This is a genomic window from Parasphingopyxis sp. CP4, from assembly GCF_013378055.1.
Classification (GTDB): domain Bacteria; phylum Pseudomonadota; class Alphaproteobacteria; order Sphingomonadales; family Sphingomonadaceae; genus Parasphingopyxis.
The window spans coordinates 678,418-736,088 of sequence record NZ_CP051130.1 but is presented as its reverse complement, the minus strand read 5'-3'; the positions used below and the strand labels follow the sequence as shown (position 1 = coordinate 736,088).

Annotated in this window: 33 protein-coding genes (2 of these 33 only partly in view); 21 read left to right on the top strand and 12 right to left on the bottom strand. The window is 57.3% G+C overall.

The genetic code is table 11. The features are described from left to right. From HFP51_RS03480 to HFP51_RS03460, 5 genes are all read right to left on the bottom strand, one after another. Positions 1-112, bottom strand: partial view of a hydantoinase B/oxoprolinase family protein gene (locus tag HFP51_RS03480; protein WP_176874387.1) — the start only. It extends 3,449 nt beyond the left edge of the window; only the first 112 of its 3,561 coding nucleotides appear in the window; its start codon is at positions 110-112; its stop codon lies beyond the left edge, outside the window. Between the two features lie 59 nt (positions 113-171). After that, entirely contained in the window at positions 172-2,316 is a 2,145-nt protein-coding gene (locus HFP51_RS03475) for a glycosyltransferase (RefSeq protein WP_176874386.1), read from the bottom strand. After that, complete coding sequence (locus HFP51_RS03470; protein ID WP_176874385.1) at positions 2,313-2,993, bottom strand: hypothetical protein; 681 nt, start codon at positions 2,991-2,993, stop codon at positions 2,313-2,315. Before HFP51_RS03470 ends, HFP51_RS03475 begins: the two co-directional genes overlap by 4 nt. Positions 2,994-3,151: 158 nt before the next feature. Next, on the bottom strand, positions 3,152-4,291 hold the full coding sequence (locus tag HFP51_RS03465) for a glycosyltransferase family 4 protein (RefSeq protein ID WP_176874384.1): 1,140 nt from the start codon (positions 4,289-4,291) through the stop codon (positions 3,152-3,154). 39 nt (positions 4,292-4,330) lie between these two features. After that, positions 4,331-5,272 carry an NAD-dependent epimerase/dehydratase family protein gene (locus HFP51_RS03460; RefSeq protein ID WP_218135324.1) on the bottom strand — a complete coding sequence of 314 codons (942 nt, stop codon included), beginning with the start codon at positions 5,270-5,272 and terminating at the stop codon, positions 4,331-4,333. Positions 5,273-5,449: 177 nt separating this feature from the next. Between HFP51_RS03460 and HFP51_RS03455 the strand changes: the two genes are divergently transcribed. The 14 genes from HFP51_RS03455 (at position 5,450) to HFP51_RS03390 (ending at position 41,392) form a co-directional block, all read left to right on the top strand. Beyond that, the gene (locus tag HFP51_RS03455; RefSeq protein WP_176874383.1) at positions 5,450-8,026 is read left to right on the top strand and encodes a glycosyltransferase family 4 protein; all 2,577 of its coding nucleotides are present in this window, start codon (positions 5,450-5,452) and stop codon (positions 8,024-8,026) included. A gap of 131 nt (positions 8,027-8,157) precedes the next feature. Next, positions 8,158-11,235 (top strand): CHAT domain-containing protein, encoded by a 3,078-nt coding sequence (locus HFP51_RS03450; RefSeq protein ID WP_255454816.1) that lies wholly within the window; start codon positions 8,158-8,160, stop codon positions 11,233-11,235. Positions 11,236-11,270: 35 nt separating this feature from the next. After that, on the top strand, positions 11,271-13,307 hold the full coding sequence (locus tag HFP51_RS03445; protein WP_176874382.1) for an adenylate/guanylate cyclase domain-containing protein: 2,037 nt from the start codon (positions 11,271-11,273) through the stop codon (positions 13,305-13,307). Beyond that, entirely contained in the window at positions 13,288-14,022 is a 735-nt protein-coding gene (locus HFP51_RS03440) for a hypothetical protein (protein ID WP_176874381.1), read from the top strand. Before HFP51_RS03445 ends, HFP51_RS03440 begins: the two co-directional genes overlap by 20 nt. Positions 14,023-14,295: 273 nt before the next feature. Next, a complete protein-coding gene (locus tag HFP51_RS03435; protein WP_255454815.1) occupies positions 14,296-15,999 on the top strand; it encodes a ShlB/FhaC/HecB family hemolysin secretion/activation protein in 1,704 nt (567 codons plus the stop codon). A gap of 273 nt (positions 16,000-16,272) precedes the next feature. After that, positions 16,273-26,694 (top strand): hypothetical protein, encoded by a 10,422-nt coding sequence (locus HFP51_RS03430; RefSeq protein ID WP_176874379.1) that lies wholly within the window; start codon positions 16,273-16,275, stop codon positions 26,692-26,694. 68 nt (positions 26,695-26,762) lie between these two features. Then, entirely contained in the window at positions 26,763-28,211 is a 1,449-nt protein-coding gene (gene cysS / locus HFP51_RS03425) for a cysteine--tRNA ligase (protein WP_176874378.1), read from the top strand. Further along, entirely contained in the window at positions 28,208-29,149 is a 942-nt protein-coding gene (locus tag HFP51_RS03420) for a D-2-hydroxyacid dehydrogenase (RefSeq protein ID WP_176874377.1), read from the top strand. Before cysS ends, HFP51_RS03420 begins: the two co-directional genes overlap by 4 nt. 78 nt (positions 29,150-29,227) lie before the next feature. Next, positions 29,228-30,877: an acetolactate synthase large subunit gene (locus HFP51_RS03415; RefSeq protein ID WP_176874376.1), complete on the top strand. Its 1,650-nt coding sequence runs from the start codon at positions 29,228-29,230 to the stop codon at positions 30,875-30,877. Positions 30,878-30,901: 24 nt separating this feature from the next. Continuing rightward, on the top strand, positions 30,902-31,633 hold the full coding sequence (locus tag HFP51_RS14800) for a DUF1428 domain-containing protein (RefSeq protein WP_176874375.1): 732 nt from the start codon (positions 30,902-30,904) through the stop codon (positions 31,631-31,633). 157 nt (positions 31,634-31,790) lie between these two features. Beyond that, positions 31,791-33,185 (top strand): multiheme c-type cytochrome, encoded by a 1,395-nt coding sequence (locus tag HFP51_RS03405; RefSeq protein WP_176874374.1) that lies wholly within the window; start codon positions 31,791-31,793, stop codon positions 33,183-33,185. Then, on the top strand, positions 33,182-35,170 hold the full coding sequence (locus HFP51_RS03400) for a heme-binding protein (protein ID WP_176874373.1): 1,989 nt from the start codon (positions 33,182-33,184) through the stop codon (positions 35,168-35,170). Before HFP51_RS03405 ends, HFP51_RS03400 begins: the two co-directional genes overlap by 4 nt. Positions 35,171-35,174: 4 nt before the next feature. Continuing rightward, entirely contained in the window at positions 35,175-37,115 is a 1,941-nt protein-coding gene (locus HFP51_RS03395; protein WP_255454814.1) for a hypothetical protein, read from the top strand. Further along, positions 37,115-41,392 (top strand): hypothetical protein, encoded by a 4,278-nt coding sequence (locus HFP51_RS03390; RefSeq protein ID WP_255454813.1) that lies wholly within the window; start codon positions 37,115-37,117, stop codon positions 41,390-41,392. Before HFP51_RS03395 ends, HFP51_RS03390 begins: the two co-directional genes overlap by 1 nt. Before the next feature lie 4 nt (positions 41,393-41,396). Here the strand turns inward: HFP51_RS03390 and HFP51_RS03385 are convergent, their stop codons facing one another. From HFP51_RS03385 to HFP51_RS03370, 4 genes are read right to left on the bottom strand one after another with little or no spacing between them, the layout of a single operon-like run. Continuing rightward, the gene (locus HFP51_RS03385; RefSeq protein ID WP_176874372.1) at positions 41,397-42,260 is read right to left on the bottom strand and encodes a phosphodiesterase; all 864 of its coding nucleotides are present in this window, start codon (positions 42,258-42,260) and stop codon (positions 41,397-41,399) included. Between the two features lie 55 nt (positions 42,261-42,315). Further along, the gene (locus HFP51_RS03380; RefSeq protein ID WP_176874371.1) at positions 42,316-44,154 is read right to left on the bottom strand and encodes a cytochrome c3 family protein; all 1,839 of its coding nucleotides are present in this window, start codon (positions 44,152-44,154) and stop codon (positions 42,316-42,318) included. Between the two features lie 7 nt (positions 44,155-44,161). Then, complete coding sequence (locus HFP51_RS03375) at positions 44,162-45,061, bottom strand: hypothetical protein (protein ID WP_176874370.1); 900 nt, start codon at positions 45,059-45,061, stop codon at positions 44,162-44,164. A 2-nt stretch (positions 45,062-45,063) separates the two neighbouring features. After that, a complete protein-coding gene (locus tag HFP51_RS03370; RefSeq protein ID WP_176874369.1) occupies positions 45,064-47,508 on the bottom strand; it encodes an NAD(P)-binding domain-containing protein in 2,445 nt (814 codons plus the stop codon). A gap of 144 nt (positions 47,509-47,652) precedes the next feature. On the opposite strand from HFP51_RS03370, the gene HFP51_RS03365 reads away from it, so the two are divergent. Beyond that, positions 47,653-48,624, top strand: a complete 972-nt coding sequence (locus HFP51_RS03365; RefSeq protein ID WP_176874368.1) for a tetratricopeptide repeat protein — start codon at positions 47,653-47,655, stop codon at positions 48,622-48,624. On the opposite strand, the gene HFP51_RS03360 is transcribed toward HFP51_RS03365, so the two are convergent. Then, complete coding sequence (locus HFP51_RS03360; protein WP_176874367.1) at positions 48,621-49,220, bottom strand: TetR/AcrR family transcriptional regulator; 600 nt, start codon at positions 49,218-49,220, stop codon at positions 48,621-48,623. The genes HFP51_RS03365 and HFP51_RS03360 overlap by 4 nt on opposite strands. Positions 49,221-49,297: 77 nt before the next feature. Here HFP51_RS03360 and HFP51_RS03355 point away from each other — a divergent pair, with 77 nt between their 5' ends. The 6 genes from HFP51_RS03355 (at position 49,298) to HFP51_RS03330 (ending at position 55,634) form a co-directional block, all read left to right on the top strand. Next, a complete protein-coding gene (locus HFP51_RS03355) occupies positions 49,298-50,734 on the top strand; it encodes a carotenoid oxygenase family protein (protein WP_176874366.1) in 1,437 nt (478 codons plus the stop codon). 39 nt (positions 50,735-50,773) lie between these two features. Next, positions 50,774-51,214: a hypothetical protein gene (locus tag HFP51_RS03350; protein WP_176874365.1), complete on the top strand. Its 441-nt coding sequence runs from the start codon at positions 50,774-50,776 to the stop codon at positions 51,212-51,214. Positions 51,215-51,306: 92 nt separating this feature from the next. Continuing rightward, complete coding sequence (locus HFP51_RS03345; RefSeq protein WP_176874364.1) at positions 51,307-52,686, top strand: class II 3-deoxy-7-phosphoheptulonate synthase; 1,380 nt, start codon at positions 51,307-51,309, stop codon at positions 52,684-52,686. 36 nt (positions 52,687-52,722) lie between these two features. Beyond that, positions 52,723-53,208: a DUF1772 domain-containing protein gene (locus HFP51_RS03340; RefSeq protein WP_176874363.1), complete on the top strand. Its 486-nt coding sequence runs from the start codon at positions 52,723-52,725 to the stop codon at positions 53,206-53,208. Positions 53,209-53,305: 97 nt separating this feature from the next. Continuing rightward, positions 53,306-54,553 (top strand): aspartate aminotransferase family protein, encoded by a 1,248-nt coding sequence (locus HFP51_RS03335; protein WP_176874362.1) that lies wholly within the window; start codon positions 53,306-53,308, stop codon positions 54,551-54,553. A 178-nt stretch (positions 54,554-54,731) separates the two neighbouring features. Next, the gene (locus tag HFP51_RS03330) at positions 54,732-55,634 is read left to right on the top strand and encodes an OmpA family protein (protein ID WP_255454812.1); all 903 of its coding nucleotides are present in this window, start codon (positions 54,732-54,734) and stop codon (positions 55,632-55,634) included. Between the two features lie 57 nt (positions 55,635-55,691). Here HFP51_RS03330 and HFP51_RS03325 read toward each other — a convergent pair whose 3' ends face one another. Together HFP51_RS03325 and HFP51_RS03320 are read right to left on the bottom strand one after the other, a co-directional pair. Then, positions 55,692-57,200 carry a M17 family metallopeptidase gene (locus HFP51_RS03325; protein ID WP_218135322.1) on the bottom strand — a complete coding sequence of 503 codons (1,509 nt, stop codon included), beginning with the start codon at positions 57,198-57,200 and terminating at the stop codon, positions 55,692-55,694. 184 nt (positions 57,201-57,384) lie between these two features. After that, on the bottom strand, positions 57,385-57,671 hold the final stretch of the coding sequence (locus HFP51_RS03320; protein ID WP_176874360.1) for an NAD(P)/FAD-dependent oxidoreductase. The gene runs 1,516 nt beyond the window's last position; 287 of the gene's 1,803 nt are visible here — the last part of the coding sequence; its start codon lies off the right edge, out of view; it ends in the stop codon at positions 57,385-57,387.

Genomic DNA, 57,671 nt, shown 5'->3' with positions numbered 1-57,671 from the left:
CGGGATTTTCAGAAAGCAGCTTTTCGACATGCAATTGACCATCGGGTGCGATCGCAACCACGTCGGTAAATGTCCCGCCGCGATCAATCGCGAAACGCCAAGCTTTTTCCATCCCGATGTTCAATCAATGTCGAGAGGGCTTGGCAAGGCTGTCACCCCTCAAAGCTGGGATCAGCTTTCAGAATATGCGCGGCTCAAACGATCATAAAACGCATCGGCCGAGAAAGATTGCACCGCATTGTTGTGCCCGGCCTCTGCCATTTTCGAAATCCGCGTCGAGTCTGACAGCAACGCGTCCGTCTCTTCGGCCAGCGCGGCAAGATTATCCGGTTCCACCAAAATGCCGGACGCACCCGGCAAGAAAGTTTCGCTCGCCCCACCAACGTCGAATGCGATCACCGGGACATGTGTGAATTGCGCTTCGATCAGCACATTTGGCAGCCCCTCGGTTTTCGACGTCAGCCAGAAAACATCCATTGCGGCAAGGTAGTCGGCCACATTCTCAACCCGGCCAGGCATGATGAGAGCGTCTGTCATTCCGGCACTATCGAACCGTCGCGCAACGTCATCTTGCAGCTGACCATCGCCAACCATGAGAAAGCACGCCTCAGGCCGTTTTCTCGCAAAGGCAATTGCCGCCTCCGCCCAAAGCAAAGGCTGTTTCACGTTAGAGAAGCGGAACACAGTTCCAATCACTGGTGCATCGGGCGCAATGCCTAATGCGATCTTTGCGGCACCCTTGTCCTGCGTCGGGGTGTCCCAATCGAAACCGTTATATGTCACGCGAAATCGTTCATCCTGATCGACACGCCACCAATTGGCATATCCCCGGGCAGCAGCCTCCGCGCAAAAGATTGTCGATATCTCAGGCCTGACGCGTAAGCGGCGATATATTTCGGGATAGGACGATATCTGCTCGGCCCGCCCAGATTGTGGAACACCTGGCGCGTGGTGAAAATGAACAATGATCTTCGGACAGCCAGCAGCCAACCCGGCAAAAGCTGCCAATAATCCGGTCAGGTCATTCCAGGCGTGGATGACGCCAGGTTTGGTCGCCACGATATGATCGCAGAGCTTTTGGGCCCGTATCTTCCAGCTGCCCGGTAGGAGCGCACAAGGCATTCGCGCGCTGCCGTCGCCACTCAGGACAAGGACATCTTCGGGAGTGACCCCGGCTTCACCGGCGTAAAAGGCCGACGCTTGTCCTTCAGCAAAGTCCAGCAAGGCCAAGTCAACATGGTCAAACTGGCCACTATCAGAAAAATGGCGATAGGATCTCGCCAAAATCCGCTCCATGCCACCGCAGCCTAATGTATTTCCTACCATTAGCAGCCGGTCTTCTGGCTCATAGCGATCGGCATTAAGGACAACCCGATCCAGCAACCAATCGAACGCAGAAATCAGAGGTTCGCCGGCACCGGTATCAAGCGGTTCGGTAAGCGCCAGCAAAGCGTCACGTGCTTCCGTTTTACTATCAAAATCGGCCGCGGTCAGGATATCGCGATCATCGAGCCAACGATCATTCACGGCCGCCAGTTTTGCCAAACGCCTGCGGATCTTGGCCCGATCTTTCGCGCGCCGAACCGTCTCTAACGCTCTGCGAAGTATCAATCTGGCCAAATACGGATAGCCGAGGCCGCGATACAAGCGTGCATCGGCAAGCTGGCGATCCGTATCCCGCAGCGGATAGGTCGCAAAAGCATGGCGTAAGCTGTCAAACTCGCTCTCGCCCGAGCCTGCACCAAGTCGTGCCATGCCAAGGATCACCCAATGCAGCGCGTCGGGTGGGGCAGCGCGATCAATCAGCGTCTTGCCATACTCACCGAGCGCCTGTGCGTCCTTCGTTGCAACATGCTCGGTCACAATCTCCTGAACCACTTTCGCGCGCGGCGCCTTGAGGCGCTCCAAAGTGCCAACGCGGCGATCGCCGGCGATAGCCTGATCTGAAAGATGTTCCGGGCACAGATGCCCGAGGATATGGTCATTCTGGAACATTCTGACTTGCTCGGACATACGAGTGGACCAGTCGCCTAAGGCCCAGTCTTTGTGCGGAACGCTATCGCTGCGGTCATGCGCGCTGAGCGCGGCCAGCAATGCTTCCTTGTCAGGGCAATGGGCGATCATGTGATCGAAAATGCCGGTATTGCCGAGATGCCATGCGGCTTCGGCTATGCAACCCGCGGCCAGTGAGTCATGCAGGCCGGTCCGGAAAATATCCCGCCACAGCCGGATTGCCTCGCTCCAGCCGCCTTCACGCGTCGCCAGAATTGCGGCAGCTAGCGCGCCATCCGGTACCAGCGAACGGACGGTGCTCATTTTCCGCCAAACATCCGAGCGAAACGCGCACGCCACCGGCCTGCCCAGCCAGCCGCGCGATGCAGACGTTCGATTTCGGCCCGAGTACGCTCTACTTGCCGAGCCAGATCTCGGTCATGGCGCGCTCGAAGCGCTGCTTCACGGCCGGCGCGAACCCGCTTCTCACTCAGCAATCGATCGACTTCCGCCGCCGATTCCGCAGCCCTTGCGCGCCACTCCGCCGCGCTACGTGCAGCACCGACGAGTTCGGCTTGTTCTGCCTGCGTCAGATAGAAGGCGCCGGAAACAAGCGGCAACGGCTCAATTGTCAATTCCCCAATAATGGCCTCGATCGCGTCAAGTACTGAAGCTGGAGAGGTTGCTGTCATTTCCGATAGTTGGCTGCGAACCTGCGATGTCCTGAGCCAGACATTCCGCGGCGCAACAGCTGCACTGCCATCGGGCATTTCCGTTCGATACCGGGACACGGCCAGCATGGTCGTTGCAACTGCCTGCGGTGTGCCCTCGACCAAATGTTCGAGGATCAACGAGACGCTCGCCGGGAAATCTTCGATGGCATGCCCGGTCACTTGGACATAACCTGCCTGTTCCTTCGCGATATGCGCACTGAAGGCAGACGCGAATGCCGTTTCCTCGCTCGAATCAAGCACTTCGATACTGTTATCGCTCTCGGCCATTGGTGCCAGAGCTGCAAAGGTTGCGGCATCGAGGCAAAATATTGTTACGGGAACGTCACAATTCCCCCAATTCGGCGGATTTACAGCGCTTTCAATTGCATCAACCGCATCTGAATCCGCTAACCAGTAGCGTCGCACATTAGATGTCTGATCGCCGGTCATTTGCCCTGCCCCAGCAAAATCGTGTGATAATGCTCGCCGTTCTCCGTCGCATCGAAATGCTCTTTCGCTTGGCCGATTGCCTCGGAGCGGACTTTTGCAAAGAGGGAGTCATCGTCATGCCAGGAGGAGATTGCGTCAACGATTGAACGGACGTCGCGATCTATCAAGGTCACGCCGTCACCCGCTCCAAAATCATGTTCAAACAGGCTTTTTGAGAGGATCGCTGGCAAACCGCAGCTCATTGCTTCCATCACAACCTGCGGAAACCCTTCTGACCGTGCGGGCAGCAGCAATGCGTCGTGATCCTGGTACAGGGTTGGGAGATCGGCATATCCATGAAATCCCAGATAGTGCCGATTTCCCTCAGTTCGCGGGTCAAAGTCACCGGCGACAGTAAACTCAATTTCAGGCCGCGTCTTGGCGAGCATGTCCGCTGCGCCTTCGATCAAATCGATCCCTTTTTCCGCACTATTTCGGCCCACAAAAAGTATCCGGTTGCAGCTTTTTGACGCGTTCGCAGCAGGTGTAAAATGTGATTGGTCGACGCCGCGGCGACAAATGTGAATCTTGCTCGGGTCAGCAACGCGACCAGCAGCGCGTTCGCGCTCAGTGCCACCCATCACGATTACCGATCTCGCGACCTCTGCAGCGTAGCGCTCTTGCGCGATCAGCGTGGCCAGATAGGCCGTACCGGTGACAGGTCGACCGGCCGCCTCGCGTACCGCGATTTGAGTGGCAATATCGTTCCCGGCAATCCGATACACAAAGTCTTTGCCAACAGCCTTGGCAGCACGGGCCAGCGCAAAATTATGCCCAATCATCCGGCCATTCAAAGTGCTGACAATGTCAGGTTCGAGGTTCGCGATTGCGGTCGCATAATCCTCAACCAGTGATTCAATATTTGCATCACCAGCATCGTCCAATGTGTCCAACGCCACAAAGCGGACATCATAGTTTGTTTCCAGCATGATACGGTGAGGATCCGTCTCAGGCGGCAGCGTAGGCATCAACAGCGTAATCTTCGCCATTGTGTGCAGATCACCCAAAAGACTCGGATATTTGTAGCTGCCCCTGATTTCCCAATCACGCGCATTATGAGCGGTGTAGGACGGTTCGAAATAGGCAATCTGGGTCACGATGGCGGGACTGTGCGAAAATCCAGCGTCAGAAACAAGCTAAAGCGAGAGCCGATCGCGATTATCAACGAACCAACGCCAACTTTCCTCAAGCCCCTCCCGCACGGTAATTCTGGGATCATAACCCAATGTTTCGCGTGCATGGCTGATGTCACACCAGGTATGCACAATTTCACCGTCACGGAACGGTTCATAGTTCACTGCTATCTCTTGGCCGCTGATTTCGCGAAGCATGTCGATAATGGCATTTAACGGTGTTCCGAGACCGGTGCCGAGCTGAATGGGCCCAGACGCATCCGACTGAATGGCAGCAACGATACCATCTGCGAGATCCTGCGCATGGACATAATCGCGGGTCTGCTCTCCATCGCCGTATACGGTCAGCGTTTCACCCCGCAGGATCTGCTTGATGAACAGTGCCACAACGCTACCCTTGTGCCAGGATCGCGGGCCATAGACATTTGAGAAACGCAGCGATGCTGCTTTTATGCCGTAACACGCCGAATAGGCAGAACAATATCCCTCAACGGCCAGCTTGGACGCGCCATAGGGTGATGCCGGAGAGGCGACCATGCCTTCATGGACCGGCGGATTTGCTTCGCCGATAATCGCGCCACCGGTCGATGCGCTGATGATCCTATTGACCCCAAGGCGCCGCATTGCCTCCAGAATGACCAGGCTACCGCCGACATTCACATCGAAATTGAACTTGGGTTCTTCAATCGAAGGAATAACGCGTGTGTCAGCAGCCAGGTGTACGACGGCATCTGCACCATCCAAAGCCTTTTCGACGGCTTCCGGATCACAAATGTCACCTTTGATGAAGGTAGTATCCAGATCGGCGATTGCCTCTCGCGACCCGAGTACTTCGCTATCAAGGACTGTTACATCAAAGCCGCCAAGGCTTTCCAAGCGCGCTATCAAATTGCTGCCGACGAAACCGGCGCCTCCGGTTACCACTACGCGTTTCTTTTCCATCATCTTGTCCCATCACCGCAATTGCACTGCCAAGAGGCGCCCGATAAGCGACCAACCCGCTAAATGCCACTCTCTTTTTCAATGCGTTCGTCGATCAGATTCAGGCGCAGGCGGGGCACGGGCAAAACTGTAACCCGAATGAAAGTGGCCAATCGCTGTTTTCCAGATTAGGCAATCCCGATGCAGCGAGATGATTTCGACGTAATTACGTTTCCCACACTAGGCGACCTGCAAAGCCAGGCGACGGGTGCATTGCGCGTCCTAATCGCTACTGAAGAGATTGTTGGCCCGGTGCGTAATGGCGGAATTGCATCAACCTATTATCATCTTGCCCGTGGCCTGGCCGCAGACGGTCACAGTGTCACGATATGCTATCTGAAAGGTCGGCAGGTAGAGAATGAATCGGTCGAGCATTGGATTGAGCATTATGCCGGATTTGGGATTGATTTTGTTCCGCTTCCCGACGTGGAAGAGCCTATCGCAGGGGCAAGTGCGCACTGGCAATCGCGTTGGCTGAGCTTTTATCGCTGGCTCAAGGCAAGTTCACCATTTGATGTGGTCCATAGCTCGGAATGGCGCGGCGGTGCATTTTACGCGCTTCAGGCCAAACGGCTTGGGCTTGCGTTTCACGAGACAGTGTTCCTGACGAAGACATCATCTCCATATATCTGGAATCGCCACTATCAGATGCAGCCCATCGACAATGTCGATTTGCTGATCGCCAGCTATGCCGAACAGAAATGCGTCGAATGGACTGACATGGTAATCGGCGGCAGTGCGCACCTGCTGAGCTTCATGGATCACATTGGGTATCGGCTACCTGAAGGTCGCACCTATGTGCAGCCAAATATCGTCGATTTTTCAGAGGTCATCGTCGAGGATGTCCGTCCGAAGCGTGACTATGGCGATATCGTCAAGACACGCGAACTCGTATTCTTTGGTCGGCTCGAACCTCGCAAAGGTCTCGATCTATTTGTGCTGGCGGTTGATATGCTGGTGGCGCAAGGCATCGCAATCGATCAGATTACATTCCTGGGCAAAGCTGGCGAACCGTTATCAAGTTTCGACGGCGCTCAACCACTCGACTTCATTCGCGACCACGCGGAACATTGGCCGTTTCCCGTAGATATCATTACAGATCGCAATCAACCTGAAGCGCTGTCACTCATGTGTTCGCGTGACATGATCGCAGCGATGCCTTCGCTTATCGAGAATTCGACAATGGCGGTCTATGAAGCGCTTGTGCACAAGATCCCGTTCGTCGCCACCGATGTGGGTGGAACGGCTGAACTGATCGACCCGTCCAATCACGACGCGACTCTCGTGCCGCCAGATATCGAAGAACTGGCGTCGCGCCTAGAAAGTGCACTGAAAGATGGCCAGCCACTGGCAAAGCCGGCCTTCGACAATGATGCCAACCTGGCGACCTGGTACGGATTTCACCGTTATCTTGCGGCACATAAAGCCCCTACTGCAACTGATACCGAGACGAGCACGGCCGACCGGATATGTTTGGTTATTCACGCCCCAACTGTTTCAGCGCTGGATCAGGCGATCGCTCAGGCTCTATCCATCGACACGCTGGACCATGTCCTTATCTACAGCGCCGTTCCTATTTCTGATGGTGCACGCCAGAAATTGGACGATCTTGCCGCAGATCATGTCGAACTGGTGGAGGCGGTCGGCCGAGCCACTGGCGCATGTTTCAATCACGCTATGGATCGCACCAATGCAGGGATAATCATGTTCCAGGCGACCGACGCAATCCGATTTGAACCGGATTTTTGCGACACGTTGCGGGTAGCAAGCATGGCGCAGCCTGATGTCTTGCTAACCAGCCTTTTCCGTTTCTCGTCGGATGCAGAAGGTGCGCCGGACACAATATTTGCGCCGCTGGGCGGAGACATGGCCAGCCAGTCCCTGACAGGCGCCGCATATGGCGTTGAGATCATCGCCGGTCGAAAGGACCTATTCGCCGAAATAGGCCAGTTCGAAGAATATCGTGTGCCAAAGGGGACTGTTCACGAATATGTCAGCCGTGCGGCGAGCCAAAATCGCGATCTGTTTGTCATTCCCGAAACGCTGTTCAGTTACGCCAAGGACTATGCAACGATCATAGAACAGACCGGCAATGCGGCCTATCTGATGCAAAAAACAATGCTGGATGCGGTATCCCTTCCGGCGAAAAAATTACTCCTCCACAAACCGACAGCAGTCCGTGCGCCAGCGAACAGCGGGCGCATCATGTTAGGCCGCGCGCATCGCGAAGATGGCCAGACAGCCTGGCTAACCAATGTTGAAAAGATGGGTAAGCTGTCCGACCCACCTCCCAATCGGCATCATGTTTTGCTCGGCTTTCAGCGGGACAGCGCGACGTTGGAATTTGCGGTGCTCCACCAGGGCGATCTGATAATTCGCGCCAATGGCAAAACAATCCGCCAACATGAAGGGTTCGGCCAGCGCAATAGCTTTACCACCGAAGAGATTGAGCTGCGGCCGCTACTCGAAGACAGCGATAGGCTGCGGCTCCGCATCGAATTCAATCGCGGTAACCAACTCCGATTTGCGTCCATTCTTGTCCAACGAATCGAAGAGGAGATATATTTCCTCAGCGCCCGCAGCCCTATTTTTTGGGATGGAGATTTTTCCAAGGCTTTGGGCTTAATCGGCGGTTCGCTTGACATTGCTCCACTACCCAAGCTCCGTCGGCTCCCAGACGCAAACCCCTCGTTGTTGCGTCGAATCCGTAATCGCTGACGCTAAATCGGTCCAAATATTGAACAAGCGCTGGATTCCGTACGTTTGAGCGGTATAGTTCCGGCTGGGGTCGCATAGTTTTGATCTGGGACGCGGAAACATTCGCGCCATCAATGTGCGAAGGGGGAAATATGCGTTTGCCAATCGCTCTTGGAAGCGTCCTTGCGATGTGCGCCGTTGCACTATCGACACCAGCGCAGGCGCAGGACCTTCGACCAAGCCTGGAAGACAGCTTCCGACTGGGATCGGGATCCGGCCTGCTGTGCCGAGTTCAAGCCCGCCTGACGGACCCGGCCCTTTCAACCATGTTCGACCGTTCCTATTCGATTGTTTGCCGAGATGCTGCAGAGCCCGTCGGCCATATCTATGCCCTGCGCAGCAGCACGGATCCCATTTCTCGCCTTGCTTCGCTCAGGGCCAATCGCGTTCAATGCTCTTCCGGCGAGATCAACACGACCCTGGAAACCATAGGATCTGCCCAGCGCCAGGATTGCTCGCTGAGTTCCGCGCCTGTCGGCTACACCGTGTACCGCCATGCGTCCGACAACACCGTATATGTAGCCGAAGGTTTGGCGGGATATGATTCTGCTTTGCAGCTTGGGCTGCGCACAATCGTCGCCGATCAAATCTTGCCGGGCGAGCTATCAATCGCGACGACTGGCATGGGGGATGCGGCAGCGTTCGCCCGCGTTCAGGCCGGAACACTCGATACCGATCAAGCACTCGCGGAAGGATATCGTCGAAACAATAGCGGCGATTATGCCGAAGCAGCAGAATTCTTCGAAACGCTGTTTCGGCGTAATTCTGCAGATGGTGGTCCAGATGCGCCAGAACGCGCCGGTGAATATCTGATCAATCAAGCATTGCAGCAATCAAATCTTGGCCAGTTTGAGGCGGCTGATGCGACCTATGCCCGGGCCCTCGCTATTCCCAGCGCCAGCGCTACTCAGCTGCGATTGCGTCGAAATTTCCAGGCTCTGCATCTGTTAAACCAGCAAAGATCCGATGAAGCCTTGGCCATTCTCGATTCCGGACTTGAAGCACTGATGACGCCCTCGGACGGGTCTGCTGGGCCTGCAATTGATGAATCGACTTCGCAACAGATCAACAGCGGCGCTGAGTTTGCCCGGCAACTGGGCGGCGAAGAGAGTGAACGGCTAACGGTTGGTGAACGCGCTATCATTCTTGATGCGCAGGCGCGACAACTGCGCGGCTCCATTCTCCGGATACGCGGTCAATATGGACCGGCAATAGACGCCTTGAATGCTTCGCTTGATGAGGTTCGATCTGTTCGTGACGGTCGTGTTCGATCGACAGCACGGCTGCGAGCTCAGGCACTTACCGAATTGGCCGGAATTGACGAAACGCGGGGCGATCTTGGATCCGCGGAATCACGGCTTCGCCTGGCAATAGAGCTTCTCGAGATCCAATATCCAAGCGCGATTGCGACTAGCGCATCAAAAGCGCGTTTGGCAGCTTTCCTTGCTCGGCACGGGCGAAACGATGCCGCGCTCGCGCTGTTTTCCCAAATTGTATCGGAAATTCGCGGTCGTGCGATTCCCCGGACCAGTCTTGAAAATCAACTGGCGCCATATTTTGAACTGCTCCTTGCAGAAATGGCCAATGATCCGACGCTGGTCAGTGATTTTTTCCTCGCCAGCGAAACAATGGTCCGGCCGGGTGTTGCAAACACCCAGGCTGTTCTTGCTCGCGAACTCAGCAATGGGAACGATGAGGCAGCACGGCTCTTCCGCCAATCTGTGACGCTGTCTCGCTCGGTCGAGAGTACGCAGATCGAATTGGGGCGTTTACGAGCGCTCGACGAGCGTGATGCTCTGGCTGAGCTGCGAATTGATGCACTGGCGGCGGAGCTTGAACAGCTGACCGCAGAACAGGCTGCCACTCAGGCCACCCTGTCCGGCTATCCTCGATACCAGGCAGTATCAACCGAAGCTCTAACGATAGCAGACCTGCAAGGTACTTTGCAGGATGGCGAAGCCTATTTGAAACTCAGCCAGGTCGCCGGGCAAGTCTATGCGGTACTCGCCACCAATCAATCGGCGCGTGCCTATCGCGCACAGATTGATGCGGCCACCCTTGACCAAAGGGTCACAGATCTGAGGAATACGATTTCTACGATCGAGAATGGTGTCCGACTGACCTATCCGTTCAACGTGCGTCTCGCACATCAGTTGTACATGGAAATAATTGGTCCGGCGGCCGATCAACTCGCAGGCATTGACCATCTGATTTTTGAGCCCGACGGAGCCATGCTCAGCTTACCGGCGAATCTTCTCGTGACGGACGAAGCCGGCGTAATCGCCTATGAGCAACGCGCGAGCACCCCAGGGAATGATCCATTTGATTTCTCAGGCATTGCATGGCTTGGCCGGGAGCGAGCCATCAGTACGGCGCTGTCAGCTCGGGGTTTCCGCGACGTCAGAAACTTGCCGCGCTCGGCCGCGTCACGCCAGTATCTCGGCTTCGGTGAAAACGCTCCGGCCACGGCGCAATATCAGCGAACAAACTATCAATCTGGCCCTACTGATCCACGATGCAGCTGGCCCGCAAATTTCTGGAGCGTGCCGATCCCAGCAGATGAGCTGTACACAGCTCGTCGCTTGATTGGGGAAGATGTTTCAGATGTAGTGACCGGGACAAGATTTACCGATAGCGCCATCATCCAACGTGGAGATTTGTCGGACTTTCGGATCCTGCATTTCGCAACCCATGGGCTGGTCACCCAGGCACGCGCAGACTGCCCGCCATTGCCTGCCCTGATGACTTCATTCGCGGCGGATGACATGTCGGACGGACTTCTAGAATTCAGCGAAATCTTCGATCTCAACCTCGATGCCGATCTCGTCATTCTTTCGGCCTGTGATACCGCCAGCGCGGCCGGCGTCGCGGCCTCGACAGCCGCCGGCGTTAGCGGCGGTGGATCCGCACTTGACGGGCTTGTCCGAGCCTTTGTCGGCGCTGGCAGTCGGACGGTAATAGCCAGCCACTGGCCTGCTCCCGAAGACTTTGGTGCAACCGAGCGGCTGATAACCGGGGTGTTCCAGTCTGGGGCGAGCAATAGTCTTGGTGCAGCAATGCGCGCGGCGCAGCGAAGCTTGATGGATGATGCGGATACTTCGCACCCATATTATTGGGCTGGATTTGCGATAATCGGCGATGGGACGCAATCGGTCGTCAGGGCGAACTGAACATTTTGAAATGATCGAATATCAAACCGCGCATTATGACTGAGGGATCGGTCCCCGAAGCCGACACGAACACTCCCAACCTTGGGAGCGTTGGCCGGTTGAGCCGACTTTGGCGTGAAGTCGGGCCTCTTCGCACGTCCGCCAGCCTTGTCCTATTGATCATTGCGATACTTTTGGCGCGCTATAGCTGGGGCCTTGGTTTCGCTGTTGATATTGAGCGTGTGCTGTTCGACGTCCGCTCAAGCTACGCGATGGAACGCGTTGAACAGGACGAACGCATAACAATCGTCACCTATGAAGAAGACACGCTGCTCAATACGGGCGTGCGCTCACCGCTTGATCGTGAAATTCTCGCCAATGCGCTGGGCTCACTTGATATGATGCGCCCGCGAGCAATTGCCATCGACATCTTGATCGACCAGCCAACCGACAATGATGAGATGCTCATTGATGCGCTGAACGCGATGCAAACGCCGACCTTCCTGGCCTTTGTCACGACCGCGAGTAATGAAAACCTCCGACTGCAACCTCGACAGGTCGACTATATCGCCGAATTCCATCGTCGCGTGACAAATGATCTGGTGCAACCGACCAGCGTCAAGCTCGGTGCAGACAATGATAATGTCCAGCGCAGTTGGCCTGATCAGCCAGACGATCTGCCGCCGCTAATGGCCAACTCCCTGGTTCCTGGCAGCGATGCCTATCGCGACCATCGGGGCAGTATCGCCTATCGACGGCCTTTCTTTGAGAACGAACCGCCTTTCATGAAGCTCGCAATCGACTTTTTCGCCAATGACGAAGAAGCGGCCTTCATGGCTGATTTCATAACGGATCGATACATTCTGATCGGGACAGATCTGCCGCTAATTGATCGCTTCGAAACACCCCTGACCCGATTGCAAGGTAATGACCCAATCGCTGGGGTCGAAGTTCACGGGCATTTATTGGCTCAGATGCTCGATGGAACGATGCTGCGCAGTGTGCCGGGCTGGGCCTTATGGACTACGGCGATACTGGTAGTGTTATGCGGTGCGTTGACCAGTTTGAGTGACTTGCGGCTCTGGAAATTGGCCCTGCTTATATTTGTGCAAGCGGCCTTTATCGTCATCGTACCCTTCACCCTCCATCGCAATGGCGTTGATACTCAGACTCTGCCCGTATTCGGCTGGTTTGGTGGTTGGATCATTGCATTTACGACAATCGGTGCTGCCGCGCGCTCCGTAGGTGCGGAAAAACGCGAATATGTAACCGGCGCTCTCAACAAATATCTCCCGTCAGATGTTGCATCCCAGATCATGGACGATCCTGAGCGATTGTCGCTGCGTGGCGAAAAACGGGAAATTTATGCAGTTTTCACGGATCTTGAGGGGTTCACCAAGCTTAGCCACGCCATCGAACCTGAAATGGTTGCGTATCTGCTCAACAATTATCTCGACAAAATGTGCGAAATTGTCCTGGAATATGGGGGCACTATCGACAAATTTGTCGGCGATGCCGTGGTCGCCTTCTGGGGGGCTCCGATTGCTCGTCCCGATGATGCGGATCGGGCAGCTCAATGCGCCGTGGCAATGTGGGAATTTGGCGAGGAATTTCGGCATGATACGCCTGATGGCGTGCCGCCAATTGGTCGAACGCGGGTCGGGCTACATCATGGCGAGGCAATTGTCGGCAATTTTGGTGGCCAGGAACGCATCCAATATACCGCATTGGGTGACGCCATGAACACAGCGGCACGGTTAGAAAGCGCTAATAAACAGACAGATACGGTGATGCTGGCTAGCGACGAAGCGGTTAACAGCGTAAGCAAGGCACAGTTTCGCTGCCTTGGCCGGGTTACGCTGTCCGGTCGGTCCACTCCGGTGAAAATATACGAACCTGTGTCAAAAATCACCGCAGGTTCAGCCGAGGCGCTTCATAAGCACTATCAGGAATTTGAACAGGGAAATGAAATGGCGCGCGAAGCCATTGCCAAATTGGCGGATGACAATCCCGATGATCTGGCATTGAAAAATTTCGCACAGCGTCTGATCAATACGGAACCAGGAGGTAGTTATGTTCTACAGGGTAAGTAAATCGCTGATGGTGGCTACGGCCGGAATCGCGCTCGCATCAATGGGGAGCGCGGCGATGGCGGATGTGCTTGTTACCCGTTCAAGCGGCGCCATTGCGCGTGAACATCCGCGCGGTTCGCGACTGGACGACGGCGAGGTTATTCGCCTGCGCGCTGGAGATCGCTTGACCGTTCTTGGCCGATCTGGAACCCGGCAATATAGCCGTCCGGGACGCTATACTATTGGCGCGCGCCTGCGCGTAGCGACGGGCGGTATCACGACGCAAGGCCAGAATGGCATTGCCCGGACAGGGGTAAGCCGCGGTCTGCCTAGTATAGCGCCGATAAGCGCGGCTAACCGCACCGTTTCGCAAATGGATATCGATCAGTCCGGCGCATTTTGCATGCTTGAGGACGCTCCGGTATCGCTGTGGCGTTCCAATGCTTCGCAGGCGGCAGAAGTGACCGTAACGCGGGTGGCCGATGGTGCGGCCATGACGGTGCAATTCGCCGCCGGTGATTTCTCCGTCGGTTGGCCCGAAAATTTCGGAGCGACAAACGGTGCCTATGTGATCTCGACGGAACCGAGCGCGACCACACAGATTACGATCGTGGATGTAGCCGCGGATACATCCGATGCATTGGCGCTCGGATCGGAATTGCTGTCTAACGGCTGCGAAGTGCAGCTCGAGGCGTTTACTGCAAACTATGATACAGCCGAACCAGAGGACGGCTGAGATGCTTGAAGGGGCTGGGCTGGCTTGCTAGTCTTTGCCCCAGAATGCCCGGAAAAAGGGCAGCAATACAGTGTTATGTGGTCGCGATTTCACTGTAGATGCGGGTTAATGAAATAAAGCCGGGCGATGGCGCGCGGTGTAGGGGAAGATTGGGGCGACTGCAGGCATTCCACTTTTGGAACTGGTGCGGCACCGAGTCTTTGGTTTGGGGGGATGTGCTGCGTGGCAATACGGTTTTTGAGTTTGGCAGCAATAGGCGGGATTTTGGCGGCGATGCCGTCCCCGACGATTGCGCAGATCAATCCTGCCCCGACCCGAGAAGAGATTCAGCCAGGCCAACTAGCTCCGGGCGAAAATCGCCAGCGACTGGGCCTGAGCGTCGAAGGCGGCGTCGAGCGCGCTCCATGCCCCCTCGCCCAGCCACGATTTGCCAATATCCAGTTCCAACTCAATGATGCGGTATTCGCCAATCTGAGGGGCGCATCACCAGAGAGCCTGCGCCCCGCATTTGCTGAATTCCTTGGACAAACCGTACCAATTTCAACCGTATGCGAAATTCGCGATCGCGCGGCATCCATCCTCCGCTCGGCCGGCTATCTCGCCGCCGTACAGGTACCGCCACAGCAAATTGGCGATGACGGGATTGTCCGATTTGATGTTTTGATGGCTCAAATGACCCGTATCCAGGTGCGCGGCGATCCTGGCAATTCTGAAAACCTGATTGCGAGCTACCTGTCACCGCTCAGCGAGATGGAGGTATTCAACCAGCGTGAAGCCGAACGCAGCCTGCTCCTCGCTCGCAACCTTCCAGGATATGAGACCCGCCTGACCCTGCGCCCGGCTGAAGGATCTCCGGGTGAAGTGATCGGCGATGTGCGGGTCGAACGAACGCCCTTTGTGTTCGAGGCCAATGTGCAGAATTACGCATCACGCCAGACCGGGCGTTGGGGTGGCCAGGTCCGGGCACAAATCAACGACATCACAGGACTTGGCGACACCACGACGTTGAGCTTCTTCTCGAGCGCGGACTTTAATGAGCAGCTCGTGGTGAATGCCGGCCATTCCTTCGCCATTGGCAGCGACGGGCTAAGGCTTGGCGGCGAATTCACCTATGCCTGGAATGATCCGACGATCGCCGGCACAAGCCCGTTCGATACTGAAACGCTCGTCGCCAGTCTTAACCTCAACTATCCCTTCATCCTCGACCAGGGAACAAGCTTGTACGGCACTGCTGGTTTTGATTTTATCGATCAGGATGTGCGGTTTGGAGGCGTGCCGCTCAATCAGGACAAGCTGCGCGTTTTCTACATTCGCGCCAATCTGTTCACGACCGATCGCCGCAGCATCGACGGCATTGGCGGATTCAGTGCGGCAGAACCGCGTTGGCGATTTGGGCTCGGCGCGGAGATCCGGCAAGGCATCGATATATTCAACGCCTCTGATCCAGGCCTGCCGCCTGGCATCCCCATTCCGCAAACACGAGCAGCCGGTGAAGCAGATGCTACAGTCATTCGTCTCGACGGCCTCGTCGAGCTGCGACCCAGCCCCGTCATTGCTTTCGTACTGGAGCCGCGCCTGCAATGGACAAGCGATCCACTGCTTTCATATGAAGAATTTTCGGGCGGTAACTACACGATCGGGCGCGGCTATGATCCAGGTTCCGTGATCGGCGATCGCGGCTTCGGATTCAGATATGAAATACGATACGGTTCGGCCCTGCCCCGGACGCGCGAAAGCTGGGCATTCCAGCCTTATGGATTCTTTGATGCCGCATGGGTCGACAATGAAGATCCGGCCGCACTCGGCGGAACCGGCAGCGATGAGCTCTTTTCAACTGGCATCGGCTTACGCGCCAATTATGGCGACCGTGCGCAGCTCGACGCGACGTTCGCGGTGCCGCTGAGGCGCACGGATTTCCAGGCGAGCACGCCCGATCCAAGACTATTGCTCTCCCTATTAATTCGGTTCGCACGCTAGGCATATGACGCAGGGATGCGAGAGGATGAGGTAAGACAGATGGACAGGAATTCAGCCAAGGAGCGCCTCGCCAGATCAGCCTTCCAATCGAGCTGTGCCGCTATTGCTGTAATTGCAGCGAGCGGAATCGCCCTCCCGGCGCATGCGCAAATCAATGCTTCGAATATTGGCTATGAAGACGTTCCCCGGATGCATTCCGGCATAGCAGTACAGAACATCCCGCAGATACGGCCTGGGATGGTCGTTCAAAACGCACCTTCTGCGCCGCCTTCGATGATGACGGTAGAAAATGCGCCATTCACCCCAGCTGCGACGATGATTGCTGAAAATATACCGCACGCCCGAGAGGGTTTAACTGCAATCAATCAACCCCAGGCCGTTGCGCCGCCTGTTTCCGGGACCCAGGCTTTCCAAGCCAGCGTCACTGCCAACTCTGCGCCATTTTCGCTCTCTCAAACTGCCGCCAGAGATACGGTAACCGTCACGTCCGCAGAAACAATTCTGACCTGGGCACCGCTGGACACCGCGAACAGCGATGATGCTATCAATATCCTGGATGTCTTTGATACCGTTACATTTGTTGGTCCAAATGCGGACTTCACCGTCCTCAATCGAATAATTCCGACCGGAACAAATACGGCCGGAGATTTGCGATCGATTGCCTTCGGCGGAAGCGTTGAAAGCCGAGTTGGCTCAAATACCGGAGCGATCGGCGGAAACCTGTGGTTCTATAGTCCAGGCGGAATCATAATAACCGGCACCGGGGGGTTTGATGTTGGCGGTCTCGTCCTTACCACCAATGATATCGATACGGCCGGCGGATTATTTGGCCCAGATGGTGAAATCCGATTCCGAGGCGCAGCGAACAGCACTTCCAGTGTTGAAATTGAGCGCGGTGCGAACATCAATGCCCAAATTGATGGCGCAAGCTATGTGGCGATGGTGGCTCCGCGCATCGTCCAGGACGCGATCGTCGATGTGGATGGCTCAGTAGCCTATGTCGCGGCCGAACAAGCCGATCTTACCATCAACAGCGGTTTATTCGACATCACCGTCACCGTTGGGACTACCGATCCCAATGGTATCGTTCACACCGGCCTCACCACAGGTCCCGCCGAAACGCCAACCCCACCCGGCCCTGGGGGCATCCCGGCCGGGGTACCTGACGCCCAGGCCATCTATTTCACAGCTGTGGCGAAGAACGATGCGCTAACGATGCTGCTCGGCGGGACATCCGGATACACCGCCGCTGTTGGTGCGACCGAAACCGATGGAGAAATCATCCTAAGTGGTGGTTACAATGTCAGTGTCGGTCCGAACGCCGCCGATCCGACAATCGATTTCGCTTCGACTCCGGTAAATAGCGTTGCGGTCAACGCTGATCTAACGGGTGATTTCCGGTCGGACATTACGGGTATCGCATCCGGAGCTATCGGCGTCGTGGCAGCTCCCAAGACGACGATGGATTTCGATGGCAATATCGATCTGACTGCGGGAACCCAGATCGATTTTGGCGGGCTGAATGGCGGTTCGATTCGGGCTGACGCTGATGTCACCCTGCGCGCTGGTTCGGGCACGCAGGGCGGCATTATCAACATCGTCCATGATGCCGACCCCTTCGATTCCGATTCACTCGATACATTCAGGATTCTCGGCAACCTGTCGCTGGACGTCAGCGCACGTGGCGTGGTTGACCTGACCCCGGGCGCTGACGGCGAGGATGCAACTGCGGGCACAATCACGATCAACATATTTGACGGCGGTGAGCTCGACATTGGAGGCACCGCATCATTCATTGCCGATGCTGTCGCAGGCCAGGGCCCGGCTTCGACCGGTGATGCAACGGCTGGCAGCGTCAGCATTACCCTGGGCGGTGCCGATGGCCTGGGAAATCCAAGCACCATCAATGTCGGTACGTTGTTGCTTAGCGCCTCTGCTGACGCCGCTAGCTTCCAAGTTGGCGCGATCCCGACCACAGCTGGCGGTGATGCGGTGGCGGGCAGTGTGTCGCTTAATCTCCAAGGCGGCGCGCTGACCGCGGGGAATGTCATATTGGATGCAAGCGCGCGTGCATCGATCGGCAGCGGGGCGGCGCCGGATAGCAATGACGCGACAGCCGGAAGCGTAGATGTCCAAATTACCGGTGGCGCGCATTCAATCGGATCACTCCTGATCGATGTCAGCGCGGATGATGCGGCATCAAAAGACGCAAATGGCAATGATATCAATGGATTGGCCAACGGTGGCTCTGCAACAATTCTTGTCGACGCGGCCACGGTAACACTTACCAACGACCTCGATATCAATGCGTCCACAAATGGCCAGACCGGTCCGGCAGCGCGAAGCAGTGTCGATCTGACGGTGCAGAATGGCGGCGTTCTGGATGTCGCCGACGATATCGACATCTCAGTTCGGGCAAGTGGCGGCAATACAGGGACATTGAATCAGGCAGGTTCGATTTCGATCCTTGCCGATAATGCCACCATCACGACCAATGATCTCTTCTTGAGCGCATCGTCCTTGCTTGGAGCATTTGGTGGCAGTTCACCGGCCGATGCCGCAGCTGGCGGCGATATATCTGTCGTCGCAACAAATGGCGGCTCCATTACCGTCAACGGATTCGCGTCGGCAAATACCAGTGCGACCTCGGCCAGTGCCAGCGGCGGTGCGACAGGAGACGGTGGCACGATCCTCTTCGATGCCAACGATGCTACAATCGAGATTTTCAGCTCAATGTTCGTTGATGCCAATGGGGTCGGCAACTCCAATTCTGACCCAAGCGCCGCACAACGCGGACGGGGAACCGGAGGCGACGTCACGTTCCGCGTCCAGGGTGCAGGCGGCGTAATGAACCTGGCCAATGTTTTTGCCAATGCTAATGGGTCGGTCGAGTTTGATGTCGAAGGCGGCGGCATTGAGCCTGTAGGCGAAGGCGGCAATGGATTTGGCGGCCAGGTCACATTCGATCTACTGGGCGGCACTTTCTCCGCCAATACCCTGAATGTCGGTGCGGACGGCGCAGGCGGACCTGGCGGCAGCACTCCGCCGAACGCGCCGGATTCTGAAGATTTGCCATTCCCGGATCAAATAGGTTTCAGTCTTTTGGGCTTGGAGGATGTTTTACCATTTGCCCTGCCAACCGACCCTGGAGCCCGCGGTGGCGATGGGGTTGGCGGTATCGTCAACTTCAATCTGGATCTGGGCGCCGGCACGGCAACAATTACCAATTTCACAGTTTCGGCCAATGGATTGGGCGGCGACGGAGCGATCGGCGATGCCGATGTAGGACTGGGCGCCGGCGATGGAGGAGATGGCTTTGGCGGCACCACCACATTCAATGCGATTTCCGGAACGTTGAACGTCACAAATACACTGACGGTGGAAGCGACCGGCAACTCTCAATTCTTTGTTGCCCAGGGCGGAGATGGCTTTGGCGCCGATGGGGGCAATGGCGGGAACGGAATTGGCGGATCAGCTACCTTCAACCTCGACGGTGCAGCCACAGTTACAACGAATGATTTGATCGTCGATACAACCGGCTATGGCGGTGCGGGCGGCGACACATCCCTCACCTTCGGCACCAATCTGCCCGGCGGACCAGGCGGCGATGGCGGATCTGGCACAGGCGGTAATGCGGAATTCAACAATGTCGCTGGCACGCTGACATTTTCGACCCTGACCGTCATCGCTGAAGGCCTGGGCGGCCAAGGTGGCACCAATAGTGGCATCACGGTCGGCGATGCCCGCGACATTGGCGGGAATGGCGGCGACGCCTTTGGCGGCACTGCCACCATAAACCTCAATCAGGATGATGCGACGAGCCCTGCGTATACAATTGATGCCTCGGCCACTGGTGGACAGGGTGGCGGCGGAACGGACAGCGGAAATGGTGGAAACGCAACCGGCGGCAACGCCAGCTTGAACATTAATGATTCCATCGTTTCCCTCGCCGCCCCTAGCCTCATCGCAACGGCCCGCGGCGGTAATGCTGGATTTGTCGATGCGCCTGGTGGCAATGGCGGCAATGGCGGGAGTGCCGTCGGTGGAACGGCGAGTTTGATCGTAACCGGGCCTACTACCCTCCTAACGCTGACATCACCTGCAAGTCTTGCCCCTCAGGTCGGCGGAACAGGCGGAAATGGTGCCGATGGTGGCGACGCTTTCCTTGACGCTCAAGACGGCGGAAATGGCGGTGATGGTGGCGACGGTACTGGTGGTACTGCTGAAATATTGGCGCTTTCCGGTGCAACAATCGACGCAACTGTTCCGTTCTTGACGATTTTCAACACCGGAGCCGGCGGAAATGGCGGCGATGGTGGAAGCAATTTTGCTACCTCGGGCACGGGTAATGGCGGAAATGGCGGAGCGGCTGGAGACGGCACTGGCGGAGTTTCCCGCCTGACAGTCGATGGCGGGCTGATATCCACCAATATCGTACAACTTTCGTCCGATGGCCGCGGCGGTAACGAAGGACTAGGCGGGACGTCCGGCGGCGCTCTTCCCGGTCTGGCCGGTATCGGCGGTGATGGAACCGGTGGCAGTGTCGAAGTGAACGCGATCGCAGGTGGCACTTTATCGATTGCGCCCGGCATTGCTTCCATTGGATCCGTACTGACATTGGGAGCAAGCGGAACAGGCACATCAGCGCCTGACCAATCTGGCGATGGTATCGGCGGATCGGTATCGGTCCTGGCCGATGGCGGTTTCATCGATATTCTCGGAACCGCGGTAAATGGTGACGTCTTCCGAGCAGATGGAACGGGCGGCAGCGGCGCGACCAATGTCGGTTCGGGCTTCGGCGGCCAAATTTCTTTGCAACTCATCAATGGCGGCACCCTTTTCCAATCGCCAGCGGTCAATCCCGCAACGCGAAACCGCCTCCAGCTGCTAGTTAACAGCAATGGCGGAGATGCGACCGCAGACGTTGGCGGTGTAGCCGATGGCAGCGCGGCGGCGATTAGTTTTGTCTCATCGGGCGGCAGTCTCACCGTGGATGAGCTTCTATTCAGGCTTGATAGTTTTGCCGGTGATGGAGGCGACGGTTTTGCGGGCGGAAATAGTTTTGGCGGTGACGCTGTCGCGCTGATCGAAAATTCAACGGCGGGCGATCCCAGCCTCTTCAACACCGTGGTCTTCCAGATCCTGAACCGCGCATTTGGTGGCGTTGGCGGAGCGAGCGCAGACGGTGGAGACGGTTTTGGCGGTGGCGTCACAATGACTGTCTCAGGCGACAGTGTGATAACTGGTTTAGGCGATAATTTTAGTTTCCCGCAATTCTCAGTATTCGGCATCGGGGGCGCCGGCGGCGACACGATAGACCCAACAATGGCGGCAGGCAGCGGTGGGGATGGCTTCGGCGGCACTATGGATATCATTATCCAGGGCGGCACCATTGACGTTCAAGGGTTTACGATGAACTCGATCGGCAGCGGCGGCAATGGCGGCGACTATATTGACGCGGTTGCCTCCGGGCTGGCGGGACAAGCTGGCGATGGTGGCGACGGGACATCTGGCCGTGTCACGATTGATATGACCGGCGGCACTTTATCGAGCAATGCCATATTCTCTTGGGCGAATGGCAGTGGTGGTGATGGCGGTGACGCCGATGTCGGTATTGCTGGCAATGGTGGAGCCGCGACAGGCGGATTGAGCGAGTTCAACTTCGCGTCCCCTGGAAACAGCGTCATTACAACCGGAGCGGTCGGTGAAATCCGTGTGCGAGCGCTAGCTGATGGCGGCAGAGCCGGACAATCGGCCAACGGCTCGGGCGGCGATGCAGGCGATGCCTTTGGCGGCACCGCAATTGCTACTATCGACAATGGCGCAACCGTTGAGTCATTGATCTTTATTGTAAATTCGACCGGCCGCGCGTTTGCGGGGGGCACCAACACCCTGGCGGCAGGCGGGCCGGGCGGAACGGGCGGTACTGGGACTGGTGGCTCTGCCACGCTCAATCTTGTTGATGGCACCTTGATAGCCGGTGATATGTTCGTGTTTGGCACCGGACTGGGCGGCATTGGCGGAGATAGTGCCGACGGCGTAGGCGGAACTGGCGGCGCTGGTATTGGCGGAGACTCCAATATCTTTGTGGGGTCCGGCAGCAATCTGTCTATGAGTATTTTCAAGCGATTTGGGTCCATCACCAATGGCGCCAATAGCGAGGGTATCGCCGGAGCTGGTGGCACTGGTGCGCTGGGCGGCGGCGATGGTGGGACTGGCACCGGCGGGACCGCGACAGTGATCGCGCAAGGCGGCACGATCTCGACATTTACAGGTTTCTCCTATTCCGCCTTTGGCGTTTTTGCCAACGGTGTGGGCGGCGATGCCGGAGGCGATCCCGTCGCGACTGGAGGCGGTGGAACCGGTGGTCTGGCTATCCTGGAGGTTCAAGAAGGAAGCCCCGGGATCATCGACGTCGGAAACACCCAGCTCGAGGCTAGCGGCATTGCCGGAAGCGGAACGACAGCAGCGGGCACCACCGCCGGTCGTGTGCAACTGTCCGATACATCCATTGATCCGCTCGGTCTGATGAATTTCACTCGGCTGACTGTTGAGGCCCTTGGAACCTCATTCGCGCCGACGAGCGGATTCTTCATGGCCGGCAATAGCGGCGCGACTACCGTAACTGGTGATTTGATCGTCAACACGAGCGGTAATATCGAATATGCGTTTGACGGAACCGGCCAGATCATAGTCGGCGGGCTTGCTGACCTGACCAGCACAGGTGGTTCGATCCTCTTCGCACACACCAATAATGGTGCATCGACCATCTCAATGGATGTCACCGACACGTTCGATGCCAATGCAGCGCTCGACTTTGACGCAATGGCTGGGTCAATCATCAGCGCCGGCCCGTCAATCACGATCCGGGCCGGGCAAAATGCCAGCGCGAATGATTTGCGTGCGGTAACCGATATCCTGTTGTCGGCGGGTCAAAATGCCACGCTAAATGATGGCATCGTTACCGGGCCGCCACTCACCAGTCCGATCACCTTCGGAACACAGATCAATTCCGGGATTACCATTCGTGCCGGCTTTGATCCGAACGTCACGTCCAATGAGTGGGATCCAAATTTCAATGCCACTGTGACGGGTACCGTTGTTTCGACAGGTGATGTCGATGTTCGCGCCGGGGGCAATGCGATCTTCCAGACCGGTGCCAATGTGATGTCCGACAATGGCATTCTCGTGCGCACTGGCGACGATATCGTGATCGTGGCAGGTGCCATATTGGAAGCTGCGATCAATCCGGTAGATCCGCCTGTTCTTGCAGACCCATTCTTTACGGAGAATAATATTCGGCTTGAAGCGGGCAGCTTGGCTTTCGATCTCAACAGCACGCCTTTGACACCGATTGCGTCAATCGTGAACGCCGGCACAATCAACGCCAACGGATTCGCGGTTGCATTGGACGCCAATGCCATTGACGGCAGTGGCGGAACAATAACCGCCAGCTCCATCGCGGCCGACATTAATGACGCTCCGGCAAATGGCGTGGCCCCATCCGATGATGCAGGGTTGCTGAGTGCGGGTTGCGTAGAAGGCAATGCCTGCCTGGGTACGCTCAACGCCGACAATCGCATCCTAATTGGGCAGGCCAGCAACAACGATATCATCGACGCGACAATCGAAGGTGGCACCGTCGCGGCTGACATCATCCGGATCACAACACGCCGTGATCTGACCATCGGAACAAATGGAATAGCGTCCGATTTCGACGCGACAACAGAGTTGCTGCTCGAAAGCCTAGAAGGCAATATCGATCTCCGGGATGCTACATTATCAAGCGATCTCATTCAGTTAAGCGCCGCATCCGGAAGCCTGTTGGGCACCGGCTCGATTACCAGCGGCAATGATGTCGGGATCACAGTCGGTTTCGATATTTTCGCGACACGCATCGATGCCGGCAGGGAACTTACCACTGTCGCGGATATCGGCGGCCCGCTTGAAGGCTTCTACTCGGTGCCCGGCAGCATGTTTGTAGCCAACCATAGTGTGGGCGTCGGCGATGTGAACTACGATGCTGGCGGCGATTTGATTTTCGGATCGCTTTCCGTTCCGAGCACCGACATATTCCTCTTCGCGCCACAGACGGTGGCGATCGACTTTACCGGTTCGGCCCGGAATATTGACATTGACGCCGGTGAAATCCTGCTCGGATTTGCTGGTGCGGGTATCGATATCAACCTCTTATCGGCGGGTCTGATCGATATTGGCACGATAGATTCCGGCAACTCGATTACCGCGGATGCCTTTGGCGATATCTTCTTCTTCGAGGCGACGAGCGGTGGCGATATTTTCATGTCTGCCGGGGGTGGAATATTTGGCGGCGATCTAGACGGGAGCACCCTGTTTCTTGACGGCGCGACAATCGAAATCGGGACTGCTTTTGGTGATTTCGTTGATTTCACCAGCGGTTTCGACATTCTGTTCGATCTCATTTCCTCGCCCAATGCCGTCACTCTGACCGCGGCCAACGGCATGATCGGCGCAAATTTCGGAAATGGCGACATAGACAGCGGCGACGACGTCACACTCCTGGCAGAAGATATCGCAGTTGGCGACATAACCTCAGGTGGGTCCGTTGATGCCGAAGCAACCGCCGGCGATGCCAGCTTTGGTACCGTCGATGCGGCAAATGACATCACGATAGTGGCGGCCGGCAATCCAAGCCTGCAAAACGCAATCAGCGGCGGCAATACAAGCGTCACCGGCGCGGCCATCACCTTCCTGAATGGTACAATTGGCGGTGATCTTACGCTCAACGCACTGAGCGGCAGCATTGACGGAAATGGCCTCATAACCGTTGGTGGCGGGGTCGATCTCGATGCGGCTGCCGATATCGGCTTTGGCTCACTCGACGCACAGGGCGGTGATTTTACAGCCGATGCCGGTGGCGGGATTGATTTCACATCCGCGTCGGCCGCCGGTGCGCTGACATTTGTCGCGTCGAACGGCGGTATCACCGGCACTGACATCGCCGCTGGCAGCGCGCTGACGGCCGAAAGCGAGACGAACCTGGAAGTCGACACCGTAACAGCTGGCGGCGACACTGCCCTGCGCTCCGCAACTGGCGCCGTCATCGTCAATACTGACACGGTGGTTAGCGGGGATTTGATTGCAAGTGGTGCAGCGATCCTGCTTACTGCTCAGGGCAATCTGAATGTTACAGACACGCGGGCAACCGATGGCGATGTCGACATTATTGCCGGCGGAGACCTGGACGTCGCAGCCGCCCAGTCGGTTGGCGACGTCAATCTGACGAGCAGCGGTGGGTCCGTTACAACCGGAACAATTCAAGCCGGCCTGCCGTCAGTATTGCCGGCCAGCGGCGCCATCCCGGGAGGATCATTGCCCCTTGGCACCGTCGTCGGCTCTCCCGGGCCCGGGGACATCACCATCACTGCGGCGACGGATGCAATCATCACGGCAGACGCCGTGGCGACCAATGACCTGTTCATATCAGCCGGCGGCTTGATCGACTTGCAGGCCCTGGCGACTGGCATCACCATCGACACGAGCAGCGCCGATTTCGATATCGGAAGCACTGGCCAGCTTGGCACATCAGACCTGACTCAATCGATCCTGATACAGAGCAATGGCACCAACGCGATGGTCCTTGGCGGCGCCGGCACCACAGGCGTCTTCAGCCTCGACGCGACCGAGTTCATGCAAATCCATTCCGGTGGTGATCTGACGATCATCGCGACATTTGCTACCTCCGCCTCACCAACTCTAACCATCGAAGATCTGGATGCTCAAGTGGCAACGGGCGGTGGCGGAACGCAGGACGGAAATATCGGCATGGCCGGCGCACTCAACATCCTGACCGAAGGCGATATGCGGGTGAACGGTGAACTGGTTCTCAATGGAGCAACCGCCAACACCCTGCTCAACCTGACGGCGGACACCGATATTCGGCTTGATGCCTCAACCGGCAATATCGCAGTCATTGATGCGAATGGCGGGCTAGCCGGCCAGTTATCGCTCTCTGCTACCACAATCACCGCAGCCACTGATTCAGCCGCGAACGATATCGCCGGAGCCACAGTGGCAGATGCCGATACGCGCCTTGCCAACAATGACGGCATTGTCCTGGATAACGGCTTTTTCCAGGCCGATATGCTGACCTTTACGGTCAATAACGGTCTCTATGTCCAGAACAGCGGCGCGGGCACCGACTTTGATGATCGCCGCGGATTCCTCGTCGGGAATGGCGGAGTCACGATCAATGCAGTTTCCGCCGGTAGTGCACCGGCAATTGTCATCAACGGTATCCAACAACAGGGCGGAACCACAATCACCGGCATCGACATGATAGCCCAATCGACGATCAACACGGCTTTTGCCGCCGGTTCGACGATAAATGGCTGCCTGATTGCTAATCCAGCATCATGCACGGGAGCACCGCCACCTCCGCCTCCGCCGCCGCCTCCGCCGCCGCCTCCTCCGCCGCCGCCGCCGCCGCCGCCGCCGCCGAGTGTTCCTGATCGACCAGGCGATCCAATCCAAGATCTGGTGGAAGAAGAGATTGAGGAACAGGAAGGCGGCCCAGGCATTCCGATTTCACCTCTGATCGAAACGGTCGACATCACGCCGAACCCCGAAGGGCCAATTATTGACGATCCGGTTACGGGATCGGGTAACGAGGATTTATGGATCCGCAATCCGAGCGCTGGTGGGTCGGACGACTAGCAATTCCCAGACGACGTGACTCGCGAAACGATTGACGTTCTTGCGCTATATCGCCATCGCTTGGCGCCATGACCGAGAGCCTTTCCGCCCCGCTCACCTTGTTCAACAGCCTGACCCGTTCGGCTGAAGAATTCGCGCCCGTCAATCCAGGCAAGGCCCATGTCTATACGTGCGGACCGACGGTCTATAATTTTCAGCATATTGGAAACATGCGCGCTTATATCTTCGCGGACACTTTGGGACGGACGCTCTCCTGGAAGGGCTATAACCTCAGCCACATCATCAACATCACCGATGTCGGCCACCTAACCTCGGACGCTGATGCCGGTGACGACAAGATGGAAAAGGCCGCGAGCGAAACCGGCAAATCTGCGTGGGATATCGCCAAATTTTATACCGACGCCTATTGGCAGGACATAGAGCGCCTCAATATCCGGCAACCCGCCAAATGGTCGATCGCCACAGAGCATGTCGAAGAGATGATCGCGTTCGCGAAATCGATCGCAGACACGCATTGCTATGAACTGGACAGCGGGCTCTATTTCGATACGTCCACTGTTCCCGATTATGGCCGGCTGGCACGCGCCAAGACAGATGACGGCGAAGGCCGGATCGATCCGGTTGAAGGCAAGCGCCATCAAACCGATTTCGCAATCTGGCGTAAGACCCCGGCAGGTGAAACCCGTCAGATGGAGTGGGATTCACCCTGGGGTAAAGGCGCTCCCGGCTGGCATCTCGAATGCTCAGTCATGAGCAAAATGTATCTCGGTGAAACCTTCGATATTCATACCGGGGGCATTGATCACCGAGAAATCCATCATCCCAACGAAATCGCACAAAATCAGGCACATAGCTGCTCTGCAGATACCGGTGCGAACATCTGGATGCATAACAATTTCCTCGTCGATCGCGGCGGGAAGATGAGCAAGTCAGCCGGCGAATTCCTGACCTTGCAGGTGCTCGTCGACGCAGGCGTCCATCCCCTCGCCTATCGATTGATGTGCCTTCAGGCGCACTATCGCAGCGAGCTGGAGTTTACGTTTGAGAATCTGCTGGCAGCGCTCACGCGCTTGAAGCGGATGGTGATGACGGTGGCACAGTTGCGAGCGGATGCGGAGCCAGCAGCAGCGTGCACCCACCCAAGATTGCGCGAGATGCTCGACGCCTTTGATGTGGCGATCTCCGACGATCTGAATACGCCGAAAGCATTGACGCATCTTGACGAAATTCTTGCACAGAAGAAAATCGACTGTAGCGAGAAACTGGCCGCGATTGCGGAAGCCGATGCTGTCCTCGGCCTCAACCTGTTGACGCTGGAACGAGCCGACCTTCGACTTCGCCCGGCCAAAGTCGAGTTCACAGAAGACGAAGTAGAGCATCAGCTCAATTTGCGCGAAGAAGCCAAATCAAACAAAAATTACCCGGCTGCCGACGCGATCCGTAATGAACTCGCCGACAATGGCGTCGAGATCATGGATGGAGACCCACTGCGATGGGAATGGAGAATTGACGCATGACCAAAGCCGCAATCGCCTCGCTGATACGCCCGCTTGTCGAAGGTCAGCTCGATGGTCTTGATGTCACCTGGTTTGATAGTGGGGACCAGGCACTGGAGATTGCCGACACGGTCGAGATTGGCTGGTTCGATATGTATGACAAGCCGAAAATGGGAGAGATCATCTCCGCCGCCACCAATCTCAAATGGCTCAACTCCATCTATGCCGGGATCGAACATTTTCCCGTCGACGCCTTGCGGGAACGCGGCACGATCGTGACCAACGGTACAGGGATCAACGCCATTCCGATCGCGGAATATGTCGTTATGGGCATGCTCGCCGCGTCAAAGCGCGTCGATAAATTACTGGATTCGCAAGCTAAAAAAGAATGGCTGAACGGTCCGCCTGGCAATAGCGAGTTGTTTGAAAGCAAGGTGCTGATCATTGGGTATGGCGCAATAGGCCAGCAGGTTGCGAAGACGCTTTCCGGTTTCAATGCCGATATCACAGCTGTGCGCCGCACTCCGGTTTCCGACGGAAGCGCCATTGGCCCGGATGATTGGCGATCACGCCTTGGCGAATTTGACTGGGTTATTCTTGCCGCGCCTGCAACCGATGAAACACAGCATATGATTGGAACTGCCGAGTTGGCAGCCATGAAGGACAGTGCATGGCTGGTGAATATTGCGCGCGGCTCACTGGTCGACCAGCCTGCCCTGATCTCAGCGCTTGAAGCCAAGACAATTGGTGGCGCTTTTCTTGATACTGTGACACCTGAACCCTTGCCGTCCGATGACCCACTTTGGACCGCCCCCAATATCTTCATAACCTCGCATATGTCCGGCAACGCAACGACCCGCATGTTCGAGCGTGCCGGCCAGCGTTTTGTTGAAAATCTCAAACGCTATCGCAGCGGTGAACCGATGATATCGGTTGCGGATCTCAATCTGGGTTATTGATGCGTGACGCGCAGGCCGCGCCTGTGTACCCTTCTCCCGGGTTTGCCGAACTGAGTGCTCATGAGGGGGAGAACGAGGATGACCAAGGCATCCGATTTATTCATTCAGTGCCTGGAGGAAGAAGGCGTCGAATATGTGTTCGGCGTTCCGGGCGAAGAAAATCTCGATTTTCTCGAAAGCCTTTCAAATTCCAATATTGACCTGATCCTCACCCGTCACGAGCAGGGAGCCGGATTTATGGCGGCAACATATGGCCGCCATACCGGCAAAGTTGGCGTATGCTTGGCAACGTTGGGGCCTGGCGCAACCAACTTCGTAACCGCCGCTGCTTATGCCCAACTTGGCGGGATGCCGATCCTGATGATCACCGGCCAAAAGCCAATCAAGAGTTCGAAACAGGGCCGCTTCCAGATCCTAGATGTGGTCGACATGATGGGTCCGATCACCAAATTTACGCACCAACTCGCGTCGGGCGACAATATCCCCTCGCGCGTCCGCGAAGCCTTCCGCATTGCAACAACCGAGAAGCCCGGTGCTACGCATCTCGAATTCCCGGAAGATATCGCCGAAGAGCCGAGCGACATGACGCCGATCCCGCCGAGCCTCAGCCGCCGGCCAATCGCAGAAGCGAAAGCCATTCGCGCTGCAACGAAGCGCCTCGAAGCGGCAAAATCACCGGTTCTGGTGATCGGTGGCGGTGCCAACCGGACCATGTCGAGCCGCATGCTCACACAATTTGTCGAGAAGACCGGTATCCCCTTTGTCACCACTCAGCTGGGTAAAGGTGTGATCGACGAAACGAGCGAAAAATATCTGGGTTGTGCAGCGCTATCGGCGGGAGACTTCGTCCATCGCGCGATTGAGGCGGCCGATTTGATCGTCAATATTGGTCATGATGTGATTGAAAAACCGCCGTTCTTCATGAAACGCGGCGGGGCCGAAGTGATCCATGTCAGCTGCATCCCGGCAGAGGTCGATCCGGTCTATTTCCCCCAGGTCGAAGTGATCGGCGATATCGCCAACGCGATCTGGCAGATCAAGGAAGACATTCTGCCGCAAGGTCATTGGAACTTCCAAAAGATGCTGAAGGCGCGTGATGCAGAGGTCGAGCACACAGCAAGCCTTGATGACGATATGCGATTCCCGATCTATCCGCCGCATCTTGTGAAATGCGTGCGCGAAGCGATGCCGGCCGACGGGATCATCACGCTCGACAATGGCGTCTACAAGATCTGGTTTGCGCGCAACTATGCCGCGCGCCAGGCGAATACCGTTCTGCTCGACAATGCGCTGGCAACAATGGGTGCCGGCCTGCCCTCGGCAATGGGGTCGGCGATGGTCTATCCGGATCGCAAGGTGATGGCGATCTGCGGCGATGGCGGGTTCATGATGAATAGCCAGGAGATGGAAACAGCGGTTCGGCTTGGCCTCAACATCACGGTGCTGATCTTGCGCGATGACGCCTATGGGATGATCCGTTGGAAACAGGCCAATATGGGTTTCAAGGATTATGGCCTGACCTTCGGTAATCCGGATTTCGTCAAATATGCCGAGAGTTATGGCGCAAATGGGCATCGCGTTGAAAGCGCCGATCATCTGAAAGAGTTGCTCGCGACATGTCTTGGAAGCGACGGCGTGCATCTGATCGATTGTCCGGTCGATTATTCGGACAATGACCGCATTCTCAACCATGAGATCAAGGAGTTGAGCGCCAAGCTGGACCTTTGATCCCGCATCATCGCGGAGAGCAATATGAGCTACGTCCAAGGTTTTGTCATTCCGGTTCCGACAGCGAACAAGGAAGCCTATCGCGTTTTGGCAACCAGCGTTGCCCCGCTTTTCTTCGACTATGGTGCCCAGCGCATTGTGGAATGTTGGGGCGACGCAGTCCAGCGCGGATCGAACACCGATTTTTTCCGCGCCGTGAGCGCTGAAGATGATGAGAATATCGTCTTCTCCTGGATCATCTGGGAGTCGAAAGAATTCTGCGATCAAGCCATGGAAAAAATGACTGCCGATGAACGGATGGCCGAACCGCCCAGCAATCCGTTCGACGGCAAACGCATGATCTATGGCGGCTTCGAAACACTGTCCGAAATCAACCGGGCAAGCGATACGGTCGGCTATGTCCAAGGCTATGTCGCACCGGTTCCACAAGACAACAAAGCCGCGTTCGAGACGATGGCCGCAACGATGGGAGAGATTGCTTCCGATCATGGTGCCCTTGCTGCCTATGATTGTTGGGGCACCGATATTGCCGATGGCGAGACCACAGACTTGAAGCGCGCCGTTAAAGCTGCGCCGGATGACGTCGTCGTATTTGGCTTCACCGCCTGGCCCTCCAAGGAGGCGCACAGCGCTGCAATGCCCAATCTCCAGAGCGATGATCGCATGCCAAAACCCGGATCGGAAATGCCGCTAGATGGATCCCGCCTGATATTCGGTGGTTTCGAAGTGTTGATGGATGGGCGACCGAGCGAATGAAGCTCGAAAAAGGCTAATTTTCCATTGCGCCCAAGCCTTTTAGGCGCTTGCCAGAAGCGCCAAGAAAGAACATAAGTTTAGCCAAGACGGGGTCGCGAAAATTCGAAGGGATGCGAATGCGTCCGTCTTGATCGAATACCACGCCAGGGGGAGGTTTATGGCGGGTAAAGCGAAGTGGGCAATCGGACTGTCGGCCATTGCAGCAGCAATTGGCTTCTCGGTCGGTCTCGGCCAATCGAATGACGCGACAGCTGCCGCTGCGCAAACCTCTGCCAACACCCATGTCGGCGTCGCGAGCTGTGGCGGAACCACCTGTCATGGTCGGCAAGAAGCCGACGGCGCCGTGGTTCGCCAGGACGAACTGATGCGATGGCAGGAACCATCCAGCGCGACCGGGTCGCACAGTCGAGCATATGCCGTTCTCACAAACCCTCGCTCACAACGCATCGCCAACGAATTGGGCATTGGTAATCCGGCAAGCGCGACAATGTGCCTTGGCTGCCATAGCGACTATGTCCCCGCATCGCGTCGCGGTCCGCGCTTCCAGCTTTCCGATGGCGTAAGCTGCGAGTCCTGCCATGGCGGTGCTGGCGGCGGCGAAACCGGCTGGCTCGCCAGTCACTATGCTGTCGGCAACACCCATGCCGCAAATGTCTCGCGCGGCCTCTACCCATTGGAAGATCCAAGAGCACGGGCATCAATGTGCCTTAACTGTCATTTCGGCAGCACAGCTGAAGGCCAATTTGTCGATCATCGGATCATGGCGGCCGGCCATCCCCGCCTTGTGTTTGAGCTCGATCTTTTCTCAACCCTGCAACAGCATCACGACGAAGATGGCGATTATTCGCGTCGCAAGGGCCGGACCAATCATGTCCGCATGTGGGCTGTCGGCCAGGCAACCGCACTTGAACGCTCGCTCACGCTATTCCAGAACCAGCGCTTCGGCACAGAAGGCCTGTTTCCCGAATTCTTCTTCTTCGATTGCCATACATGCCATCGACGGATCTATGACGATCCGAATGCCAGGCCCACAGGGATCGCTAATCCGTCCCGCCCAATCCCCAATGGCTTTCCATCCTATCAAGACGAAAACATAATCATGCTGGCTGCGGCAGCGCGGGTTATCGCTCCCAGCCTCGCCGATAGGTTCGATAGGGACAGTCGCGCATTCCACGGAGCGATGGCCGAAGGCCGAAGCGCCGCAACCGCGGCTGCCGCACGTTTGAGGGATAGTGCTCGCCAGCTTAGCAATGCCTTCGCCTCAGCCAGCTTCAACCGGCAACAAAGCTTCGCAATCATTGTCGCCGTTTCTTCCGAAGCAATCCAGCCTCGCTACACCGATTACGAAGGCAGCGTGCAGGCGGTGATGGCCACCGACACCTTACTGAATGCGCTGGTCAGCCAAGGAACACTTACCGAGGCATCAGTCCGCGGCATTCGCGCTGACATCAACGCGGCCTATGCCGCCGTGCGCGAACCCAATTCGTACCGACCGCTCGAGTTCCGCCAAGCCCTGCGACGCGCTTCCACTGCCATAGGACGGCTCCGGTGAAGACGGACAAGCGATTAACTGCACTGCTGACGGCCAGCGCCTTTGCCCTCGCCGCATGCGGTGGCGGCGGTAGCGGCGGGACTCCGGGCAATACGCAAGGGAATCCAGCGCCTGCTCCGCCCCCTCCTCCGCCGCCGGCCGTGACCCAATATGCGGTACCCGCGCAGGAATCTTTGTCGGCGGCCGATGTCCGGCAGGTGATCGCGCAGGCTGCCGGGGAAGCGACTGCACGCGGGCTGCCCGTGGCTATCGCCGTCGTCGATCGGGTCGGCAATGTCCTCGCCGTCTATGCAATGACAGGCGCGGATCTCTCATTGAGCGTCCCGTCGGTTCCCGGCACGGATTTTGACTTGCAGGGTCGAGCCCTGCCGGCGCCCGCCGCAGCGGCAGGCGCGATCGCCAAAGCGATAACCGGTGCCTATCTATCTTCGGGCGGGAATGCATTCTCGACGCGCACTGCCAGCGAAATTGTACAGGAACATTTTCCGCCAGCTCCAACAACGGTTGGGCTTGAAAGCGGGCCGCTATTCGGTGTGCAATTTAGCGCTTTGCCGTGTTCCGACCTTGTCCAACGCTTCACCGCGGCGATGGGAGCGGACGCACTCATCGGACCGAAACGATCGCCCCTCGGCCTTTCCGCCGATCCGGGGGGATTTCCGCTCTACCGCAATGGCGTCGTTATTGGCGGCGTTGGCGTAATGGGCGATGGCATTTACGGGTTCGATCCCAATCGGCTCGACAATGACAATAGCGACGAGGAAGCAATTGGCCTCGCCGCAACAAATGGTTTCGAAGCACCGCGATCAATCCAGGCTGATCGTATTCCCGTTGACGGCACGACGCTCAAATATAGCGATGCCGACACATCGGATTTTCAAAGCGACCCGAACTCGCCACCAGCATTTGCAGCCATAGCGGGCTCGCTGGTTAGCGTAGCTGGCTATTACGATATGGCGGGCGGTGTTCTGGCTGGAACGGCATATGGGGCAGAAGCATCCGGAATACGTGCATCGACAGCCGCCGAGTTTTCGATCCGAGATGCGTTTGTCCTGTCGGACGGATCAGGGGCCAACCGCTTCCCATTGCGCGCCGGAACGGACGGGGCCGATGTCACAACACCGCTTACTCTCGCCGAAGTCACAGCCGTGCTGGAGGAAGCCTTTATCGTAATGCGGCGCGCCCGCGCGCAGATCCGTAGGCCGCTCGATAGCCGGGCCGAGGTTACGATCTCGGTTGTCGACACACATGGAGAAGTGCTCGGTATTGTGCGCTCGCCCGATGCGCCGATCTTTGGGATTGATGTTTCGTTGCAAAAAGCACGTACAGCGACATTCTTCTCCGGTGCCAATGCCGCAACATTACTGCAGGGCAATCCGAGCGCGGATGTTGTGTCTTTTGTCCAGGCTACGCGCGATTTTCTGGGTGACCCTAACGCATTAACCGGCGCATTTGCGTTTTCGGACCGGGCTGGTGGCAATCTTTCCCGCCCCTATTTTCCGGATGGAGAAGTCGGGCGTCCGCAAGGTCCCCTGTCCCGGCCGATCGACAGCTTCAACCCCTTCTCGACCGGCCTGCAATCCGCGCTGATCCTCGATAACATCCTCACCCACGTCGGATTCATATTCGGAATGAACGCCGACACGCCACCGCGCTGCACCGCTACACCCGATGTCGCTCCCGGTCAGAACCCGCTCGAAAACGGTATCCAGATTTTCCCTGGCTCCGTGCCCATCTATCGCGGCAATGCGCTAATTGGCGGGATTGGTGTTTCGGGCGACGGTATCGACCAGGATGACATGATCAGTTTTCTCGGTACGCATAATGCGTCCGTCCGCGTCGGTGGCATCAATAACGCAGCACCGTCGATCCGGGCCGATCGGATTACCGTCGATGTTGGCGGGACCGATGTGCGCTTGCGCTATGTGAACTGCCCCTTTGCGCCATTTCTGGATACGGACGAAAACAATGTCTGTCAGGGATTGTAGATAGATGGCGGCCGTGGCCCCTCTTATCTGCATCGCTGTTGCGACGCAGGCTCCGGCAGCCTTTGGGCCGCCTCCACCCTTTGTGTCGTCGGTAGCGCTGGCAGTCGCATCGGCGGCTGAACCGCAAGGCAGCCAGATGCGCCGGCGCGTGCCAGGCGAAGACGAAACCGGCCTCAACGAAATCCAGATCGAAGATGAAATGGAACCCGGCGACGCTGATGAAACGATCATCGAAGATCGCCGCCGTCCCGGCGTCCCACAGCGCAACCTGCCCGATCCGATAACTCAGGAGAATGTTGGTGCGGTGCGCGCGCCGCCGCCGCAGGCCTTTCCGGGCGACGAGTTTCCGGTGCCAGATCGCTGGCGGATTGTCGAAAGCCTCGGGGTCAACGAAAATCTCCTCGACCCGTATAATCAGAACACCCTGAAGGGCGATCGTCCGATTCCACTTGGCGATCTGCCAGACTGGTTACCGATCAATGGCGATGATTGGTTTCTGGTTGTGAACGCCATTTCAGATACGGTCATCGAGCCGCGCAGTTTCCCGACCCCGGTCGGCGTTCAAACAACAACTGAACCCGACAGCCTCGATGTCTTTGGCCAAGCCGATAGCCTTGTGCTTGCGCAGACTTTCATCACCGGATTTGCACTGCTCAAGGGATCAACGGCCTATAAGCCGCCCGATGTCGAATATCGCGTCACCCTGGCAACCCAGTTCAACTATGTCGATGTCAACGAACGTCGTATCCTGTTTGTCGAACCGAGTCGGCCCAGTCATCGGTTCGACTGGTTCACCGGCGTCCAGGAATTATTTTTCGACTATCACTTCCGCAACACATCGCGTCGCTATGACTTCGATTCCATTCGCCTTGGCATTCAACCGTTTAATGCAGATTTCCGCGGTTTTCTCTTTCAGGATAATCAGCTCGGCGTGCGCCTGTTTGGTACGCGGGACAATAACCGGTTCCAGTATAATTTGGCCGCGTTCATGCGGCTGGAGAAGGACACCAATTCCGGGCTGAACGACGTCTTCGCGACGCCACGCAGCGACTATGTCTTCCACGCCAATCTCTATCGCCAGGATCTGCCCATTCCAGGTCTGACGAGCCAGTTCAGCGTCACCTATAACGCCAACCGCGAACGCACTGATGTCGAGATTGACGATAACGGTTTTCCGGTGCGCCCGGCCCTGCTCGGCAGCTTACGCGGGCGCAATTATGACGTTGTCTATCTGGGGTATAACGCGGACGGACGGATCGGGCGGTTCAACATATCCGCCTCAACCTATCTGGCGCTGGGCGAAGACAGGAACAGCTTCTTCACCGATGAACCAGCAGATATCTTTGCCTATTTCGGGGCGGCCGAAATCAGCTATGACGTGGACTGGATGCGGTTCCGATTGTCTGGCCTGTATGCGAGTGGCGATGGCGATCCGTACGACGATACAGAGCGGGGTTTTGACGCGATCTTCGAGAACCCGATCTTTGCTGGTGCAGATACAAGTTACTGGATCCGTCAAGTCATTCCATTTGCCGGTGGTGGCCGCGCGATTGGCGTCAATGGCCGTAATGGCATCCTCAATTCGCTGCGCAGCTCCAAAGAACAGGGCCAGTCCAATTTCAACAATCCGGGCACTATACTGCTCGGCATCGGCGCTGATTTCGATCTGACTCCGGAGCTCAGACTGTCAGCCAATGCCAATCATCTCTGGTTTGAAAACACCAGTAGCCTGCAGGCGCTGCGTAATGAGGGCAGCATTCCAAACTCTATAGGCTATGATCTGTCTGCCGCTGCAATCTATCGACCGTCGGGAATCCAGAATGTCGTGTTCCGCCTTTCCGGCGCTGCATTTGATGCGAGCGATGGCTTTTCCGACCTGTTCGCTCAGGATCGTCGATCAGGCACATATTATTCCGTCCTGTTTAACGCGATACTGACCTACTGATGGCGCATTGGATCACCCTTCCCCGCATCGCGACGTTGGTCGCAGCAGTCGGGATTATGTTTGCCGCCTTGTCGACACCAAGTGGTGCGGCGGGTGACGAGACGGCGATCGAGCGTGACTATCTGGCGGCCGGGGTGCTCGCTGAGCCTGCCCCTCGTACGCAGACCCAGGAAGAAGCCGACGCCAAAAGTGTCGGCTGTGTCAGCTGCCATACAGCATCCGATGAGCTGACCATGCATGCGACGCCGGCAGTAATCCTGGGCTGCACCGACTGCCATGGCGGCAACCCCAATGTCGCGCTTACCGATACCAGCCTTGATTTCGATGACCCGGCCTATCTCGATGTACAGTATCGCGCGCATGTGCTGCCGCTCTATCCTGACAGCTGGCACTGGCCGAGCAGCGCGAATTATGACCGCACCTACACGCTCCTCAATCGTGAAAGCCCGGAATTCATCCGCTTCGTCAATCCGTCAGACTATCGCGTCGTCCGCGAGGCATGCGGTTCGTGCCATATCGAAGTGATCGAAGCGACGGAGCGCTCGCTTATGGCAACCGGCGCGATGCTGTGGGGCGGTGCGTCCTATAATAACGGGATCCTGCCGTACAAACGCTATATCATCGGCGAAGCCTATACGCGGGATGGTGAGCCGGCGGCGATCATGTCGGCTGGCGATCCGCATGGCACAGTGACCCCGGAGCAGGAGGCGCGCGGTGCCCTGCCTTCGCTGGCTCCGCTCCCCACTTGGCATGTTGTTCCGCCCGGAGACATTTTCCGGGTGTTCGAGCGCGGCGGTCGCAATATCGCATCCCAGTTCCCGGAAATCGGTATCCCGAATATCGGCGGTAACATCCAGCGCCTCGAAGAACCCGGCCGGCCAGACCTGCGCCAATCCAATCGTGGTCCCGGCACAGGCCTGCGCGTCTCAATTCCCGTGCTCAATATTCACAAGACACGCCTCAATGACCCCTTCACCTGGTTCATGGGCACCAACGATCAACCCGGCGACTATCGCCATTCCGGCTGTGCATCCTGCCATGTTGTCTATGCCAATGACCGTGAGCCCCGCCATTCGCTGAGCTGGGCACAATATGGCCGCGATGGGCAGACCGCGACCGTTGATCCGACCATCAATCGTCTGCGCCAAGGTCAACATCGTCCCGGACAGTCGGGATCGCATGATGAGGTGAATGACGACACGCATGAAGTGGACGTCACCATGGCGCCCGGCCAATGCGGGGCGGCCTTCGACATGATCGCCGAGCGTCTTCAGGAGCAAGGCATTCGCGGATCGGGCGGACAACGCCATGACGATGAGCATGGTGACGACACACATGAGGGCGAGGAACAGGCTGCATCGGATGGTGTCGGCGGCCCTGATGAAGTGGACGGCTCCGTGCCGATGGAACTGCGCGAACGCGGCCATCCTGTGCGCCACGCCTTCACCCGTTCGATCCCGACAGCCCAGTGCATGAACTGCCACATGCATCAGCCCAACATGTTCATGAATACCTATCTCGGTTACACCATGTGGGACTATGAGAGCGACGCGCCGCTGATGTGGCCGCGCGAACAGGTGTTCCGAACTGCCGAAGAGATGTTCGCGATCCTTGATCGCAATCCTGAGATGGCGGCGATCCGTGGTTGCTGGGGTGACGTCGATTTCCTCCGCAACGTCACCGATCTCATCAATCCGCAGGCCGAGACGACGCAATTTGCCGACTATCACGGCCATGGCTGGAACTTCCGGGCCATCTTCCGCCGCGATCGTGAGGGCAATTTCCTCGACGAAGACGGCAATATTCTCGATCCGGAAGACCCCGAACTTTTCCGCCGCGAAGGCGAAGGCCAGTTTGTCGAAATCGGCACCAATCCCGGTCGCTCTGTCCATATGATGGACATTCATGCCGAAGTCGGCATGCAATGCGCCGATTGCCATTTTGCGCAAGACAGCCATGGCAATGGATTGATCTACGGCGAGGTCGCCAGCGCTGTCGAAATTCAGTGCGTCGATTGCCATGGTACAGCGGACGATTATCCCACGCTGCGTACATCAGGCCCGGCCGCGCCGCCCACCGGCAACAATCTGGCATTGATCCGCAATCCGGACGGCCAGCGCCGCTTCGAATGGATGCGCGACAATGCAGGCAGGCGCATTCTCGTCCAGCGCTCAATCGTCGATCCTGAACTCGAATGGGAGGTCAGCCTGGTCCGTGACACGGTCGATCGATCGCATCCCGATTTCAATGAAGCATCCGCGCGCTCCAAATTGATGGGCCGAAACGGCGCGGAGACCGGGGTGTTCGAGTTCGGACCGGGCATCGCGAGAGAAGACCGAGCACATCGCGATGAAGAAATGGCTTGCTTCACCTGCCACCTCTCCTGGACGACATCATGCGGCGGCTGCCATCTTCCGATTGAGGCGAATGCGCTCAATTCGAGCCATCACTATGACGGGCTGCAATCCCGCAATTTTGCGACATACAACCCGCAGGTGGCGCGCGATCAGATGTTCCAGCTCGGACGCCATCAGGACACGCGTGGCAATATCATCGCGCCGGTGCGCTCTAGTTCCGCGCTGGTGCTTTCGTCCACCAACATCAATCGCGAGCGGATCTATGTGCAACAGCCACCGATCGCGGCATCGGGTTATTCGAGCCAGGCCTTCGCCCCACACTTCCCGCATACGGTGCGCCGGACAGAGACCAAGCAATGCACCGATTGTCACCTCTCCCAGGCCAATGACAATAATGCGATCATGGCGCAGCTGCTCTTGCAGGGTACCAACTTCGTCAATTTCGTCGGGCTCAACGCATGGGTCGGCAATGAACAGGGCTTCCAGGCCGTTCGCGTAACCGAATGGGAAGAACCCCAGGCCGTCTTCGGCTCCTACCTCCATCGCTATGCCTATCCCGACTATTGGGAACGTCATGTCGAAGACCATGAGCGCGAGTTGATCGAGTATCGGCGCGGGCGGATCTTTGACGACGAGCTATCCGGTGAAACCCGAGCGATTGAAGAGATTGAGCATATCACGCAGCGGACCAATGACGCCGCCCGCTGCCTCCAGTTGCGCGGCGAATATATGTTCGTCGCCGAAGGACGCGGCGGTTTCCAAGTTTATGATGTCGCCAGCGTCGCCAATAAGGGTTTTTCCGAACGGATTATCACCGGCCCCTTCTCGCCACTCGGGCATGACACGCGGGTCGACACTGAAAACGCGACCTGCATGGCTCTACCCACCAATCAGAATATCGCACCCACCCGCCAGGAAGCGATGGCGAACATGATGGTGACGACGGCGGATGGAACCGAGCAGAGCCTGCTCGAGGTCAATCGCGAGCAGCGTTTCCACCCCATCTATAATTATGCGGCCGTCAGCGACAGCGTTGAGGGACTGATCATGGTCAACGTCAATACGATGGCGGATGGCGAGTTGCGCAATAACTTCCTCCGACGCGCCGAATTTGCCGATGGCAGCGATGCCTGGAACGAAAATGGCGTGCTCACCGGCGCACGTCATATCGTTCTCGGCGGCCATTATGCCTTTATTGCAGCCGATGCCGGGATGGTAGTTGTCGATCTCGATAATCCCCTGGCCCCGCGCCATGTTGCGACTATCCCGTTGAACGATGCTCGGGCCTCCGCGCTCCAATTCCGCTATCTTTGGGTGACCACAGCAGACGGTGTGCAGCTCATCGATGTCACCGATTTCGAAGCCCCGCGCCTCATTCCAGGAGCAACCTTCCCCTTGGCCGACGCGCGTCGCCTCTACCTTGCCCGAACCTACGCCTATGTTGCTGCGGGTCGTGATGGCCTCGTCATCCTCAACGTGACCAATCCCGAAGCACCAACCGAGCATGCCCGCTATGCCCGCGAAGGCGAGACCCCGGACACTCAAGACGTGATTGTCGGGACGACGAACGCATCACTATTTGCCTATATCGCCGATGGAGCGAATGGGATGAAAGTGCTGCAACTCACCAGCCCTTCAAGCCAACCCAATTTCTATGGCTTCTCGCCGGCACCGGTACCCGAGCTTATCGCCTGGATGCGCACGTCATCACGGGCGCTTGCCCTGTCCAAGGGATTGGATCGAGATCGCGGCGTCGACGAGACGGGTGGCCAGATGGCTGTTTTCGGGCGCCATGGATCTCGCCCCTTCACCCGAAGCGAGATGGAGAGGTTATTCCTCAACAGCCGCCGGATTCCCTACCGGGTCACCGATCAAGTCGACATGGATAACTGGGTCGCCGCCGCCTTCGCACGCCGATAGACGATTATTTGCGGTCGGTTGAATGCTCTTCAAGCAGATAGCGGACGAGCGGTTGCATCGTCTCGTCATAACGCGCCAGCTGCACATGATCATCGGCATCGTCGAGATGCGAGATCAAGCTTTGGCCAGTCCAATAGTGTAGCGCATATGCCGGCGGATCAGCGATGATCATCGCTCGCTTGTCCGGGGTTCCAGGGTCAATCGGTCGCAAATCGAGCGCAACCTGTGGAGCGGTTGAGGGTACGACTGAAAGAGGAACCCCTGCCCAACCGGTCATGATCGGGCGATGAATATGTCCCGCAACCATGCCAACTATGTTGGTGGCTGGTTCGATAATCTCGCGCAGGCGCTTAACCCAATCTGCCTCCGGCACTGCTGTCATCCAGGGGATGCCAGTTTCGATTGGCGGATGGTGCAGGACGATCATTGTCGGCTTATCCGTCTCTTCCGCCAGGCGCTCAGAGAGCCATTTAGCGCGACGTTCACAAAAGGCGCCGCCATGCCGCCCCGGCTCAAGCGTATCGAGAACTATCAACCGCAGCGGCCAGTGCTTCTCATCAATGACATATTGGACAAAGCCGTCAGATGTCGGAATCTCGGGAAAACGCTGCGTGAAGCCGTCGCGATCATCATGATTGCCCATGCACGGCCAGACAGGAAACGGACACCGGCCAAATGCGGATTTGAGGCGCCGATAGCTGTCGGCATCGCCTTTGTCCGTGAGATCGCCAGTGGCGATGAGAAGGTCAGGCAACGGATCCATATCGCATAAGCGCTCGAGCACCTGATCGAGGCGCCGACGGTTAAATTCCGCCGGATCATCTGGATCGAATCCCAAATGGATATCGGTGATTTGCGCAATCAGCATGGATGGGTGCTTTCGCTATTCGCCATGCATACTCCTTGCTTCGCCTCGGTCATTCTTAGCGATCCTGACGTGGATTGATTGCCAGATTGCCATAATCCCGCACGCTTCTTGGTCGTTGGCCACGATTGTTCCGTGCTCGAACTAAATATGGTGCGGCATCGTCGGCATGATAACTGTGACACATAGCACAGGTTGAGACGATTTGGTCTCCGCTTGCCGTATCGCCCGCATGACATTCGCGGCATGTTTCGATTCCCGGAAGCAGGACCTCGGTCGCTTCCTCCGACGTATCCGCCTCATGACATGTGCCGCATTCTTCTGTCTGATGAGCACCATGGTCAAACCAGCCATTGTGCATGAAGCGCGAAATTTGGCGAACCGGTACAATATCGAAATCCAAAGACGCACGCGTTGTCGGCCGTTCTACCTCATGGCAATCGAAGCAGGCGCCATCGCGCGAAAATACCGCCCGGATCGCATCATCCCCGCGGGCATAGCGCGTTCGGGCCGCGAACTGATAGCGTCCGACTGTCCGCGCGCGACTATCTTCGCCGGGTCGACGTCGTTCCATTCCCGACAGATCGATCGGGCGGCGTGGCGCAGTATCGCGGTAGAAGGCGCGGATATCCGCGATCACCATTTCTGGCTCGCCATGCCGCAATGTCCGGATCGTCCCGCCAATCTGATCGAAGGCGAGGCTGTGACACATCTGGCAATTGGCCTCCATCGTGATCGGCTCGAATCGGGCTTGGTCAGGTGTTTCGACATGGCAATCACCGCAGCCGAGCGCCTCGCCAAAACCATATTCATCACTCAGCCGTTGCGCCATGCGAGCAACTCCGTTGGTTTCCGAGAGATGGAGGTCATGCGGGAATTTGATGCCAGTATTTTCCTCCGGATTGTCTTCAATGCTGACCCGGCGATACCGTGCCATACCGTTTTCATCGGCCGGCCGCGTCATGATGCGCGGTCGAAATTCGGGATGATCGCGCCCGAAATCATGCGCGTTGAGAATATCAGTATCGGTTAATCTGGCATCGAGGTCAGTATGGCAGTCGGCACAGAATTGCTGGGGCGCCGCCGCCATTTCGCCAGCGCCCTCATGCTCCAAATGGCAAGATGCGCAGCTGCGTTGAGGGCGATTGAATGTGGTCGCCACTGCGCGCAGGAAATTGCGACCCAGGCCCAATTCGGGTTCGGAGGTTGCCATTCGGTCAGCTTCAGCATGATCGGGTATGTCCGTATGGCATTCGAGACACGCACTATCACGAACCGAGACGAATGCTTCGACATGACAAGCCTGGCAATCATTGGCGAGATTGGAATGCGCGTCAGACATTGATCCGCTGATCCATAATGTGTCGGCATGAAATCCATCTGCCCTCTCCCCGACGCCCTGATTAGAAAAATAGGCATAGATTGGCAGGGCGAGACAGGAGACGAGGATCAGTCCGACGAATGCCCAGGCACTGATCCGTTTTCCCGGAACCTTGTCGGCAAGCGAAAATAATCGATGCGCCTTGACCGGGTCGGAAACTTCTTCGCGATCAACGGTGATGACAATCTTGCCCTCATCATCCTCGCCATTGCCCGCCGCGACGCTGAGCCGATGGGGGCCGATCCGAATAGTCCCACCGCGCATTGCATTAATGTCGGCTCGGGTCGTCGTCCGGCCATTGACCGTTACCGGCAGGTTCTTCTCGGTAATGACCGTGATCTGCGTCTTGCCCGAAAGACGGATCGTCGCGTGATGCAGGGTAACGCCAAGATCGCTGAGCAGGATGTCGCTCTCAGGCCCGCGTCCGACTTTCAGCGTGTCCGTCTCAAGCGTCCGCGAGCGCAGGATTTCCCTGCCCCCCGAGGTGCGCGAACGATAATGGACAACAAAGCTCATCGCACCCCTACCAGTAGAAAAATACGCTGATGATATGCGCCGAAAGCGCAGCGAGCAGGCCGAACGTCACCGGTACGTGAATATAGAGCCAGATCTGCAGCATAGCCTTGAGCCGCAAATGTCGCCGGATCCGCATGACCGCCGCAAGTTTGCGCGACAGCAGAGCTTCAAGCCGATCATAGAGCTCGTCTTGCGGATGTCCGCCAGCGCTCGAAAGCGAACGGAAAATCGACAATGCGCGGGCAGTCCCGCCGCCGCGATATTTGCCACTCAGCCGCTGGCGCAAGCCGCCGTCAAAAGCAGTCTCGTCGAGTGCCTCCTGGACAATGGCTGCGGCTTCGGCATCGAGGGGTTGGGCGGCATCGAACAATTGGCGATCGATATCGGAAACAGTCTCCAACATCTGTGCTTCTGTTGTCTCATCACGATTGCTGCTCAGCTGGCGCGGCAGGATGCTGTATACCGTAATCCCAAAAATCCCGGACAGGATCACTATCATCATCAGGACCCAGGCGAGCGTGTGGACGTTCCAGCCAAGCTGGAAACCGGTGTGGAGTGTGCCGATCACTAAGAGCGACAGGCCCAGATATACATGTGCCGATGTCCAGGCTTTGAGCGACCAACGCCCGGGGGTCATCGCGCGTTTTCGGACACCGAGCAGCGTCAGCCAAATGATCAGGCCGACGCCGACTGTCCCCAACGTATAGCCTAGCCAGGTCCCGCCATTGTGGCGCGGCTCGATGTCGATCAGCAGGTATATGAGGATCAGCGTGATCGAGATGCCGAGCGCCATCTTGCCCCAATAACCGGCACGATAACGCAAAAAGCCTTCATGCTGCGCAGCTTCGGAGACCGCGCCGCTTTCGGCATCGCTATTACCGCTGAGATTTGCGCCCCGCGTGGCCATAATTATGCCTGCTCCGTTTCGAGCCGGGCGACCGACAGGAAGTCTTCAGGTGCGACGCGAATGGCGGCACCCGTCGGACAGGCCCGCACACAGGCAGGACCGCCCTCAATCCCGGCGCACATATCGCATTTGATCGCGACCTTGGGTGTCTCATCGGCAACCTGGCTCTCAATCCATTCATGCTCGGGTTCGCCCGGCCCAGGACCCGCGCCAAAAAACAGCCAACTCAACAGAGACGGTTTCGGCGGCGGCACTTTCTCCATACGGATAACGCCATAGGGGCAGTTGCGCTGGCAATTGCCACAGCCAATGCAGGTTTCATCGATAAACACCTCGCCATCATCGCCGCGATGAATCGCGTTGGGTGGACAATCGGCCATACAATGGGGATGTTCGCAATGGCGGCAGCTTGTCGGCACATGAAGATGGGCATAAGTGCGCCCGGCTTCGCGATCGAGCCGTGACAATCCATCATGACTATCGGCGCACGCCTTCTCACAATTGTCGCAGCCAACACAGAGATTCTCATCGATAAGCAGAACATCCGTCGCCTCACCGATACCGTTTTCGACCAGGAAGGATGCGACCGAACTGTACATGTCGACAACGCCCGAAAAACTGTCCTTCTTCGCTTCGACGAAATTGTTGATATCTTCGCGAGATTCCATTTCACGCCGCGCCTGGGCCAATAGGTCGGGCTTGTTTTCAAGCAGCGTGCGGAAGGCGTGGCCGTCAATCTTGATGACTTCGGATTTGATCGCTGCGCGCACGGTTGCCGTTCGCGGGCCGTCTTCGAGAACGGCCATTTCCCCGACATAGCTGCCGGCAGGGAGATAGGAGAGGAAGACAGGCTTACGGCCGACCATCTTCTCGACAACCATCGAACCTGATCGGATCACAAACAGATCGATATTGGTATCACCCTCATCGATAATTGCCTCGCCAGCTTTGACGTTTAGGATCTCAGACCCCTTCATCACCTCGACCAGATCTGCGGATTTCAATCCCGAACCGAACATTTGCAGCAACTGGCGCTCGGTCGAGATATCGGTCACGGCCCTGCGCGCAGCAGGCACAGACGCCATCAGCTTCAATGTTGCCATGCGGGGTATTTCAACCGCTATCAGCTCTTCACCGGCACGAATTGTCGCACCGCGTCGACGGCCAGATACCAATCCGACTTCGCCGAATATGGATCCCTCCTCGATCTCCTGGGTGAGCGATGTGTCAGCCTCGCTCAACTCAACGAGTGCATGGCCCTGTGCGATCCCGAATATCGAAGAGCCCGGTTCATTCTTCTCAAAAACCTGTTGGCCTTTGCGGAAATAATGCACGTCGGAATCGAGCATGAACTCACGCATTTGAAGTGGCGAGAGCTCATTCAGAATTGAAACCTTGGACCGCAAAAATTCGAGCCAGTTTTCAACGCTCAGATTGCCCGGAAGATTCTTGAACTTGGCTTCGAGAAGTGGTTCATCGGCTGGTTTGAGTTCGGTATTTCCATTGATGAACTCGACGACGTCATAGCCTTGGTTCATGCAATGTTTGATCAGCGGATATCCCGCCAACGCACCGATGACGAAGATACCCTTTTTGGTGGATTCAAACGCCGAAGATAGCTTCGGAAACGCCTCTCGGTCTTCGCTGGCAAACTCAACCCCGCAGGCTTCGACGAATTTGCGCGGCGGCGCCGAGCCGATGCGAGCAATCACGCGATCGCATCGTATCTTGGTCTGACCATCGCGTGTATCGAGGACAATCTCGCCGGGCAGCAATTCTGCCGGCGACGTTTCCGTCATGATATTCATCCGGCCTTGCTCACCGGCCGCTGTCAGCAATTTTACGTTCGCATCCTTGGCTCGGGCAAACTCGGCAGATCGGTTGAGAATGGTGACTTTATTGCCTTGTTCAGCATCAGCGGCCAAGCCTAGCGCATTCTCTATGCCAGCATCGCCGGAACCGATCACGGTGATATGCTCGTCCACATATTCGCCGGGGTCGTCGAGCTGATATTGTACATGCGGCAGATCTCCGCCCGGACAGCGCAAGGTGTTGGGATTGCCCTGGGTACCAATTGCCAGGATTACATTTTCCGCCTGGATCGTTTCGCCATCGGCTAGTTTGATCTGGAAATTCCCGGCCTCTCCTTCGATCGCGGTCACTTCGGAGTGGAGCCTAACATTGACACCCAGCGAGCCGGCCTGCTCGTCCCATGTGCCCAGCACAGCCTCTCTCTTACCCGCATCGAAATCCATGTCCGAGCGCAGCACGAGCTGGCTCGGCGTGGCCATCACATGCTTGCCCTTTTGATATTTGTAGATCGTGTCCGACAGATGGTCGGTTTTCTCGAGCAAAACATGGGAAAGGCCAAGGTCGGCGGCGCGTCCAGCGGCGCTGAGACCTGCAGGTCCCGAGCCGATGATAGCGATACGATAGCCGTCCGCCAAATTTACCCCCTGCCACCTGGCCTGCCTGTTCAGCGATCGGGTTTTCCCGGCTTCGCTTATATTCTCCCTGCGCCCGTTCGGCACTCTATCATCTTTGGGCGGACAAGCTAGATAGGAGACGCAAAATTATAGAGGGCAGGAATCATGGCGGAATCGGGCAAATCGGATGCAGACAATGGGGGCAATACAGCGCGTTATGTGCTGATTGCTGCTGCTGCGATTGCCACCTTCTCGATTGGCTATGCGATCGCCCGTGGCGATGATCAGGGCACTGCCGAAAGTGGCGCGCCACAAGGCACGGCTCTGGCCGAAAATCTTGGCAATGCGGAATTGGCCGAAGCAATTCCGCAGCTCGAAGCCCGGGTCGAACAGAGGCCCGACGACGAAGAGGCCTGGGCGCTGCTTGGGCTATCCTATTTCCAGTCCGCACGATATGGCGACGCTGCTAACGCTTATGGCCGTGCCAGCGAGTTGAACCCAACCATGGCCCGCTATCATTCGGCACGCGGTGAAGCGCTGGCGCTTGCCGCAGATGATGGCTTTCCTACTGATGCTCGACAGGCCTTTACGCGTGCACTGGAGCTGGACCCATCCGATCCCCGTGCTCGCTATTTTGAAGGCGTTCGCAAAGATCTTGCCGGAGATCATGAAGGCGCGGTCAATGATTGGATTGCGTTGTTACGCGATACGCCGCCCAATGCGCCCTGGGAGGGAGACCTTCGCGGGTTGATTGCACAGGTCGCCGAAGAGCATGGTATTGATGTCAGCGGGCGAGTGCCGCCACCGGGTACGATTGCTCAAACCAATGTGCCGGAGGCTGCAACCCAGGCCATTCCCGGTCCAAGCCCACAAGAAATGCGGGCAGCGAGCCAGCTGCCCCAGGGCCAGCAGGACATGATGATCGAAAATATGGTCAATGGCCTGGACGAGCGCCTCAGTCGCAATCCCAATGATGCGGATGGCTGGATCATGTTGATGCGCTCGCGCATGCAACTGGGTCAGGCCGCGCAAGCTGGCGATGCTTGGCGCCGCGCCCGTGAAGCCTTTGCCAGCGATTCATCGCAACTGGAACGGATCAACGCCTCGGCCCGGGCGCTTGGCGTACCGGGCGCTTAAGCGCTTCTCTTATTCCATCCGCCAAACTGATCGACGACCGCGTCGATCAAATCTGGATCGTTGGGAACCTGACCAGCTAGCACGAGCTGGGCAAGGCCATGCACAAGTGCCAGCGATTGGGTCGTCGCAACCTGCCGATCGCGTTCGGTCGCATCGTCAGGTAGCAGCACGTTGATATTATCCTTCAGCAACCGGCCAGCGCGATTGTCGCCGACCACCTCCCCTTCATCGCATTCACCTGTCAGGTGCATATAGCTAGTCATCAAACGGAATAGCGCCGGATGGGCCAATGCAAAATGCACATAGGCCTGACCAATTGCGCGAAACGCATCATCGCGCTCGGGAAAGTGCGAACCTGCGGCCTCCTGTGAGTCGGCCAGCATGTCATAGCCCGCACCAACCAGCGCGCCGAGGAGCGCATCCTTGTCCGGAAAGTGCCGATAAACGGCGGTTGCGCTAACACCCGTTTCACGGGCGACCTCACGCAATCCAATTTCTCCACCGGCCTTTGTCTCCAACAGCCGCAATCCAGTATCGAGCAATGCCGTTCGAAGGTCACCGTGATGATAGCTTTTCCTCGTCTGCGTCTTTTCCATGTTGACACTGTTACCATTGCGAGGTTAACAGTGTCAACATATCGAATCACCAGCCCCCCATAAAAGGACCGCTCCCCATGGCCAGCGTCATCGAGAAAACCATCCGTAAAACAGTCACCCAAGGCGTAATGGGTGTTTCCAAAGTCAGCGCCGCGCTCAAGACGCGCAGCGACGATCATCCCTATCTGACCGGCATCCATACTCCGATGACCGAAGAGCTGACCCTGACAGAGCTGAAAGTAGACGGCACAATTCCCGCCGAGATCGACGGACGCTATCTGCGGATTGGCCCGAACCCGGTTACGCCACCCAAGCCGGCGACCTATCACTGGTTCATCGGCGACGGCATGGCCCATGGATTGCGCATCCAGGGTGGCAAGGCCGAATGGTATCGCAATCGCTGGATCCGCTCCGGCGAAGTCAGCCAAGCGCTCGGCGAAGCACCTGTCCCCTGCCCGGACGATCGCGAACCCGGCAATGCCAATACCAATATCGTTGGCCAGAATGGTCGCACATGGGCGATTGTCGAGGCTGGCAACTGCCCGGTTGAGCTGACCGAAGAGCTCGACACCATCGCGATCAACGATTTTGATGGCACGCTGGACGGGCCGTTCACTGCGCATCCGCATCTCGACCCCGAAATCGGCGAAATGCATGCAATCTGCTACAAGGCCGATGCGCTCGATACGGTGTGGCACACCGTTGTTGGCCCGGATGGAAAGGTCGTGCGCGAAGAGCCGATTTCCGTCGAACACGGCCCAAGCATTCATGATTGTGCGCTCACCAAAAACTATGTGATCGTCATGGATCTGCCGGTCACCTTCTCGATGAAGACGCTGATGGGCGGTCACCCGTTCCCGTATCGCTGGAATCCCGATCACAAGGCCCGCATTGGCCTGATGCCGCGCAACGGAACCAATGCCGATGTCATCTGGCATCCGGTTGAGCCTTGTTATGTCTTCCATCCGGCCAATGCCTTCGAAGAGAAGGACGGCAAGGTGATCATGGACGTCGTAGCGCATAACCACATGTTCAATGACGGCTATGACGGCCCGGATGGATCACAGAGCAGCTTTGAACGTTGGACGATCGACGCCCAGGGCGGCGCGGTCGATCGGAAGGTTATCGACGGGACAAACCAGGAGTTTCCGCGCTATGACGAGCGCCAATCCTGCAAGGACTATCGCTACGCCTATTGCATGGCGGCTGATGATAGCGACAAAACACCCGGACTGATCAACGATACCCGCCTGTTCAAGCATGATCTGGAAACCGGCGATCGTGAAATCCATGACTTTGGAGCCAAGCGTCACCCAGGCGAGTTCGTGTTCGTTCCGCGCGGCGAAGGTGAAGACAATGGCTGGCTGGTCGGGCTGGTCGTCGACATGAATGATGATCACACCGAGTTTGTGATACTCGACGCCGCCAACTTTACCGGCGACCCGGTCGCAGCGATCCATCTACCCCATCGCATTCCGCCTGGGTTCCACGGTAACTGGGTGGCCAGCGCCTAATTGACTGAAACGTTCTGCGGTAACTAGCTGAGAGGAAGAATGACCCGTCTGCCGATCCTGATTTACGCAGCGATTGCAGTCAGCAGCTATATCCTCGGCGCAATCTACCTCTTCTCGCCAACCTTCATGCCCTATCATGCGGTTGCGGTTGGCGAGGAGTGGAACGCAGTCGCAGAGGGTTATCAGGTATTGATCGGCGCGCTGTTGGACGTTGCCGGCGGTGGTTGGTTGGCACTGGGCCTTTCCCTCACGGCGCTGATCGCCGTTCCCATACGACGCGGCGAGCGATGGGCCCGCTATGCGGCCCCGCTGATTGTTCTCGCGTTCAACATTCCTACGGGTTGGGCCACGATCACCGTGTTGACGCAAAGCCCGGCCAGTCCACCCTGGTATGGCCCGGTCGGCACCTGCGCGGCCGCGCTGCTGGCCCTGCTCATCGATCGGCCGTGGCAGAAATCCGGCGCTGGTCCGACAAACTAGGCCTTGGGCCGAAACAATCAAAACCCCGTTGCAATCCGTTGTGCGCTGCCGCATGGAATTATCCACAGGTACGACAGTAAGTGATTAAGCCGATGACAAAACAATGGAACCCGGACAGCTGGCGCGATGCCAATGGCATCCAGATGCCTGCCTATGACGATGCGGCTGCATTAGCCGATGTCGAGAATACGCTCGCCAACTATCCGCCGCTGATCTTTGCTGGTGAGGCGAAGCAGCTGCGCACCGACCTGTCGGAAGTGGCCTTGGGCAAGGCGTTTTTGTTGCAGGGCGGCGATTGCGCCGAAAGCTTCGCCGAATTCAATCCGACCAATATCCGCGATACATTCCGCGTAATCCTGCAGATGGCGGTCGTTCTGACCTATGCCTCGAAGGTCCCCGTGGTGAAGGTCGGCCGTATGGCCGGTCAGTTCGCCAAGCCGCGCTCCTCGGATATCGAAGAGCAGGATGGTGTCACCCTTCCCTCCTATCGTGGTGATATCGTCAACGATATCGACTTTAGCGAGAATTCACGCATTCCCGATCCGCAGCGCATGATCCGCGCCTATTCCCAGGCGTCGGCAACGCTCAATCTCCTACGCGCCTATGCCAGCGGCGGATATGCAAACCTTCATAAGGTCCATAGCTGGACGCTTGATTTCATGGGCAAGAGCCCTTGGGCCACCAAGTTTGAAGAACTCGCCGGCCGGATCGGTGACGCGCTACAATTCATGGACGCCTGCGGCATCGATGCCGATCGCGTTCCGCAGCTCAATGGCACGCAATTTTATGTTAGTCACGAAGCGTTGCTGCTGCCGTACGAAGAAGCGCTCACCCGCCAGGACAGCGTTACTGGTGATTGGTACGACACATCCGCGCATTTTGTCTGGATCGGAGATCGCACCCGCTTCGAAGACAGCGCGCATGTCGAATATTTCCGCGGCATTGCTAATCCAATTGGCATGAAATGCGGGCCTAGCCTCGATCCAGACGATCTGCTCAAATTGCTCGATACGCTCGATCCCGAACGGTCACCCGGACGGATCACCCTGATCAGCCGCTTTGGCCATGACAAGGTCGAAGAAGGCCTTGCCCCGCTGGTTCGTGCAGTGAAAGCCGAAGGGCACCCGGTCATCTGGTCCTGCGATCCGATGCATGGCAACACGATCAAAGCCGCCACCGGGTACAAGACCCGGCCGTTCGATCGCATACTCGACGAAGTGCGCGGCTTTTTCGCCGTCCATCGGGCAGAAGGCACCTATGGAGGCGGCATCCATTGTGAGATGACCGGCCAAGACGTGACCGAATGCACCGGTGGTGCGATTGACGTAACCGAGCAGAACCTCGCTGATCGCTATCACACCCATTGCGACCCGCGCCTGAATGCGGGTCAGAGCATCGAACTCGCCTTCCTGTTGGCTGAGATGCTCAACGAAGAAGGCATGCGCCGCGAACGCGAGAGCGAAGCAGCTTAGAGCAATTCGCCGCGTAGCACCCTGCGGAGACTTTCCATGGCAATGATCATCTGCGGAATGCTCTGGTTTGCCGCCATTTCCGTTGGGCTTATGGCCGGCGTCTATTTCACATTTTCGACTTTTGTGATGCGCTCTCTCGATGCAATCGAAAGCCCCTCTGGAATGCTCGCTATGCAATCCATCAATCGGGTAATCCAAAGATCGCTGTTTCTTCCGCTATTTTTCGCCAGCACGCTGGCCTGCTTGGTGTTGGCTATAGTTGCTGTAACGGATCTATCGGGGCGCGGCGCAATCGCGATGCTGGCGGGTAGCGCGCTCTATATCGTCGGCATGTTTGTCGTCACCGTGATCGCGAATGTACCGCTGAACAATGCGCTCGAGGCAACCGACGCACACACTGCTGATGGCGAGGCGATGTGGCGTCGCTATATGCAGCGCTGGACTGTCTGGAACCATGTCAGGACGCTGTCCTGCACTGCTGCATGCGCACTCCTTATCTGCGCGCTACTCCAGACCGCCTAAACATTCCGCCGCTCAATCGATCCCGTATCGATCATTGTCCGGGTACTGAAAAACCGCCAGAGTGACGGCGATTGGTTCAGGCACGGAGACGAATATCATGCAACTGCCAGACAAGGGGCGCGACTGGGATTCGCTGAGAGCGGATTTGGTCGAACGCGGCAGCAAGGATGCCAAATGGCGAGACGGCAAGACAGCCGTCTATGTGTTCAATGCCGGTGAGGATGTCGCAACGATCCAGAAGGAAGCATATACCGCCTATATGTCGGAAAACGGGCTGGGCCCCGCAGCCTTTCCGTCTCTCGCGCAGATGGAGAAGGATGTAATCTCCATGGCGCTCGGGTTGCTGCACGGCCCCAAAGGCGCGACTGGCGCAATGACGTCCGGCGGGACTGATTCCATAACCATGGCGATCAAGACCGCGCGCGATTTTGCGCGGGCAAGTGGTAAGGCGCAGGACAAGGCCAATGTCGTATTGCCGCAGTCCGCCCATCTCGCGTTCGACAAGGCCTGTCATCTGATGGACGTCGACGTGCGCCGCATCGCGCTGAAAACAGACGGGTCCTACGAAGCCGATGTGGCAGCTATGGAAGAAGCCTGCGACGCGGATACGATCATGATCGTGGGATCTGCACCGAACTTCCCCCACGGTATCATCGATCCAATTGCCGAACTGGGCGAAGCGGCGGAGCGCAAGGGTCTGTGGCTTCATGTCGATGCCTGTGTTGGCGGTTATTTTGCACCCTTTGCCCGCATGAACGGCGTGGCAGTGCCGCCATTTGATTTCGAAATTCCAACAGTCCACTCAATGAGTGCAGACCTTCATAAGTACGGATATGCAGCCAAGGGCGCATCAACCGTGCTGTTCCGATCCGATGCACTGTATCAGCACATGCCGTTCGACTTCGCTTGCTGGTCCGGCGCGCCGATGATGACTCCAACCTTGGCCGGCACGCGACCCGGCGGGGCGATCTCGGCGGCATGGGCAGTGATGAACTATCTGGGCGTAGACGGCTATTGCCGCCTTCAGGGCGAAGTGTGCGCGACCCGAGAACGCGTGGAAGCAGGCGTTTCCAAACTCGGATTCAAAATTCTTGGAAAGCCGCTTCTCGGTCTGGTCGCTTTTCATCATCCAGACCATCACGCCTTTGCCATTTATGGCGAGATGTATCGACGTGGCTGGTTCACCTCGGCCACGGTCGAACCACCAAGCCTCCACTTGATGCTGTCACCCAAACACTCTGAATTTATCGACGACTATCTGGAGGACCTGGCCGACAGTGTCTGCACGGTCGCTGCGGGTGAAGGCGCAAAGGCAGCAGAAAAGGCTGAAGTCCGATACAGCTAGTGAAGGGCACCATGGAACGGTTCGTCGCACCATCCGTTCGCACTGTCCCGGTGGGCTATCTGGCGCGGGAACTCTTTCTGTGTCAGAGCGATTGGCTTGGACAGCCAGCATTTGTGCGGCGTTCAACTGTATCTTGAGTTTAGCAGGTTCAGTTGGGGGAGTTTGAAGGAGCAACATAGTGCATATGATTTCGAAAAGGCCGACAGCAGCCATTCTGTTCGCCACGCTTGCCGTCACATTGCCGGCCAACCTCGCAGCTCAGGAGCTGCCCCCAATTTCTGGCGACGAAACCATTCTCGTAACCGGTACGCCGCCGGATGATTTGTCCGGCTTGGCGATCGGCCCTGAGCTTGAGGGCTTTATTTCGGCGCGCAACGGAGACCGTGTGACGGTCACGGGTGCTGACGGTAGTGTCACAAATGTCCTTATCGCTCCGGTTACCGACATCCGGTCCCGCGGCGGATTTCTTGGACTTAGCAGAACACCGCTTGGCGCGGACTCTCTCCTAAATGGCCTGCCGGTTAGCGTGGAAACTGTTCAATGGGGCGATGGCCTGGTGGCGAGCAAGGTTCGCTTCAGCAACAGCGACCTTGAAACCGCGAACATGATCCGGACCGGCACTGGTCAACAATTTGCTGAGCAAGGTGCCGCGATCGAGGAGAACGCTGCAGCGACCGAGGCATTGCGCGGCCGCGTCGGTGATATCGACCAATATAACATCCGCGGTACAACCAACGTCTATTTCGATTCCGGTCGGTGGCGGCTCACACCGCAAGCTGAAACCGAGCTGTGCGCAGCGGCACGAGAAGCCGATGCAATGGAGAACGCCCTGTTGCTGGTGGTCGGTTACACCGATTCAACCGGCGATCAGGAGTATAACCAAGTGCTGAGCGAACGGCGGGCTGGTCGGGTAGTCAACTATTTGCAGCAGGAATGCGGCTGGGCGCCGTATCGCATGCTGACCCCTACCGGAATGTCAGAGTCTGATCCGCTGGCGGACAACAACACGGCAGCCGGCCGGGCGCAGAACCGCCGCGTCTCGGTAAATATTCTCGTCAGCAAGGCACTCGACGGACTTTAGGATGTTTGGGGTGGGTCAAAAGCTCACCCCACCATCTCGCTCCAATCAACTTTGGTTCTACCGTCCGTTCGGCATGGACTGTTCGAATTCGCGGACAAACCGGTCAAGCAATCGCACACCAAACCCAGCGGATCCGTCCGGTTTCCAGTCGCTTGCGCCCGACCAGGCCATATTCGCTATGTCGAGATGGGCCCAGGGAATGTCGCGGCTGATAAACTCACCAAGGAAATAGGCCGCCGTACCCGCGCCGCCTCCGTTTCCAGTGCTACCGTTCCGGATATCAGCAACAGTCGAGCGCATATCCTGCGCATAGCTATCGTGAATTGGTAGGCGCCACAGAGGCTCGCCAGCAGCGTCGCCTGCTTCCAGAAGCTGCGTCGCAAGCCAATCATGCCGAGAGAAGAGTCCTGCATAATCGTTAGAGAGGGCGCCCCGCACCGAACCCGTTAGGGTGGCAACGTCGACGACAGCAACGGCGTCAAGATTGCGCTCAATCCAGGACAGGCCGTCAGCAAGAACCAAGCGCCCTTCAGCATCGGTGCTAATGACCTGAATTGTCTTACCGTTCAGCGCCCGCAACACATCACCCGGACGAATGGCTCGACCGTCGGGCATATTCTCAGCCAGCGCAGAGACAGCGACGACGTTCACGGATGCCCGAGATAGAGCAAGCGACAGCACCGCACCCGTGACGCTCGCAGCGCCCGACATGTCCATGCGCATATTTTCCATATTCTGGCGCGGTTTGATCGAGATTCCACCGGTATCGAACGTGATCCCCTTCCCAGCCAGGACAATCGGTCGATCGTCCTCGGTTCCGGGGCCGGTATAGCGCACGACAAGCAGCCGCGGCGGGCGCTCCGATCCTCGGCCAACGCCCAGTATCGCGCCCATCCCCAGTTCGTTCATCGCTGTTTCGTCAAGGACGTCAATTTGAATTCCCTCCACGCCGGAAAACGCCGTGCGGGCGCGGTCAACGAACACCTCTGGATAGACTGCATTGCCTGGCTCATTGGATATGTCGCGCGTCCAGTTCATCGCCGCGATCAAGGCGCGTCCGCGATTCTCATAGATCGATTGAGCAAGCAGTGCAGAGCCGGAAACAACGGTGACAGCGCCCCTGTCACCCTCACCCTCTTCTCGCGCGCGATAAAGATCAGAGCGATACTCTCCAAGCCCAAATCCTGTGGCGAAGTTGGACACCGCTTCACCGGTCATTGCTCCGGCGATCACCGTTACCGTCGCCGATTCACTCAATAGCGCACGACCGGCAATAGCACCGGCCCGTTCATAGTCCGGAGCGCGCCCATCCTCACCAACCGCGACGATCACAACCTGCTGCCAATCTCCAATACCACGCAGGCTCAATTTACCTGGTGACGAGAAATTAAACTCGGATGTCTCCAAGGCGCGCTGGATCGCCGTTCGTTCGGGTGTAGTGAGATCCCTCAAAGAGGTCGGAAGCTCTTCAAGATTGGCGACCGGTAAAACCAATGCTCCGCGATCAGCGGGCAATTGCTCCACAAACTGAACCAATCGCAATTGCTGGGAAGCCGGTTGCGCCATCGGCAAATTTTGGCTGATCGCAGATGAGCTGAGCCCTGCCGTCGCAACCGCAGCTGCTATCAACCACCCGGTAATTGTCAGAGCAGAAATGCGCATTTGGTTGCCTCTCTAGGATCTTCGCTCTCAGATGATACTGGCTAACCACTATCATAATTGGAGCGGGATCATGAAATTCTATGCGCTCTCAGCGGAATTCAACGCCGTCAAACGTTCCGCTCTTCAGCCAGTTCTCAAAATACTTGAAATAGGCTTGGGCTCCGTGTGGATAGCCGACATAATATTGGGCAAACTCAGTAGGCTGGCCCTCATTATTATAGTAACCCGGTGTGCAATCGGGAGTCCCGATAAGCATGCCGGGACCGGTCAGCAATAGCTGAACCCACTGATCCTGCGCTTCCTGCGTCACCTCGACTTCCTTCGCACCGGTCTCCAGGGCATGGCCGATCATCACAGCTATCCCCCGCGCACATT

Coding starts and splice junctions, on each gene's coding strand:
- HFP51_RS14800 (WP_176874375.1), top strand. CDS start 30,902: ATGAGCTACGTCCAAGGTTTTGTCATTCCGGTTCCGACAGCGAACAAG.
- HFP51_RS03385 (WP_176874372.1), bottom strand. CDS start 42,260: ATGCTGATTGCGCAAATCACCGATATCCATTTGGGATTCGATCCAGAT.
- HFP51_RS03450 (WP_255454816.1), top strand. CDS start 8,158: ATGCGTTTGCCAATCGCTCTTGGAAGCGTCCTTGCGATGTGCGCCGTT.
- HFP51_RS03435 (WP_255454815.1), top strand. CDS start 14,296: ATGCCGTCCCCGACGATTGCGCAGATCAATCCTGCCCCGACCCGAGAA.
- HFP51_RS03360 (WP_176874367.1), bottom strand. CDS start 49,220: ATGGAAAAGACGCAGACGAGGAAAAGCTATCATCACGGTGACCTTCGA.
- HFP51_RS03355 (WP_176874366.1), top strand. CDS start 49,298: ATGGCCAGCGTCATCGAGAAAACCATCCGTAAAACAGTCACCCAAGGC.
- HFP51_RS03470 (WP_176874385.1), bottom strand. CDS start 2,993: ATGGCCGAGAGCGATAACAGTATCGAAGTGCTTGATTCGAGCGAGGAA.
- HFP51_RS03455 (WP_176874383.1), top strand. CDS start 5,450: ATGCAGCGAGATGATTTCGACGTAATTACGTTTCCCACACTAGGCGAC.
- HFP51_RS03325 (WP_218135322.1), bottom strand. CDS start 57,200: ATGGCGCAACCGGCTTCCCAGCAATTGCGATTGGTTCAGTTTGTGGAG.
- HFP51_RS03460 (WP_218135324.1), bottom strand. CDS start 5,272: ATGATGGAAAAGAAACGCGTAGTGGTAACCGGAGGCGCCGGTTTCGTC.
- HFP51_RS03345 (WP_176874364.1), top strand. CDS start 51,307: ATGACAAAACAATGGAACCCGGACAGCTGGCGCGATGCCAATGGCATC.
- HFP51_RS03475 (WP_176874386.1), bottom strand. CDS start 2,316: ATGAGCACCGTCCGTTCGCTGGTACCGGATGGCGCGCTAGCTGCCGCA.
- HFP51_RS03445 (WP_176874382.1), top strand. CDS start 11,271: ATGACTGAGGGATCGGTCCCCGAAGCCGACACGAACACTCCCAACCTT.
- HFP51_RS03365 (WP_176874368.1), top strand. CDS start 47,653: ATGGCGGAATCGGGCAAATCGGATGCAGACAATGGGGGCAATACAGCG.
- HFP51_RS03390 (WP_255454813.1), top strand. CDS start 37,115: ATGGCGCATTGGATCACCCTTCCCCGCATCGCGACGTTGGTCGCAGCA.
- cysS (WP_176874378.1), top strand. CDS start 26,763: ATGACCGAGAGCCTTTCCGCCCCGCTCACCTTGTTCAACAGCCTGACC.
- HFP51_RS03420 (WP_176874377.1), top strand. CDS start 28,208: ATGACCAAAGCCGCAATCGCCTCGCTGATACGCCCGCTTGTCGAAGGT.
- HFP51_RS03375 (WP_176874370.1), bottom strand. CDS start 45,061: ATGGCCACGCGGGGCGCAAATCTCAGCGGTAATAGCGATGCCGAAAGC.
- HFP51_RS03440 (WP_176874381.1), top strand. CDS start 13,288: ATGTTCTACAGGGTAAGTAAATCGCTGATGGTGGCTACGGCCGGAATC.
- HFP51_RS03415 (WP_176874376.1), top strand. CDS start 29,228: ATGACCAAGGCATCCGATTTATTCATTCAGTGCCTGGAGGAAGAAGGC.
- HFP51_RS03430 (WP_176874379.1), top strand. CDS start 16,273: ATGATGACGGTAGAAAATGCGCCATTCACCCCAGCTGCGACGATGATT.
- HFP51_RS03340 (WP_176874363.1), top strand. CDS start 52,723: ATGGCAATGATCATCTGCGGAATGCTCTGGTTTGCCGCCATTTCCGTT.
- HFP51_RS03380 (WP_176874371.1), bottom strand. CDS start 44,154: ATGAGCTTTGTTGTCCATTATCGTTCGCGCACCTCGGGGGGCAGGGAA.
- HFP51_RS03350 (WP_176874365.1), top strand. CDS start 50,774: ATGACCCGTCTGCCGATCCTGATTTACGCAGCGATTGCAGTCAGCAGC.
- HFP51_RS03335 (WP_176874362.1), top strand. CDS start 53,306: ATGCAACTGCCAGACAAGGGGCGCGACTGGGATTCGCTGAGAGCGGAT.
- HFP51_RS03405 (WP_176874374.1), top strand. CDS start 31,791: ATGGCGGGTAAAGCGAAGTGGGCAATCGGACTGTCGGCCATTGCAGCA.
- HFP51_RS03395 (WP_255454814.1), top strand. CDS start 35,175: ATGGCGGCCGTGGCCCCTCTTATCTGCATCGCTGTTGCGACGCAGGCT.